The organism is Terrabacter sp. 05T424, assembly GCF_056396225.1.
The window spans coordinates 171,730-229,054 of the sequence record NZ_JBFTLB010000004.1; the positions used below are offsets into that span (position 1 = coordinate 171,730).

General features: G+C 72.0%; 47 protein-coding genes (2 of these 47 running past the window's edge). 16 read left to right on the plus strand and 31 right to left on the minus strand.

Annotated features, from left to right (window positions below; all coding sequences use genetic code 11):
• Positions 1–2,612, minus strand: partial view of an asparagine synthase-related protein gene (locus AC1DE0_RS11355; protein WP_478100448.1) — the 5' portion only. It extends 58 nt beyond the left edge of the window; 2,612 of the gene's 2,670 nt are visible here — the first part of the coding sequence; it begins with the start codon at positions 2,610–2,612; the stop codon falls past the left edge of the window.
• Between the two features lie 155 nt (positions 2,613–2,767).
• Here AC1DE0_RS11355 and AC1DE0_RS11360 point away from each other — a divergent pair, with 155 nt between their 5' ends.
• Positions 2,768–3,256 (plus strand): hypothetical protein, encoded by a 489-nt coding sequence (locus AC1DE0_RS11360; RefSeq protein WP_478100450.1) that lies wholly within the window; start codon positions 2,768–2,770, stop codon positions 3,254–3,256.
• Positions 3,257–3,335: 79 nt separating this feature from the next.
• On the opposite strand, the gene AC1DE0_RS11365 is transcribed toward AC1DE0_RS11360, so the two are convergent.
• From AC1DE0_RS11365 to AC1DE0_RS11395, 7 genes are all read right to left on the minus strand, one after another.
• On the minus strand, positions 3,336–3,851 hold the full coding sequence (locus AC1DE0_RS11365; RefSeq protein WP_478100452.1) for a hypothetical protein: 516 nt from the start codon (positions 3,849–3,851) through the stop codon (positions 3,336–3,338).
• A 215-nt stretch (positions 3,852–4,066) separates the two neighbouring features.
• Positions 4,067–6,739, minus strand: a complete 2,673-nt coding sequence (locus AC1DE0_RS11370; protein WP_478100454.1) for a PKD domain-containing protein — start codon at positions 6,737–6,739, stop codon at positions 4,067–4,069.
• Positions 6,740–6,794: 55 nt separating this feature from the next.
• Positions 6,795–7,781, minus strand: a complete 987-nt coding sequence (locus AC1DE0_RS11375) for an AfsR/SARP family transcriptional regulator (protein WP_478100456.1) — start codon at positions 7,779–7,781, stop codon at positions 6,795–6,797.
• An 800-nt stretch (positions 7,782–8,581) separates the two neighbouring features.
• On the minus strand, positions 8,582–10,171 hold the full coding sequence (gene guaA, locus AC1DE0_RS11380) for a glutamine-hydrolyzing GMP synthase (protein WP_478100458.1): 1,590 nt from the start codon (positions 10,169–10,171) through the stop codon (positions 8,582–8,584).
• A gap of 115 nt (positions 10,172–10,286) precedes the next feature.
• Positions 10,287–11,363, minus strand: coding sequence for a hypothetical protein (locus tag AC1DE0_RS11385; protein WP_478100460.1), 1,077 nt, complete (start codon positions 11,361–11,363; stop codon positions 10,287–10,289).
• A 346-nt stretch (positions 11,364–11,709) separates the two neighbouring features.
• Positions 11,710–12,084, minus strand: coding sequence for a DUF3817 domain-containing protein (locus tag AC1DE0_RS11390; protein ID WP_478100462.1), 375 nt, complete (start codon positions 12,082–12,084; stop codon positions 11,710–11,712).
• On the minus strand, positions 12,081–12,860 hold the full coding sequence (locus AC1DE0_RS11395; RefSeq protein WP_478100464.1) for an SURF1 family protein: 780 nt from the start codon (positions 12,858–12,860) through the stop codon (positions 12,081–12,083). Before AC1DE0_RS11395 ends, AC1DE0_RS11390 begins: the two co-directional genes overlap by 4 nt.
• A 71-nt stretch (positions 12,861–12,931) precedes the next feature.
• Here AC1DE0_RS11395 and AC1DE0_RS11400 point away from each other — a divergent pair, with 71 nt between their 5' ends.
• The 10 genes from AC1DE0_RS11400 (at position 12,932) to AC1DE0_RS11445 (ending at position 25,567) form a co-directional block, all read left to right on the plus strand.
• Positions 12,932–13,606 (plus strand): hypothetical protein, encoded by a 675-nt coding sequence (locus tag AC1DE0_RS11400; protein WP_478100466.1) that lies wholly within the window; start codon positions 12,932–12,934, stop codon positions 13,604–13,606.
• A 99-nt stretch (positions 13,607–13,705) separates the two neighbouring features.
• Positions 13,706–16,624 carry a Na+/H+ antiporter subunit A gene (locus AC1DE0_RS11405; RefSeq protein WP_478100468.1) on the plus strand — a complete coding sequence of 973 codons (2,919 nt, stop codon included), beginning with the start codon at positions 13,706–13,708 and terminating at the stop codon, positions 16,622–16,624.
• Positions 16,621–17,157 carry an NADH-quinone oxidoreductase subunit K gene (locus AC1DE0_RS11410; protein WP_478100469.1) on the plus strand — a complete coding sequence of 179 codons (537 nt, stop codon included), beginning with the start codon at positions 16,621–16,623 and terminating at the stop codon, positions 17,155–17,157. Before AC1DE0_RS11405 ends, AC1DE0_RS11410 begins: the two co-directional genes overlap by 4 nt.
• Positions 17,154–18,773, plus strand: coding sequence for a Na+/H+ antiporter subunit D (locus AC1DE0_RS11415; RefSeq protein WP_478100470.1), 1,620 nt, complete (start codon positions 17,154–17,156; stop codon positions 18,771–18,773). The genes AC1DE0_RS11410 and AC1DE0_RS11415 overlap by 4 nt, the downstream gene beginning before the upstream one ends.
• Positions 18,770–19,465: a Na+/H+ antiporter subunit E gene (locus AC1DE0_RS11420; RefSeq protein WP_478100472.1), complete on the plus strand. Its 696-nt coding sequence runs from the start codon at positions 18,770–18,772 to the stop codon at positions 19,463–19,465. The genes AC1DE0_RS11415 and AC1DE0_RS11420 overlap by 4 nt, the downstream gene beginning before the upstream one ends.
• Positions 19,462–19,806 carry an MrpF/PhaF family protein gene (locus AC1DE0_RS11425; protein ID WP_478100474.1) on the plus strand — a complete coding sequence of 115 codons (345 nt, stop codon included), beginning with the start codon at positions 19,462–19,464 and terminating at the stop codon, positions 19,804–19,806. Before AC1DE0_RS11420 ends, AC1DE0_RS11425 begins: the two co-directional genes overlap by 4 nt.
• Positions 19,803–20,171: a monovalent cation/H(+) antiporter subunit G gene (mnhG, locus tag AC1DE0_RS11430; RefSeq protein WP_478100476.1), complete on the plus strand. Its 369-nt coding sequence runs from the start codon at positions 19,803–19,805 to the stop codon at positions 20,169–20,171. The genes AC1DE0_RS11425 and mnhG overlap by 4 nt, the downstream gene beginning before the upstream one ends.
• Before the next feature lie 131 nt (positions 20,172–20,302).
• A complete protein-coding gene (locus AC1DE0_RS11435; protein ID WP_478100478.1) occupies positions 20,303–22,024 on the plus strand; it encodes an ABC transporter ATP-binding protein in 1,722 nt (573 codons plus the stop codon).
• Entirely contained in the window at positions 22,024–23,799 is a 1,776-nt protein-coding gene (locus tag AC1DE0_RS11440; protein ID WP_478100480.1) for an ABC transporter ATP-binding protein, read from the plus strand. Before AC1DE0_RS11435 ends, AC1DE0_RS11440 begins: the two co-directional genes overlap by 1 nt.
• A gap of 280 nt (positions 23,800–24,079) precedes the next feature.
• Complete coding sequence (locus tag AC1DE0_RS11445; protein WP_478100482.1) at positions 24,080–25,567, plus strand: glycoside hydrolase family 3 N-terminal domain-containing protein; 1,488 nt, start codon at positions 24,080–24,082, stop codon at positions 25,565–25,567.
• Between the two features lie 86 nt (positions 25,568–25,653).
• On the opposite strand, the gene AC1DE0_RS11450 is transcribed toward AC1DE0_RS11445, so the two are convergent.
• A complete protein-coding gene (locus AC1DE0_RS11450; RefSeq protein WP_478100484.1) occupies positions 25,654–27,411 on the minus strand; it encodes a GMC oxidoreductase in 1,758 nt (585 codons plus the stop codon).
• 106 nt (positions 27,412–27,517) lie between these two features.
• On the opposite strand from AC1DE0_RS11450, the gene AC1DE0_RS11455 reads away from it, so the two are divergent.
• Positions 27,518–29,638: a bifunctional lysylphosphatidylglycerol flippase/synthetase MprF gene (locus AC1DE0_RS11455; protein WP_478100486.1), complete on the plus strand. Its 2,121-nt coding sequence runs from the start codon at positions 27,518–27,520 to the stop codon at positions 29,636–29,638.
• A gap of 30 nt (positions 29,639–29,668) precedes the next feature.
• Here the strand turns inward: AC1DE0_RS11455 and AC1DE0_RS11460 are convergent, their stop codons facing one another.
• From AC1DE0_RS11460 to AC1DE0_RS11475, 4 genes are all read right to left on the minus strand, one after another.
• The gene (locus tag AC1DE0_RS11460; RefSeq protein ID WP_478100488.1) at positions 29,669–30,790 is read right to left on the minus strand and encodes a GuaB3 family IMP dehydrogenase-related protein; all 1,122 of its coding nucleotides are present in this window, start codon (positions 30,788–30,790) and stop codon (positions 29,669–29,671) included.
• 225 nt (positions 30,791–31,015) lie between these two features.
• A complete protein-coding gene (gene guaB, locus AC1DE0_RS11465; protein ID WP_478100490.1) occupies positions 31,016–32,530 on the minus strand; it encodes an IMP dehydrogenase in 1,515 nt (504 codons plus the stop codon).
• 183 nt (positions 32,531–32,713) lie between these two features.
• Complete coding sequence (locus AC1DE0_RS11470; RefSeq protein ID WP_478100492.1) at positions 32,714–33,760, minus strand: hypothetical protein; 1,047 nt, start codon at positions 33,758–33,760, stop codon at positions 32,714–32,716.
• Positions 33,757–34,323 carry a sigma-70 family RNA polymerase sigma factor gene (locus AC1DE0_RS11475; RefSeq protein ID WP_478100494.1) on the minus strand — a complete coding sequence of 189 codons (567 nt, stop codon included), beginning with the start codon at positions 34,321–34,323 and terminating at the stop codon, positions 33,757–33,759. The genes AC1DE0_RS11470 and AC1DE0_RS11475 overlap by 4 nt, the downstream gene beginning before the upstream one ends.
• Positions 34,324–34,694: 371 nt before the next feature.
• On the opposite strand from AC1DE0_RS11475, the gene AC1DE0_RS11480 reads away from it, so the two are divergent.
• The gene (locus AC1DE0_RS11480) at positions 34,695–34,982 is read left to right on the plus strand and encodes a WhiB family transcriptional regulator (RefSeq protein ID WP_478100496.1); all 288 of its coding nucleotides are present in this window, start codon (positions 34,695–34,697) and stop codon (positions 34,980–34,982) included.
• A 170-nt stretch (positions 34,983–35,152) separates the two neighbouring features.
• On the opposite strand, the gene groL is transcribed toward AC1DE0_RS11480, so the two are convergent.
• Both groL and groES read right to left on the minus strand, forming a co-directional pair.
• Positions 35,153–36,766 carry a chaperonin GroEL gene (groL, locus tag AC1DE0_RS11485; RefSeq protein WP_478100498.1) on the minus strand — a complete coding sequence of 538 codons (1,614 nt, stop codon included), beginning with the start codon at positions 36,764–36,766 and terminating at the stop codon, positions 35,153–35,155.
• A 147-nt stretch (positions 36,767–36,913) separates the two neighbouring features.
• The gene (groES, locus tag AC1DE0_RS11490; protein ID WP_442293058.1) at positions 36,914–37,210 is read right to left on the minus strand and encodes a co-chaperone GroES; all 297 of its coding nucleotides are present in this window, start codon (positions 37,208–37,210) and stop codon (positions 36,914–36,916) included.
• A 224-nt stretch (positions 37,211–37,434) separates the two neighbouring features.
• Between groES and AC1DE0_RS11495 the strand changes: the two genes are divergently transcribed.
• Entirely contained in the window at positions 37,435–38,676 is a 1,242-nt protein-coding gene (locus tag AC1DE0_RS11495; protein WP_478100501.1) for a class I SAM-dependent methyltransferase, read from the plus strand.
• 269 nt (positions 38,677–38,945) lie between these two features.
• On the opposite strand, the gene AC1DE0_RS11500 is transcribed toward AC1DE0_RS11495, so the two are convergent.
• Genes AC1DE0_RS11500 through AC1DE0_RS11515 form a run of 4 tightly spaced genes read right to left on the minus strand, consistent with a single transcriptional unit; the run spans position 38,946 to position 41,657 of the window.
• Positions 38,946–39,449 carry an SRPBCC family protein gene (locus AC1DE0_RS11500; RefSeq protein WP_478100503.1) on the minus strand — a complete coding sequence of 168 codons (504 nt, stop codon included), beginning with the start codon at positions 39,447–39,449 and terminating at the stop codon, positions 38,946–38,948.
• Positions 39,446–39,775, minus strand: a complete 330-nt coding sequence (locus AC1DE0_RS11505; RefSeq protein WP_478100505.1) for an ArsR/SmtB family transcription factor — start codon at positions 39,773–39,775, stop codon at positions 39,446–39,448. The genes AC1DE0_RS11500 and AC1DE0_RS11505 overlap by 4 nt, the downstream gene beginning before the upstream one ends.
• A 59-nt stretch (positions 39,776–39,834) precedes the next feature.
• A complete protein-coding gene (locus AC1DE0_RS11510; protein ID WP_478100507.1) occupies positions 39,835–40,659 on the minus strand; it encodes a ribokinase in 825 nt (274 codons plus the stop codon).
• The gene (locus tag AC1DE0_RS11515; protein WP_478100509.1) at positions 40,659–41,657 is read right to left on the minus strand and encodes a nucleoside hydrolase; all 999 of its coding nucleotides are present in this window, start codon (positions 41,655–41,657) and stop codon (positions 40,659–40,661) included. The genes AC1DE0_RS11510 and AC1DE0_RS11515 overlap by 1 nt, the downstream gene beginning before the upstream one ends.
• Positions 41,658–41,770: 113 nt before the next feature.
• On the opposite strand from AC1DE0_RS11515, the gene AC1DE0_RS11520 reads away from it, so the two are divergent.
• Positions 41,771–43,099, plus strand: a complete 1,329-nt coding sequence (locus AC1DE0_RS11520; protein ID WP_478100511.1) for a glycoside hydrolase family 3 N-terminal domain-containing protein — start codon at positions 41,771–41,773, stop codon at positions 43,097–43,099.
• Positions 43,100–43,327: 228 nt separating this feature from the next.
• Here AC1DE0_RS11520 and tsaD read toward each other — a convergent pair whose 3' ends face one another.
• The 9 genes from tsaD to glmS form a co-directional block, all read right to left on the minus strand.
• Entirely contained in the window at positions 43,328–44,374 is a 1,047-nt protein-coding gene (gene tsaD, locus AC1DE0_RS11525) for a tRNA (adenosine(37)-N6)-threonylcarbamoyltransferase complex transferase subunit TsaD (RefSeq protein ID WP_478100513.1), read from the minus strand.
• Positions 44,371–44,898: a ribosomal protein S18-alanine N-acetyltransferase gene (rimI, locus tag AC1DE0_RS11530; RefSeq protein WP_478100515.1), complete on the minus strand. Its 528-nt coding sequence runs from the start codon at positions 44,896–44,898 to the stop codon at positions 44,371–44,373. The genes tsaD and rimI overlap by 4 nt, the downstream gene beginning before the upstream one ends.
• The gene (gene tsaB / locus AC1DE0_RS11535) at positions 44,895–45,608 is read right to left on the minus strand and encodes a tRNA (adenosine(37)-N6)-threonylcarbamoyltransferase complex dimerization subunit type 1 TsaB (RefSeq protein WP_478100517.1); all 714 of its coding nucleotides are present in this window, start codon (positions 45,606–45,608) and stop codon (positions 44,895–44,897) included. Before tsaB ends, rimI begins: the two co-directional genes overlap by 4 nt.
• Before the next feature lie 57 nt (positions 45,609–45,665).
• Positions 45,666–46,148, minus strand: a complete 483-nt coding sequence (tsaE, locus tag AC1DE0_RS11540) for a tRNA (adenosine(37)-N6)-threonylcarbamoyltransferase complex ATPase subunit type 1 TsaE (RefSeq protein WP_478100785.1) — start codon at positions 46,146–46,148, stop codon at positions 45,666–45,668.
• 5 nt (positions 46,149–46,153) lie between these two features.
• The gene (locus AC1DE0_RS11545; protein ID WP_478100519.1) at positions 46,154–47,449 is read right to left on the minus strand and encodes an alpha/beta fold hydrolase; all 1,296 of its coding nucleotides are present in this window, start codon (positions 47,447–47,449) and stop codon (positions 46,154–46,156) included.
• On the minus strand, positions 47,446–48,759 hold the full coding sequence (alr, locus tag AC1DE0_RS11550) for an alanine racemase (protein WP_478100521.1): 1,314 nt from the start codon (positions 48,757–48,759) through the stop codon (positions 47,446–47,448). Before alr ends, AC1DE0_RS11545 begins: the two co-directional genes overlap by 4 nt.
• Positions 48,760–48,896: 137 nt before the next feature.
• Entirely contained in the window at positions 48,897–50,420 is a 1,524-nt protein-coding gene (locus AC1DE0_RS11555) for a bifunctional ADP-dependent NAD(P)H-hydrate dehydratase/NAD(P)H-hydrate epimerase (protein WP_478100523.1), read from the minus strand.
• A complete protein-coding gene (locus tag AC1DE0_RS11560) occupies positions 50,420–50,770 on the minus strand; it encodes a holo-ACP synthase (protein WP_478100525.1) in 351 nt (116 codons plus the stop codon). Before AC1DE0_RS11560 ends, AC1DE0_RS11555 begins: the two co-directional genes overlap by 1 nt.
• Before the next feature lies 1 nt (position 50,771).
• A complete protein-coding gene (gene glmS, locus AC1DE0_RS11565) occupies positions 50,772–52,631 on the minus strand; it encodes a glutamine--fructose-6-phosphate transaminase (isomerizing) (protein ID WP_478100527.1) in 1,860 nt (619 codons plus the stop codon).
• Positions 52,632–52,706: 75 nt separating this feature from the next.
• Between glmS and coaA the strand changes: the two genes are divergently transcribed.
• Positions 52,707–53,762: a type I pantothenate kinase gene (coaA, locus tag AC1DE0_RS11570; protein WP_478100530.1), complete on the plus strand. Its 1,056-nt coding sequence runs from the start codon at positions 52,707–52,709 to the stop codon at positions 53,760–53,762.
• Between the two features lie 96 nt (positions 53,763–53,858).
• On the opposite strand, the gene AC1DE0_RS11575 is transcribed toward coaA, so the two are convergent.
• The 3 genes from AC1DE0_RS11575 to AC1DE0_RS11585 all read right to left on the minus strand — a co-directional run.
• On the minus strand, positions 53,859–54,590 hold the full coding sequence (locus tag AC1DE0_RS11575; RefSeq protein WP_478100532.1) for an aggregation-promoting factor C-terminal-like domain-containing protein: 732 nt from the start codon (positions 54,588–54,590) through the stop codon (positions 53,859–53,861).
• A 474-nt stretch (positions 54,591–55,064) separates the two neighbouring features.
• Positions 55,065–56,480, minus strand: a complete 1,416-nt coding sequence (locus AC1DE0_RS11580; protein ID WP_478100534.1) for a PhoH family protein — start codon at positions 56,478–56,480, stop codon at positions 55,065–55,067.
• 502 nt (positions 56,481–56,982) lie between these two features.
• On the minus strand, positions 56,983–57,325 hold the 3' portion of the coding sequence (locus AC1DE0_RS11585; RefSeq protein ID WP_478100536.1) for a hypothetical protein. The gene runs 23 nt beyond the window's last position; only the last 343 of its 366 coding nucleotides appear in the window; its start codon lies off the right edge, out of view; it ends in the stop codon at positions 56,983–56,985.

Here is a 57,325-nt window from a genome sequence, read left to right on the forward strand (position 1 = left end):
TCCGACCCCTGGCCGAGAGGGTTGTCGGCGAACATCAGCTCGAAGTGCTCCTTCGAGCCCGGTGCGTCCTTGCCGAGCACGTTGCGCCCGATGTCGTTGGCGTCCATGACGACCGTGCCGCCGAAGCTGTCGCGGTAGGCAGCAGGCACCCGCTCGCGGATCGCCGCCGACAGGCGCGCGGCGACCTCGTCGGGGTCCTTTGGGCCAAGCTTGGCCGACACGTTGGCCGGGTAGACGGAGTACTCGGTGGGGCCGTCGATGGCGCGGATGTCGCCGCCGACGAGGTCGTAGAACAGGCCCCGCTTGCCGAGCACCTTGCCGATCGCCCCGCCGGCCGAGGCGAAGAGGACGCGCGGCAGCCCGGCCTCCTCGATCGCCAACTGCATCGTGAACGGCGACCCGAGCCCGATGCCGGCCGGGGTGCGCGTGACGTAGCGGCTCAGCACTCGGGCCGGACGGCCGACCTTGATGTCCCAGATGAAGAAGGAACGACCCTGGGTGATCGCGACGATCTTCTCGGAGATGAAGAAGTACCAGCGGCCCGTCGTCGCCGCGACGTGCTCGTCGCCGGCCTCGAGCAGGCCAGAGAAGAACCGGTCGATGTAGCCGAGAGTCTTGGCCTGGAGGTCGTCCTCTCGTGCGTACAGGTCGGTGCGCAGCGGGTAGCGACGCACCGACGTGCCGTCGGCGGTGACGAGGTCGAGCTGCTTGCGGGCGTTGGGCTCGTAGTCGGTCTTGACCGACGGGGCGACGTCGGCGGCCTCGGGCTCGCGCTCGTCGAAGAACTCCTGGAGCCACAGCTCGACGTTGAGGATGCGCCAGATGGTCATCGAGTCGACGGAGTTGGTGCCCTTGATCCACCCTTCGAAGGCGTGGAGCACGGCCGTCTGGTCGAAGTAGGGCCGGTTGGCGAACGACTCGGAGAGGAACTCGCCGTAGATGTGGTTCTTCAGGCGCATGAACCAGTCGGCTTGCGGTGTGGTGGCGCCCACCTTGTCGCGGCGGTCGACCACCGAGTCGGGCAGCAGCCCCCGCATGGCGTCGCGCAGCACCCGCTTGCCGAGGCCGTCCTTGATCAGGGCGTCGTCGCCGAGTCCGAAGACGAAGCGCGCGAGCTCGCGGTCGACGAACGGGAGCCGCACGGACACGCCGAAGCGTCGGGCGTTCCTGTCGGTGGCGCGCAGCCGCGCCGGCAGCGAGTCGACGAAGAGGTCGTCGACGAGGCGCTTGCGCAGGTCGGAGCGCTCGGTGTCGTGGGTCTCGCCGGAGTGGGCGCGCGCGAAGTCAGCGCCGAGGAGCGAGGTGACGGCGACAGCCTTGCGGCCGCGCAGCCGGTCGCCGACGCGCGGACGGCCACGGCGCACGAGCACGTCGAGCGAGCGGCCCAGCTCGGAGGCGGCGAGCGCGGCGCTGCGACCCCGCAGCCCGCGCAGGTGGATCAGGTGGTGTGCCGCGAACCCGCCGAGCAGCTCGTCACCACCGTGTCCGTCGAGCACGACGGTGTCGCGCTGCGCGGCCTCCTGCAGCACGCGGAACTGCGTGTAGGGACCGGTCGACCCGAGGGGCTCCTCCTGGGTGCGCACGAGGTCGCGCATGTCCTTCTTGAACTCGGAGGGGGTCGGTTCGAAGCGGTGCGCCTCGACGCGGGCGCCGAGACCGGCGGTGACCGCGTCGACCTGCGCCTGCTCGTCGATGCGTGAGCCGGGGTAGACCGCCGACCACGTGTCCTGCACGTCCCCTGGGGCGGAAGCGCCCGAAGAGCCCGAGGCACCCACCTCGTTCTCGACCGCGTCGACGAGCGCGGCGATGGCCGCCGAGTCGATGCCGCCCGACAGCGCGGTGCCGACGCGGCCCGTGGAAGCCGACCGGCGGCGTACGGAAGCGGTCAGCAGCGACCGGAACTCCGCCGCGGCCGCCGGGGTGTAGGGGCGCGCGGAGCGGGCGAGCTCGACGAGCTCCTCACGCAGCCGCGTGTAGGGGCGGCGCTCGAGACCCTGTGGCCCGAGCGTGACGACCTCGCCGGCGCCGACGCGCTCGATGCCCGCGAAGAAGGTGGCGGGTCCGTCGTCGTGCACCCGGAAGCGCAGGTAGCGGTAGATGGTGCGGTCGTCGGGGCGGCGCTCGTGGTGGCCGCTCTCGAGGATGCCGCGGATCTCGCTCGACACGAGCCAGCCCGACCCGGCAGCCGCGACGTAGAGGGGCCGCACCCCGAAGTGGTCGCGGGCCAGCGTCATGGTGCGGGTGTCGCGGTCCCACACGGCGAGCGCGAAGGCGCCCTCGAGGCGGTCGAGGCCGTCGGTGCCCCACTCGGTGAACGCGGTGAGGACCACCTCTGCGTCGCTGCCGACGCCGAAGTCGTGGCCGAGCGTCTCGAGGTCGCCGCGCAGCTCGGACCGGTTGTAGAGCTCGCCGTCGAGCGCGAGCGTGAAGCGGCCACCGCTGCTCGTGGCGAGCCGGGCGAGGCCGGTCTCGTCGTGCGAAGGACGAACAGCCAGCCCCGCGTCCTCGTCGTGCGCCGTCGACGCCGGGCCCGCCCCCGGATGCGTCGCGAGCAGTCGGTCGAGCAGGGCCTCGTCGGCGTGGACACCCAGGTGTCCGGCGATTCCGCACATGGGGTCAACCCTAGACGGGCCCCGACCCGCCTCGACCCACCCCGGTCGTGCCCCGCGCGCCGGTGCCGCACGAAACCTGCCCAAGGCGTGAACCGGACCACCTCCGGTGAGCGTCGTTCATTGGGGAGCATCCCTCAATGGAGAAGGAGCACGACATGAAGCGACCGACCCGCACCGCCGCCCTCGTCGCCGGCGCAGTCCTCGGCCTCACCACCCTCGTGGCACCCGCGGCCTCGGCGAGCGACGGCTCTTCCGGCCACCACCGCTCGGGTCACACGATCCTGCGGGCCGACCTCGAGGGCAGCATGCCCGACGGGCCGGTGCTCGCCATGAACGTCCACCCGGGTGGTGCCCCGTGGGTCATCGACGAGGGCATGGCCCGGGTTCGTCAGGACGGGCGCGTACGCGTGCGCGTCGAGGGCCTCGTTATCCCCGGCGTCGGCACTGCGACGGTCACCTCGATCAGCGCCTCGGTCGTCTGCAACGGCATGGTCGTCGGCACGACCATGACGGCGCCCCTCGACAAGGAGGGCGACGCCCGGCTCGACGGCATGGTGTGGCTGCCGAAGCACTGCCACATGCCCATGGTGCTGGTGAACCCGAACGGCCGCGTGGGCACCTACATCGCCGCCACCGGCCTCTGACCGAGGCCTGCCGAGAAGACTGCGTATGCCGCCTGGCCCCCCAGGCGGCATACGTTCGTCCTCGTCCAGTGGCCTTGCGTCAGTTCTCGGCCTGCCACGGCGTGGTCGGCACAGTGACGCTGCCGCCCGAGCTGCTGCGGACGGTCACGGTCACGGGATCCGTTGCCTGCCAAGCGAATACGGTGCCGCCGTAGCGTTGACCGCGACCGTTCTGGACCTCGCCGATGAGCTTCCCGTCCGCCCGGTAGGCGAGCAGGTGGGCCGCGGGGTCCGAGCTCCTGGCGCTGACCAGCAGCTGGCCGCCGGTGGTGGCCGTCGCGTTGGTCCAGCACTTGTCGACCGCGACGCTCTCGGCGCCCGCGGGCACCGGATCAGCTGTCGCAGCTGACGGCTGGTGCGCAGCCGGTGGTGCCGGGGCGGGTGAGCCCTGGGCGGGCGCGGGCACGGCGGGCGGTGTGGCGGGCGCGGCCGTCCGTGCGGCGGGCGCCGAGGTCGTGGCGACGACGTCGCCGCCGCAGCCCGAGAGGAGGCCACCCGCCAGGACGCCCACTGTCGAGGCGAACAGCGCGCGACGCGCCAGGCTCGGAACGGACATCGCGGCGCCTCCCTCACGGATCTGGACGGACCCCGACACTGCGGCAGGGCCGGCTCGGTCGGGTGGAGCTGGGTTGCCGTCGGGGCCCCGGGGGGGAGTGAGACCCCGACGACAACGTCCTGGTGGCCGACGGGCGCGGTGTGCTGCGTCCCGAGGGCGAGCGCTCCGGTGGCTGCCGGAGCCCGAGGGCCCCGGCAGCCACCTTGGTCAGGCGGCTACTGCCTGATCTTGTCGAGCCTCGACGGCGGGCTCGTCCCGATCACCGCTCCGGCCGCGTTGAGGGCCTTGACCGTGATCGGTGTCTGCGCGCACGGTGTCGCGTAGACGCCACCGAGGTTGCAGGCGGGTGCCGGGGCGCCGACCGCCGTGACGGTGAACGAGCCGGGTGCGGCGAGCGACACGGTGAGGTTGGCCGCCCCGAGCGTCGCCGGGTCGAACGTGGTGCCCGACTCCGTCAGGTACGGCAGCAGCCGCATCGAGCTGACGGTCGTGTCGGTCGACGTCGCGGTGATGACCAGCCGCTGCTTCGACGTGCGGTACTCGACCGGCGTCAGGGTGATGTTGGTCGGCACGGAAGCCGTGACGGTCACGGTGACCGTCGTGGCCGGCGACGACCCGTTGGCGTTCGTCGCGACGACGCTGAAGGTGTAGGTCCCCGCCACGGTGGGCGTGAACTTCAGCTGCGACGTGTTGGTGGCGGTGGTTGCCGAAGGCGTCTGCGAGAGAACAGGGCTCGCCGGGCCCGACGTCCTGGCCCAGACCCAGGTCGGCTGCGGCAGCGAGCTGCTCGTGGCCGTCAGGGTGACCAGGTTGCCGGCCGTCACCGTCTGGTTCTGGATCGGTGCGATGGTCGGCTTGGGCGATGCCGCGACGGTGATCGTCGTGGCGGCCGAAGCCACACCGCACGGGTTCGATGCCGTGAACGTCAGGTGGTAGGTGCCTGCGGCCAGACCCGTCGCGTTGAACGTCGGGGTGGTCGTGTTGGCGCCGGTGAGGGCTCCTGCCAGGTCGGTGCCGCCTGCGGTGGTCCCAGCGGTCCACTGGATCGTGACGGGGCTCGAGGACCCAGCGGGGATGCTGCCGGACAGCTGGATGCTGCCGCCGTTGGCCACTGAGTACGGAGCGCCGTTGATCGTCGGTGTGGCGCAGACGACGGCGGGCGGTGCCACGTCGCTCGGCCACGGGTTCAGCACGCCGGCCTGGGTGCCGGTGAGCGACTGGTAGCCGCCGTAAGCCAGGAACGGGATCGTGTTGAAGTTGTTCTCGGGCACGGGGGTTCCAGGCACGTTCTCCGGGAAGATGTACTCGCCGATCGGGGCGTGGTACTGGCCGTAGTAGATGCCGTTGGCCGCGGTCTGTGCACCCGGGGTGCCGGGGACCTGGCTGTTCGGGTTGTCCTTGATCGTGCCGGGCAGGAACTGCGAGTCGCCGTCGACGACCGCACGCACCTCACGGGTGGGCGGGATGAACTGACCGCCGGCAGGTGGCGTGCAGGCCTTCTGCGTCGCGACCGTCGCCGTGCACGGCGGCCGGAACCGCCAGCGTCCGCGCACCGCACCGCCGGGAGGACCGGGGTCGGGCATGATCGTGCCCCACTCGCGGTCGGTGGTGGTGCCAGTGACCGGGTTGATGTCGATGCCGTAGAGACGCACCAGGCGGGTCTCGTCGGTGCTCATGCCCTCGAACCGGGTGCGGACAGCTGCCTCACCCGCGCCGAAGACCGTGAGGCCGCCGGTGCCGATGAGCGACACGTCGACCGACACATAGGCGGGGTCGATGCCCGGCTGGGTGTAGATGCCGAGGCTCGCCACGATCGTGTGGGCCGAGATGTACTGACCACCGTTGGCGCCGCCGTCCTGGATGAGGTTGCCGGCGAAGGTGACGTAGTCACCGATCTCGAACGGCGCCTGCTTGCGCGGGTCGGCACAGGTGCCGCGGGCGCAGTTGTTGGCGTCGACGTCAGCCGGGGAGTCCATCCGGAACATCGTGTATGCCGCACCGAGCGCCGGGAGTGCCGGCTGCGGGGTGATGCCCGAGGTGTCCGAGCCTGTGTAGACGGGACGGTTGGTCTGCGGGCACAGCGCGTCGTCGTTCGTCGAGGTCGGCGCCGAGCGCGGGATGCACATCGGGAAGCCGGTCTCGGCGAGGATCGTCGGGTTGTCCTGGTCGACCTGGAAGCGGTCGTCCGGCGAGGCCGCACGTCCGTAGCGGCCGGTCGCCGGGGTCAGGCCGGGGGCGGCCGGGTCGTTGATCCGCACCCGGGTGCCGGTGCCTGCGACGCCGGACTTGCCGCCGACCTCCATCTCGCCAGTGGTGTAGTCGATGAAGTTGACGTAGCCGGCCCCGGTGTTGAGGTCCTGCTGGGAGATGTCGACCATGCCCGCGATGTAGCGGTCGTTGGCGCCCTGGATGACGCGGTTGCCGACCACGTGCACCTCGTACGTCGTCAGCGGCTTGGGCGTGTCGGCGAGCGCCATGCCGGTCGTCCCGGCCGCCTTGTACGGAGCGGGTGCGTGGCTGAACAGCTCCTGCCACGTGAGCGCGCTGGCCGGCAGGATGACGATGGTCTCACGGGGAATGACGATCGTGTGGCCGTTGACGGTGAGCACCCCGCCGGAGTGCGGGTCTGCAGGCGTGTCGACGGTGGCCGTCTGGATGAACCCGGTGATGTCGAACTGCGTGCTCGACGCGATCGTCGGGTTGATCGCCGGGGCGACGAGCGGAGCCACCGCACCGTTCGCGGCGTTGCTCGCCACCGGTGCCAGGCCTCCGGCGAGAGCGATGGCGGCTACGGCCGAAAGGAGTCGGCGTCGACTGGGCGAGCCACCCCCCTCACCGGGTCCGCCGGCGGTGCGCCTCCTGCGCGCACCTTCCAGTTGACTGAACATTGCCGTCCTCCTTGTGCTTTCTCTTCGTGGTGCTGCTGGTGGTGTGGTCGGCCGGTCAGGCCGACACGCGGATGCCGAGGTGCTGCCTCGTCACGTCGTCGAGCAGGTGCTTGAGTCGGGAGGAGTCGTCCTCGAACGCGCGGGTCAACGGCGCGGTGCCGTTGTGTTCCGGGCCGCGGGGTGAGCCGACACCCTCACGGGCCGGGTCCGCGGCGAGGGCCAGGTGGAGCCGGAAGACGGCGTCGACCAGCTCGTCGAGGTCGTCGTGGTGGCCCTCGGTCGCGCCGAGCAGGCGAGGAAACACCTCACGCACCCGCGCTCCGGGCGGGCAACCGAGCTCCGACGCGAAGAGCGACCGGCAGGACTCGTAGGCCCGCAGCCCGTCAGCGTGCTGGCCCCGCAGCTCGAACGACCTCAGGAGCACGAACCATGCCGACTCCGAGAACTGGTCCCGCTGGAGCGCCTGGGCGGCCCAACGCTCGGCCTGTCCGTGCGCGCCCGTCGCCAGGGCCAGCTCGGCCGCATCGACCGTGGTCCGCAGGACCTCGGAGTGGTGTGCCTGCCGTGCTTCGGTGGCCCACACCGTGTCCTCCTCGGGCAGGAGCGGAGCCTGCACGGCGGCCAGGGCGGAGGCGTAATGGCTGAGCGCTGCGGCGGCGTCGGCGCCGGGATCACGGGCGAGCGCCACCAGCTGCTCGAAGCGCCGGACGTCGAGGTCGACGCGGTCGACGTCGAGCAGGTAGCCACCGGGCATCGTCCGGACGGGGCTCGGGGTGTCGCCGAGCAGCAGCTCCAGGCGGCGGCGCAGGAGGCTCACGTACGACTCGAGCGTTGCCATTGCACCATGCGGAGCGGCGGTTCCCCAGAGCAGCTCGACGAGCCGCGTCTTGGAGACGCCGGCGCCGTGGTGCAGGCAGAGCGCGAGCAGGACCTGCCGTGCCTTCGCGCCGCCGAGCTGTCGCGGACCGAGCGTGGCCCCACCACAGCTCAGCGCCAGACCCCCACAGAGCCTGATTGTCAGACGTTCATCAGGTCGCCTCATCACGATCCCCCCTCAAGGACGTGTGTCCATGATGGGAGCCCGCGCCGAGGGCAGCACGCGCCAGCAACGGTGGCGCAGCGCGCCGAAAATTGGGTGCGTTTTTGGCCGCGAGCGCCTCACGCGACGTGCTACCCATTGACAAAAGGGGACGAAATCGAGGGGTGCTGGGGCCAGGCGGTCACTCCGTCAGCAGCCCCGCATGGCCCTCCTCGACCCCACCTCCCCGTCGAGTGCCCACTTCCCCACGGGGTCGTGCGGGTCAGAAAGTGTGCACTCGACGGGAGCTCTGAGTCGAGTGCTCAGTTCCCGACGGGGTCGGCGCGTCGGGAAGTGCGCACTCGACGGGAGGCCGGGCTCGAGGGCGCCGGAAAGTGCGCACTCGACGGGCGTTCCAGGTCGAGTGCTCAGTTCCCGACGGGGTCAGCGCGTCGGGAAGTGCGCACTCGACGGGAGGCCGGGCTCGAGGGCGCCGGAAAGTGCGCACTCGACGGGAGATCTGGGTCGAGTGCTCAGTTCCCGACGGGGTCAGCGCGTCGGGAAGTGTGCACTCGACGGGATGCCGGGCTCGAGGGCGCCGGGAAGTGCGCACTCGACCGGAGGCCGGCCTCGAGGGCGTCGGAAAGTGTGCACTCGACGGGAGATCTGAGTCGAGTGCTCAGTTCCCGACGGGGTCGGCGCGTCGGGAAGTGTGCACTCGACGGGAGGCCGGGCTCGAGGGCGTCGGGAAGTGTGCACTCGACGGGCGTTCCAGGTCGAGTGCTCAGTTCCCGATGGTCCGGGAGTGGTTCAGGGGGCGGGGGTCACTCCCACTCGATGGTGCCCGGGGGCTTGCTCGTGACGTCGAGCACGACCCGGTTGACCTCTTCGACCTCGTTGGTGATGCGCGTCGAGATGGTCGCGAGGACGTCGTAGGGCACCCGCGCCCAGTCGGCGGTCATGGCGTCCTCGGACGCGACGGGACGTAGCACGACGGGGTGGCCGTAGGTGCGGCCGTCGCCCTGGACGCCGACCGAGCGGACGTCAGCGAGCAGCACGACAGGGCACTGCCAGATGTCGCGGTCGAGGCCGGCCTTCGTCAGCTCCTCGCGGGCGATGGCGTCGGCGCGGCGCAGGATCGCGAGTCGCTCGGCGTCGACGGCGCCGATGATGCGGATGCCGAGGCCGGGGCCCGGGAACGGCTGGCGCCAGACGATGACCTCGGGGACCCCGAGCTCGAGGCCTACCTGGCGCACCTCGTCCTTGAACAGGGTGCGCAGCGGCTCGATGAGCGAGAACTGGAGGTCATCGGGCAGGCCGCCGACGTTGTGGTGGCTCTTGATGTTGGCGGCGCCCTCGCCGCCGCCGGACTCGACCACGTCGGGGTAGAGCGTGCCCTGGACGAGCCACTTGACGGGGTGCTCCTCGTCGCCGCGGTCGTGCACGATGTCGCGAGCGGCCTGCTCGAAGACTCGGATGAACTGCTCGCCGATGATCTTGCGCTTGGTCTCGGGGTCGGTGACGCCGGCGAGCGCCTCGACGAAGCGCTCCCGGGCGTCGATGACGACGAGGTCGACGCCGGTGGCCTCGACGAAGTCGGTCTCGACCTGCTCGGCCTCGCCCTCGCGGAGCAGTCCGTGGTCGACGAAGACGCACGTCAGCTGGTCACCGACCGCCTTCTGCACCAAGGCCGCCGCGACGGATGAGTCGACGCCGCCGGAGAGCGCGCAGAGCACGCGGTCCTCGCCGACCTGCTCGCGGATCGTCGTGACGAGGTCGTCGACGACGTGGCCGGGGGTCCAGTCGGGCGTGATGCGGGCGCCCTTCCAGAGGAAGTTCTCGAGCACGCGCTGACCCTGCTCGGAGTGCAGCACCTCGGGGTGCCACTGCACGCCGTAGAGGCGCCGCTCGTCGTCCTCGAACGCGGCCACCGGCGTACCTGCGGTGGTCGCTGTGACGGCGAAGCCGTCGGGCGCGGCGCTCACGGAGTCGCCGTGCGACATCCAGACGGTCTGGCTCGGCGGCTGTCCCGCGAAGAGGGTCGACTCGACGTCGCTGATGGCGGCGTCGGTCTTGCCGTACTCGCGCGCGCCGGTGCGCGCGACGGTGCCACCGAGGGCCTGGGCCATGGACTGGAAGCCGTAGCACATGCCGAAGACGGGCACGCCGGCCTCGAGCAGCGCCGGGTCGAGTCGGGGGGCGCCCTCCTCGTAGACCGAGCTCGGGCCGCCCGAGAGGATGACGGCCGCCGGCTGCTTGGCGAGCATGTCGGTGACGCTCATCGAGTGCGGGACGACCTCGCTGTAGACCTGTGCCTCGCGCACCCGTCGGGCGATCAGCTGGGCGTACTGCGCGCCGAAGTCGACGACGAGGACGGGGTGGCTCTGCAGGTCGGTCGGGTGCGCTTCGCTCACGGGCGCCAGCCTATCGGCCCGGCAGGTGCCCTCCGGACGCCCGTCCGGAGGGCACCTGGGGCGCCCCCGACCCAGCCGATCCGAGCGCCCGGGTCGGGCGCATCGGCCGCCCGACTCAGCCGCCCACGTGCGCGCGCCCCGTCGTCCGGTAGTCCTTGGAGACGACGTAGGCGTGCCGGTCGAGCTGCAACGCTGCAGCCCGCGCCGCCTGCAGGTCACCGGGCCCCAGCCGCCGGAGGGACCTCAGCACCATGACCTCGCGGGAGTCGCCGCCCTGGGCCGCGATGCGCACTCCCCCGACGTGCGGCGCGTAGTACTTGAGCTGGACGCCGTCGTCGGGTGCGTTGGGGGCCGACTCCCTGATCTCGACCCCGCCGGAGTAGCACCCCAGGGGGATGCAGACCCGCTTCCCCTCGGCCACGACCTGCCCGACGTCGTAGAAGCCGACCGCTGCGGCGCGACCCTGGACGAACGGGGCCGTGCCCACGGCGGGCGCACCCGGCACGAGGATGCCGGCCCGGGCACCACGCACCCCGGTGATCCACGTGCTGGGCGCTCCCGTGAACGTCCCCTCCTCGTACTCCTCCGGGTACTCCCCCCGGGTCCACACGTTGCCCGCGTCGTCCTGCGCGAAGAAGGCGAGCTCGGACTCGGTGAGGACGCCGTCGCTGTAGTCCCTGTCGAGGATGACCCGGGCGTCCAGGCCGTCGACCTCCTTCACGAGGTCGGTGACGACGAAGACCAGCTCGTGGCGGTGGACACCCTCGTCGTCCGCGACCGTGCCCTCGTAGGTGAAGCGCGTGCCCGGGACGAGCGGGAAGTACGTCGCGCTCCCGTCGAGCGGATGCGTGAAGGCCGGGGTGCCGGGCGTTGCCGTGGGTGCGACGAGCACGGCGCCGGGGGGAACCGTCGCGGCGGCGCGCAGCGCGGGGGCCGTGGCGACCGCGCCGAGGCCGGTCATGAATGATCGCTCGAGCTCGCGCCCGCCGAACGGCCCCTCCAGCAGCCGGCTCAGGAGACTCGACGGTGGCACCGGGGAGCCGATGCCCTCGGCCTGCACCGGCACCGTCGGCGCCACCGTGGACTCCGCGAGGCTCTCGATGCCTGCCGGGCCCCGCGCCGAGGCGCCGAGCAGAAGGAGGCAGGCACCGAGCGTGAGGGCCTGCCTGCTGTGATGCGGGGCCGCGCCCACCAGCGAGTTTCGGGCCGAGGTCCGGCCGGGCCGGTCGCGCCCTGAGGGCCGGTCGCGCCGCGCCCGCCGATGGGGCGGCGAGGTGCTTCGGGGCCTGCCACTCCGGGGTGCCTCCTGCGCGCCCCGAAGGTCAGCTGCTGCCGTGCCGCTGTAGGTCATTTCGCCCTCCTTCACGTGGAGGCCGTCGTTCTCTGTCCCTCAAATCTAGGCACCCGAGATCGGCTTCGCAGGCGAATCCCATTTGTCTGGAAGACACTGCACCGCAACGGGATTCGGCGTCGGACGATATCTCCGAAATGGGCTCGGAGACCCATTTGGGCGGTCCTCGAGACGCCCGCGCCGCAGCTCAGACGGGCTCGGATCCGCCCACCGCGTAGGCCCGTGAGAGCAGGGCCTCGGTGGCGACCGTGTTGCGGCGCTCGGCGATCCACGGCACGACCGGGACGAAGCCCGCGAGCAGGTTCTTGACGATGCGAACCATCCCCCACGCCGACTTGATGCCGAGGTTGGCGACCGACGCGGCATACGCCATGTAGATGACGCCGTGGATGGGGCTCCAGTACTGCGTCAGCACGTTGGTCTGCTTGAAGACGTACTTCATGACCATCTCGAGAAGCAGCACGAACAAGGCGATGCCGGCGACGGTCGCGAGGACGCGGTAGATCCTCAGGGCCGCGCGGATCTGCTGCGGCTTGGCCAGGGTCTGGGGGTACGTGCTCACGTGGTCGCGCCTTCTTTCGGTGCGTCTTTCGGTGCAGCCGCGGGGTCTTCCGCCTGCTGCTCTGCTCGGAACATCTTCCACCACATCCAGATCGCGAAGATCCCGAAGATCCACCACTGGACGGCGTACGCCGCGTTGCGCAGGTTGAGGGGGGCGTCGAGTGGTGGGGGTGGCACACGCGTCAGACCGGTCGACGAGACGTCGGTGCCGGCGGACGGGCCCGGCGTCTCGGCCGAGGCGAGGACGACGACGTTGTAGAGGTCGCCGGGCCACTCGTTGACGAGCGTGGCGAGGTCGATGGAGCGCACCTGTGGCGCCGGCAGCGGGTCGCCCGGCCGGGGCGACTCCCCGGGCCCCAGGGTGCCGCTCACGGTGACGACGCCCGCAGGTGGGCTGGGCGCTGAGGTGGGGGTGCCGTCGACGAAGCCCCGGAGCACCGGCACGGTGCCGCCGTCGGTCTCGAGGGGGGTGACCACCCACGAGCCGACCCGGCCCCCCAGGCGACGGTCGACGACGAGCAGGGTGCGCTCGGCGGCATACGTGCCGGTGACGGTGACGGGGCGGTTGGACAGCTCGGCACGGAAGTCGCTGTAGGCTGCCGTGACCTGCTGCAGGGGCGCCCGCTCCAGCGTCGCGGCGGCGGCAACCGAGTCCTGCCGGCCGGAGTCGCGGGCGACCCCGAGCTGCCACATGCCGAGCAAGATGCACGCGGCGACGACGACCACCAGGCCGGCGAGCATGCCGACCCAGCGAGGGGTGAACAGCTGCCGGAACACGCCCCAAGGGTAGGTCACCCCCTTGATGCCGATCTGCCCCGGCCCGCCCATCCGTGCCAGACTCCCGGGCCATGTCCACGATCCGCCGCCCGGGCCGTATGCCGTCACGCGCCGTCCTCGTCGCGTCCGCGGTCCTGCTCACGTCCGTCCCTCTCGTCGCGGCGTGCGGCACAGACGCCCCGTCGAGCCGGCCGACCGTGACGGTCTTCGTCGACCCGCCCGCGAAGACGACGGCCGCTCCGGCGCCGGCGACCACGTCCGTGCCCACGGTCGCAGCCCAGCCGACCACGGCCGCCGTCCCGACCGCGCTCGCCGTCGGGCGCCAGCGCAACGCCCCGCACTCCTACGCCGAGGCTCGTGCACGCATCGAGTCGGCCCCGGCCACGGCGTCCGTGACCGACCGCTTCCAGAGCCCGAGCGGCAACATCGTCTGCCACTTGGGCGGCGCACAGGGCCTTGCCGCGTGCGAGGTCGCTTCGGGGCGGGTCGGTCCGCCCCTGCCGACGATCTGCCCGCCGGGCGGCCCCACGGACATCGGCCGCATCGAGCTCCAGGCGTCCGGAGCTCGACCGGTCTGCAACTCCGACACGATCCGCGACGGTGGCGAGCCGAAGCTGCCCTACGGCTCGCGCACCGCCGCCCTCGACCCGATCGCCTGCCTCAGCGAGGAGGCGGGCGTCACCTGCGTCGACAGCGGGTCGCGGCACGGCTTCTTCCTCGCCCGCGGCACGTTCGTCACGTTCTGACGGGTCGGCCCGTGGTCGGCGTGACCGTTCGCAGCACATAGGATTGGGCCCACGACCTGACGTGGACCGATCCGCACACCCGACGACCGAGGGGCCGCCGTGGCGCAACTGCTGCTCTTGCACCTGCTTGCCGCCGTCGTCGCGTCGTGGCTCGCGAAAGTGCTCCGCACCAAGGCCTTCCCCGTTCTCGCCGTCGCTCCCGCCGTCTCCTTCGGGTGGCTCGTCTCCGTCTCGAGTGATGTTCGCGCGGGCAACCTTCCGACACAACGCATCTCGTGGGTTCCGGGCCTCGGCATCGACCTCGACTTCCGGCTCACGACGTTGTCATGGGTGCTCGCGCTGCTCGTCACCGGCGTCGGCGCGCTCGTGCTGCTCTACTGCACGTGGTACTTCTCCGACCGTGACCCAACCCTGTGGCGCTTCACGTCGGTGTTCACCGCCTTCGCCGGCGCCATGCTCGGGCTCGTCCTCACCGACAACCTGCTCGTGCTCTACGTCTTCTGGGAGCTGACGACCGTCTTCTCCTACCTGCTGATCGGCCACAACCCGGCGAGCTCGACGAACCGTCGCGCGGCGATGCAGGCGCTCATCGTCACGACGTTCGGCGGCCTGGCGATGCTCATCGGCATCATCGCCCTGGGCGTGCACCACACGTACTCCATCAGCGAGCTGGTCGCCGACCCGCCGGCGCTCGACGGCGTCACCGTGGCCGCGCTCGTGATGCTGCTCGTGGGGGCCCTGTCGAAGTCGGCGCTCGTGCCGTTCCACTTCTGGCTGCCGGGGGCCATGGCCGCACCCACCCCCGTGAGCGCCTACCTCCACGCCGCCGCGATGGTCAAGGCCGGCATCTACCTCGTGGCCCTGCTCGCGCCGGCCTTCGCCGGGGCGCCGGCCTGGCACGCGCTGACGGTCGGCCTCGGGCTCTTCACGATGCTCGTCGGCGGCTGGCGGGCCCTGCGCCAGCACGACATCAAGCTGCTCCTCGCCTACGGCACGGTGAGCCAGCTCGGCTTCATCGTCGCCATCGCCGGGCTCGGAACCAAGACCTCCGCCCTGTCGGCGCTCGCCCTCGTGATCGCGCACGGCCTCTTCAAGTCGACGCTCTTCCTCACCGTCGGCGTCGTCGACAAGTGCACGGGCACCCGCGACCTGCGCGAGCTGTCCGGCGTCGGCCGGCGCCTGCTGCCGGTGTCGGTGCCGGCGACCCTCGCGGCCCTGTCGATGGCGGGCATCATCCCGCTCGCGGGGTTCGTCTCGAAGGAGAGTGCGCTCGAGGCGCTGTGGCAGGACGTCCAGACGTCGACTCCCCTGCCGGCACCGTGGAGCTGGCTTGCGATCGCCGGGGTCGTCGCCGGCTCGGCGCTCACCGTCGCCTACACGGCGCGCTTCCTCTGGGGCGCCTTCGCGACGAAGCCCGGCATCGAGCCCACGCCGGTGAAGGCCGCCCACCCGGGCTTCGTGCTCTCTCCCCTCCTGCTGGGCGTCGGTTGCCTGCTGCTCGGGCTGCTCTCGCCGCTCGAGTCATCCTGGCTGATGCCGTATGCCGTCGCGTTCCCCATCGGGGAGGCCCCGGCGCCGCTGTCGCTCTGGCACGGCGTCACGGTGCCCCTCATGCTGTCGCTGATCTCGATCGGTGTCGGTCTCCTTCTGTTCAGCCGGCGCGACCTGGTCGGGCGGGCGCAGGCGAGGGTGCCCGCCCTCGTCGACGGCGAGCGCGGTTTCGCGCACACGCTGCGCTGGGTCGACCGGGGCGCCGTCGAGACCACAGCAGTGACCCAGCGCGGCTCGCTGCCCATCTACCTCGCGGCGATCCTCATCGTCTTCGTGTCCCTGCCCGGGGTCGCTGCAGCGACGCGCGGGTCGTTCCCGGCAGTTCGCTTGTGGGACAACCCCGGTCAGGCCGTCGTCGGGGTCTTCATGGTGGCCGCTGCCGTGCTCGTGCTCGTCACGCGACGCCGCCTCACCGCCGTCATGCTCGTCGGCGCCACAGCTTATGGCGTCTCGCTCCTGTTCATCCTCCACGGCGCCCCCGACCTCGCCATCACGCAGATGCTCGTCGAGACCGTGTCGCTCGTCGTCTTCGTGCTGGCCCTGCGCCGGCTCCCGACGAAGTTCACGAGACACCCGCACTCGCCCTCGCGCACCTGGCGCATCGCCCTGGGCGTCGCCGTCGGCGCCTCGGTCGGTCTCATCGCGCTGGTCGCGTCGGGCGGGCGCACGGCCGACCCGGTGTCGGTCGACTTCCCCACGGAGGCGTACGCGTTCGGCCACGGCAAGAACATCGTCAACGTGACGCTCGTCGACATCCGCGCCTGGGACACCCTCGGCGAGGTCTCGGTGCTCGTCGCGGCGGCGACCGGCATCGCGAGCCTCATCTTCGTGCGCACCCGCAACACCCGGCTCTCGCGGGCCACGGCCAAGGCACTGCCCTCGAGCGACCCGACGCGTGGCACGTGGCTGCACGGCGGGCGCACCATGCGCAAGGAGAAGCGCTCGGTCATCTTCGAGGTCGTCACCCGCCTCGTCTTCCACGTCATGCTGGCCGCGTCGCTCTTCCTGCTCTTCGCCGGCCACAACCAGCCGGGCGGCGGCTTCGCGGGCGGCCTCGTCGCCGGGCTCGCGCTCGTCGTGCGCTACCTCGCCGGTGGCCGTTACGAGCTCGACGAGGCGGCCCCGTTCGACGCCGGCCTCCTCGTCGGCCTCGGCCTGCTCGTCGCCGTCGGCTCGGCCCTGGCTCCCCTCGCGTTCGGCGGCACGATCCTCGAGACCACGGCCGTCGACTTCACGCTGCCCCCGTGGGGCGAGGTCCATCTCGTCACCTCGCTCTTCTTCGACGTCGGCGTCTACCTCATCGTCGTCGGGATGATGCTCGACATCGTGCGCAGCCTCGGCACGGGCATCGACCGGCAGATCGCCGAGGAGGAGTCCGACGGCGGGTCGGGCGACACGGCCGACGACTCCTCCGGCAGCTCGTCCGGCAACTCCTCCGAAGACGGCGCGGAGGTGGCCCGCCCATGACCGCGACCGCACCCACCCTCGCGCCGGCCCTGATCGAGTCCACCCTCCAGCCCAACCTGACGCTCGTGCTCGTCACCGTCTTCCTCGTGGCGACCGGAACGGCGCTGGCCCTCGACCGCAGCCTCGTGCGCGTCCTGCTCGGCATGGTGCTCATCGGCAACGGGGTGGCCGTGCTCTACCTCGTCATCAGCGGCCGCGCGGGCCGCGCCCCGTTCGTCGACGAGGACCCGTCCACGATCAGCGACCCGCTTCCGCAAGCCATGGTGCTCACCGCGATCGTCATCTCGCTGGCCACCATCGGCTTCCTCCTCGCCCTCTCCTACCGGCTCTGGCAGATCTCGGGCACCGACGACGTGCCCGACGACGCCGAGGACGCCCGCATCCAGCGGCTGGCCCTCGAGGACCAGACGTCGTCGACCTACGACCCGTCAGAGACCTCGACGACGACGTCCGACGAGCTGGCCGGCGAGCTGGCCGGCGAGCTGGCCGGCGAGCCCACCGGCGAACCCGTCGGAGGGAGCGCGCCGACATGACCGACTTCCCCGTGCCCAACCTGGTGCCCCTTCCGGTGCTGCTGCCCCTCCTCGGTGCGGCCCTGACGCTCGCCTTCCGACGCTCCCCGCGCCTCCAGCGCAGTGTGAGCATCGCCGTGCTCGCAGCGGTCGTCGCGGTCGCCGGCGTGCTCGTGTGGCAGACCGACGTGCGTGGCCCGCAGGTGCTGTGGCTCGGTGCGTGGCAGGAACCGCTGGGCATCTCCCTCGTCGCCGACCGGCTCAGCGCCCTCATGCTGCTCGTGTCGGGCATCGTCACGCTGCTCGTGCTCGTCTTCGCCATCGGCCAGGGGCAGGCAGACACCGACGAGGAGAACGAGAGCGAGACCCCGCTCACGATCTTCCACCCGACCTACCTCGTGCTGTCCGCGGGCGTCTCCAACGCCTTCCTCGCCGGCGACCTGTTCAACCTCTTCGTCGGCTTCGAGATCCTCCTCTTCAGCTCGTACGTCCTCATCACCGTGGGCGGCACCGCGTCGCGCATCCACGCCGGCACGACCTACGTCGTCGTCAGCCTGCTCAGCTCGGCGCTCTTCCTCGTCGGTATCGCCGCCGTGTATGCCGCCACCGGCACCGTCAACCTGGCCCAGCTCTCGATCCGCATCGGCGACCTCGCCCCGGGCGTGGCGCTCGTGCTGCAGCTCTGCCTGCTCACGGCGTTCGCGATCAAGGCGGCAATCTTCCCGATGTCGGCGTGGCTGCCCGACAGCTATCCCACCGCGCCGGCACCGGTCACGGCGGTGTTCGCCGGACTGCTGACCAAGGTCGGCGTCTACGCGATCATCCGCGTCCAGACACTGCTCTTCCCCGACTCCCCGCTGCAGGGCCTGCTCATGTGGGCGGCGCTGCTGACCATGGTGATCGGCATCCTCGGCGCGGTGTCGCAGTCGGGACTGAAGAGGATCCTGTCGTTCACGCTCGTCAGCCACATCGGCTACATGATCTTCGGCATCGCCCTCGCCACCCCCGAGGGCACCGCCGGGGCCATCTTCTACGTCGCGCACCACATCACCATCCAGACGGCGCTGTTCCTCATCACCGGGCTCGTCGAGCGGCTCGGGGGCACGACGTCGCTCGACCGCCTGGGCGGGCTTGCCGTGGCCTCCCCGGTCCTCGCCATCCTCTTCTTCGTCTCGGCGATGAACCTCTCGGGCATCCCGCCGATGTCGGGCTTCCTCGCCAAGATCGGACTGCTCCACGCAGGCATCGCCCTCGGCACGCCGCTCGCCTGGCTGCTCGTCGTCGGCGGCATCGTCACCAGCCTGCTCACCCTCTATGCCCTCGCGAAGGTGTGGAGCCAGGCGTTCTGGCGCACGCTCGCCGACGCCCCGCACGCGACCGAGACCGCAGCCGCCCTGCAGGTCGGGACTCTCGACGTCGAGCCGGCCACCGACCCCGCAACCGCCGTCGTCGTCGACACCGCGCCGCGCACCCTGCCCCGCACGATGCTGGGTGCGACCGCCGCCATGACCGCCGTCGGGCTGTCCATCACCGTCGTGGCCGGGCCGCTCTACGCCTACACGCAGCGGGCGGCGAGCGACCTCGCCCGCCGCGACCCCTACGTCACCAGCGTGCTGCCCCAGGACGTACGCCGATGACCGAGACCCGACTGGCCACGATGCCCCGGGAGCCGGAGGCACCCCGCCGCAGACGACGCGTGCTGCAGCCGAGGGCGATCGCCGCCATCGCCCTCTCCTGGGTGCTGCTGTGGGACCGCGTCACGTGGGGCAACATCGTCAACGGTGTGCTCGTGGGCCTCGTCGTGACGTATGCCTTCCCGCTCCCCTCGATCGAGTTCGAGGGACGCCTGCGCCCGCACCGGCTGGCCTGGCTCATCGTGCGGTTCGTCGCCGACCTCTTCGTCGCGTCGTGGCAGGTCATGCTCCTCGCCTTCGGCACGAAGCAGCCGCGCAACGCGGTCATCGAGGTGCAGCTGAGGTCGCGCTCCGACTTCTACCTGACCATCACCGCCGAGCTGGTGGCGCTCGTGCCCGGCTCCGTCGTCGTCGACGCACGTCGTTCGACCTCGGTGCTCTACCTGCACCTGCTCGACGTCCACGACCCGGCCGCCATCGAGGCACAGCGCGTCCACGTGCTCGCCATCGAGCGGCGTGTCGTGCGCACGTTCGGGTCGCGAGCCGAGATCGAGTCGCTCGAGACCGGATCACCGTGGCCGACCCCACCTGCCACCGACCGCCCTGCGCCACAGGGCAGCTCGTCGCCTGACGAGACTCCCGACGACAACCCCGCCAAGGACCACGCCCACGACAGGCCGGAGGAGCAGCAGTGACCATCGTCCTCACGCTCGCCCTGGCCATGCTCGGCGCGGCGGCCGCGCTGGTGCTCGTCCGACTCTTCCGCGGCCCGAGCAACCTCGACCGCACCATCGCCGCCGAGATCCTGCTCGTGATCGTCATCGCGGGGGTCGCGCTCGAGTCGGCGCGCCAGGGCACCTCGACATACCTGCCGCTCCTCATGGTGCTCGGGCTGGTCGGCTTCGTCGGCGGGGTCGCCGTCACCCGCTTCATGTCCCGTGACACCGACGAGACCGACGAGAATGACGAGAGCGACCAGCCCGACCAGCAAGGTCGGCCCGACGAGGTCCAGCGCGAGAGCCGGGAGCAGCCATGACGACCCTGACCGCCGTGCTCGACGCCGCCGGCGCCGTGTGCCTGCTCCTCGGCTCGTTCCTCTGCCTCGCCGGCGCCATCGGCCTGCTGCGCTTCCCCGACACCCTCTCCCGGCTGCACGCTGCCACGAAGCCGCAGACGCTGGGCCTCATCCTGATCCTCGCCGGTCTCGCCCTGACCCTGCGCACCTGGGCGGCCCTCACCACGTTGGTGCTGCTCGCGGCGACCCAGTTCTTCACCTCCCCGGTCTCGGCCCACCTCGTCGGGCGGGCGGCCTACCGCAACCGTCGCGTCGACTCCGGCACCCTCGAGGTCGACGAGCTCTCCGATGCACTCGAGCGTTCTGAATGGGACCCGACGCACTGAGTCGCGCGCGTCGGCTGCTGGGCCGGGCGGCATACCCCCTCCGGGTTTGACCTCAAGTCCACTGGAGCTCTTACGGTCGGGCCGTGACCCCGACGGAAAATGGCGTGAAGCACCCTCTCGCCGAACGTAAAATGAACCAAGTGATCTCGCTGCCCCACGCCGACCCCGGCACTCCCGACCTGACCAGCCCGACGGCATACCTGCGCTGGGTCGGCAAGGGCCAGTGGCGCACCCTCGTCGTGGCGATCTGCTTCGGCGTCGTGTGGCTCGTCAGCCAGGCGCTCTTCCCCGCCGCCATGGGCAAGGCCATCGACGAGGGCATCATCGGCGGCGACGGCGGCTCGCTCGTGCGGTGGTGCGCCATCCTCATCGGACTCGTCACCATCAGCGCGCTCTCCGGTGCCGTGCGTCACCGCTACGCCGTCATGAACTGGATGCAGGGCGCCTTCCGCTCCGCCCAGCTCATCGGCCACAAGGCCGCCGACACCGGCGAGGCGCTGACCCGCGCCGTCCCGACCGGCGATGTCGTCGCCACGGTCAGCTCCGACGCCATGCGCATCGGCGGGCTCTACGACGTGCTCGCCCGCTTCGCCGGCGCCGTCGTCTCCTACGTCGTCGTCGCCCTCATCCTGCTCAGCGCCTCGACGCCCCTCGGGCTCGTCGTGCTCATCGGCGTGCCGGTGCTCGTCGCCTGCCTGACCTTCATCGTGCGACCGCTCCAGACCCGTCAGCTCGCCCAGCGCGAGGAGTCCGGCAAGCTCATCGGTCTCGGCGCCGACACCGTCGCCGGCCTGCGCGTGCTGCGCGGCATCGGCGGCGAGCACACGTTCCTCCGCAGGTATGCCGTCCAGTCGCAGTCCGTGCGCGAGGTGGGCAACCGCGTCGCCGGCTACCAGGCGGCGCTCGACGCCGCCCAGGTGCTGCTGCCCGGGCTCTTCGTGCTCGTCGTCGTGTGGCTCGGCGCGCGGTTCGCCATCGAGGGCGAGATCACGGCCGGTCAGCTCGTCGCCTTCTACGGCTACACCGCCTTCCTCGTCATCCCGCTGCGCACCGCGACCGAGATGGTCGACCGGGCCACCCGGGCCCACATCGGTGCCCGCAAGCTGACGACGGTGCTGGCGGTGCAGCCCGACCAGGTCGAGGCCGCGCAGACGCAGCCGCTCCCGACCGGGCCGGCGCGGCTGCACGACCCGGTGAGCCAGGTGACGGTCGAGCCCGGCCGGTTCACCGTCGTCGTGTCGGCACGCCCCGAGGACTCGGCCGCCCTCGCCGACCGGCTCGGGCGTTTCGGCGCCACCACGACCGACGTGCGCCTCGACGGCACCCGCCTGGCCGACGCTCCGCTGGCCGACGTGCGCCGACGTGTCGTCGTGTCCGAGACCGACCCGCGCCTGTTCACCGGCACGCTGCGTGACGAGCTCGACCCGTGGGGTGAGCACGACGACGCGACGATCCTCGACGCCCTGTCGGTGGCGAGCGGCGACGACGTGCTCGAGGCGCTGCCCGGCGGTCTCGACAACGAGGTGGAGGAGCGCGGACGCGCCTTCTCCGGCGGCCAGCGCCAGCGTCTCGCCCTGACCCGCGCGCTGCTCACCGGGGCCGACACCCTCGTGCTCGTCGAACCCACGAGCGCCGTTGACGCCCACACCGAGGCTCGCATCGCCGAGCGTCTCATCGCCGCCCGACGGGGCCACACCACCGTCGTGATGTCGGCCAGCCCGCTCATCCTCGACAAGGCCGACCACGTCGTGTTCGTGCGCGACGGCAAGGTCGCGGCGACCGGACCGCACGACCGGCTCATGGCCGAGAACCCCGACTACCGACGCACCGTCGTCCGAGGAGAGGAGGACTGATGTCGCTGACACCAGCGCCGTCCACGCGCACGCTTCCCGTGGCCGACACCGCGTCGGTCCGGGCCCACACCCGCGGACTGCTCCGCCGCCACCGCGGCAGCCTGGCCACGGTCGTCGGCCTGCACGCCGTCGCGGCCGTCGCCGGTCTCGTCGCGCCACGCGTCATCGGCCTGCTCGTCGACGAGATCAGCCACGGCCGGTCACTCGACGTCGTCAACTCGCTCGCGCTCTGGATCGCCGGGGCGGTCGTCGTCCAGACGATCGTCACGTGGTTCGCGCGGCGGGCCTCGTTCATCATGGGCGAGACGGTGTTCGCCGAGCTGCGCGAGCAGTTCATGGGCCGGGTCGTCGAGCTGCCGCTGTCGACCGTCGAGCGGGCCGGCACGGGCGACCTCGTGTCGCGCACGACGAACGACGTCGAGGCACTCTCGCACGTGATCCGTTTCGGCGTGCCCGCCATGTTCGTCGGCGCCGTCACCACCGCCATCACCCTCCTCGCGGCGTTCCTCACCGGCTGGCAGGTGGCGCTGGGCGTGCTCGTCGGTGTGCCGATCCTCGTGCTGTCGACGCGCCGCTACCTGCGCCTGGCGCCCGACGGCTACCTGCGCGAGCGGGCCACGTATGCCGTGCTCAACGGTGTCGTCACCGAGTCGGCCGACGGGGCCCGCACCGTCGACGCCCTCGGCCTGCGCGGACGGCGGCGGCGTCGCATGGACGACGCGCTGCGCGAGTGCTACGACGCCGAGGTCTACACGCTGGGCCTGCGCATGCGCTGGTTCCCGTCCGTCGAGTTCGCGTTCTTCGCGCCGGTCGCCGTCACCCTGTTGTGGGGCGGCTGGCTCATCTCGCAGGACGTCGCGACGGCCGGCACCGTCACCGCGGTGGCGCTCTACGTCCAGCAGATGGCCGGCCCCCTCGACGAGCTCATCTCGTGGCTCGACGAGATCCAGGTCGGGGCAACGTCGCTCGCCCGGGTCATCGGCATCGCCGACGTGCCTCCCGACCGCGCCGCGACCGGCGAGGAGCCGACCGACGACCGCCTCGAGGTGGACGACGTCGTCTACTCCTACCGCGCGGGCCGCGACGTGCTGCGCGGTGTCTCCCTCGACCTGCAGCCCGGCGAGCGGCTCGCCATCGTCGGGCCCTCCGGTGCCGGCAAGTCGACGCTCGGCCGGCTCATGGCCGGCATCGACGGTCCCCGTGAGGGCCGCGTCGACGTGGGCGGCGTACGCCTCGTCGACCTCGAGCTCGCGCAGCTGCGCGGGCAGGTCGCCCTCGTGACGCAGGAGCACCACGTCTTCGTCGGGTCGCTCGAGGACAACCTGCGTCTGGCCCGCCCGGAGGCGTCGCGCGAGCAGCTGCTCGAGGCCCTCGAGGCCGTCGACGCGAAGGGCTGGGCCGTCGGGCTGCCGGAAGGCCTGGACACCGCCGTCGGCTCGGGTGGCCACCGGCTGTCCGAGCCCCAGGCCCAGCAGCTCGCGCTGGCCCGGCTCGTCCTCGCCGACCCGCACACCCTGGTGCTCGACGAGGCGACGTCGCTGCTCGACCCGCGGGCGGCACGCCACCTCGAGCGATCGCTCGCTGCCGTCGTCCAGGGGCGCACCGTCGTCGCGATCGCGCACCGGCTCATGACCGCGCACGACGCCGACCGGGTCTGTGTGGTCGAGGACGGCCGCATCAGCGAGATCGGCTCTCACGAGCAGCTGCTCGCAGCCGACGGAGCGTATGCCGCCCTGTGGCGTTCGTGGCGCGACGAGCCGCAGCCCGCCGTCTGACCCGTGGCCCCGCGACCGGTCGGGAACTTCTTTCGCAAATAAACGACAAGGCCCGTAACCCCGCCGGATGCCTGTCGTTGTCAGCGCGGTGCCGGGCCGATTCTCGACCGGTTGAAGGCCTGTGCACCGCGGGGTGGGGCCGTCTCTGAGGGGTGACGGCCTCACCCCTTCACCGTGCTCCGGAGGATCGGCGCCGTTCGGCGCTGTCCGGCCCGGCCCGACCTAGAATCGGAGATGGGGGCGAGCGGTTCGCTCGACAGGGCTTGAGCAGGAGGCTGTGATGGGCTCTCGACGCCTTGCCATGATGTGTGTCGCCGCGTGCTCGGGCGCGGCCGTGCTGGCCGGCCCGGCAGCCGCTACGGCGGTCAGTGCCGCCGCACCCACCGCGCCGACCGCGCCCGCGGTCGGGTCCGTCACGACCAGGTCCGCGGTGGCCCTGGCACCCGCGGCCGCTTCACCCGCAACCACCGCCCAGGCAGTCCTCAACCGTCTGACCACGGCCCAGCGCGTCGGCCAGCTCTTCATGGTCGGTGGCTCGGTGAAGGGCCTGTCGACGGCGACCCGCACCGCGATCAGCCGCTACCACGTCGGCAACCTCATCCTCACGGGTCGCACCACAACGGGCGCGGCGCCCGTGCGTGCCCTGACCAGTGGCGCCGACTCGATGACGACCAACGCCGCCACGTCGGCCGTGCCTCTGCTCATCGCCTCCGACCAGGAGGGCGGCTTCGTCCAGGTGTTGCAGGGCCCGTGGTTCTCGAGGATGCCGACGGCTCTCACGCAGGGCACCTTCAGTGACGCGGGCCTGACGCGGAGCGCCACCCTTTGGGGCAGCCAGGTGCGGCGCGCGGGCGTGAACGTCAACCTCGCCCCCGTCATGGACACCGTGTCGGCGTCGTTCGCCCCGCAGAACGCCCCGATCGGTGCCTTCCAGCGCGAGTACGGCCACACGCCGGCTGTCGTCGCCGAGAAGGGGTCCGCGTTCCTGCGCGGCATGCGGGTGCCCGGGCTGGCCATGACCGCCAAGCACTTCCCCGGCCTCGGCCGCGTGACCGGCAACACCGACACGACCGCAGGAGTGACTGACCGGGTGACGACCCGCACCTCACCCGACATCGGGCCGTTCCGGTCCGCCGTCGGTGCCGGGGCACAGCTGCTCATGGTCTCCTCGGCCATCTACAGCCGCATCGACGCCGCCCGTCCGGCGGTCTTCTCCCCCACCGTCATCACGGGGATGATCCGCGGCGACCTCCACTTCACCGGCATCGTCATCAGCGACGACATCGGGGCGGCCCGTGCGGTGCAGGCCTGGTCGCCGGGCACCCGCGCCCTCAACTTCCTCAACGCCGGCGGCGACATCGTGCTCACGGTCGACCCGACGGTCATCCCGGCCATGGTCAACACGGTCACCGCAAGGGTCGCCACCGACGCCACGCTGCGGGCCCGTGTCAACGCCGCAGCCCTGCGGGTGCTCACCGTCAAGGCCGCCAACGGGATGCTTGGCACGAGGATCGCGATGACCGGGTCGCTCAACGCCTCGACCGTGTCGTCGCTGCAGCGCTGGCTCGGCGTGACCCGCACCGGGTCGCTGAGCAGCGCCACGGTCCGGGCGCTCCAGGTGCGGGTGAACGTGCCCGCCACCGGAGTGTGGGGCGGCCGGTCGATGGCGGCCCTGCAGTCCTACCTCGGGCTGTCCCACGACGGCGCGACCACCTGGAACTCGCGGACCATCCACCAGCTGCAGGCCTACCTCAACACCCAGCTCTGAACCTCAAGAAGGCAATCCGCCCGCATCCCGTTCATCGAGAAAGCAATCCGCCCGCATCCCGTTCATCGAGAAAGCAATCCGCCCGCTTACGTTCGTCTGCGATGACCGCACGGATCGCTTTCTCGATGGGAAGTGGGGAGGCTCGACTGCGACCCAGGGCGCCGAGTCACGTGGGTTGGAAGACGGGGGTCGAGGCGGACGTATGCCTCCCCCTGCGCCGGCCGCGGGTCGGCCTCGCCGGCGACCGGCCAGAGCGAGAAGGCGCGCTCGGCCTGGGCCGTGATCGTGAGGCTCGGGTTCACGCCGAGGTTGGCCGAGACCGCGGACCCGTCGACGACGTGGATGCCCGGATAGCCCCAGAGCCGGTGGTACGGGTCGATGACACCGGTGTCGGGAGAGTCGGAGATGACCGCACCGCCGAGGAAGTGCGCCGTCATCGGGATGTCGAACACCTCGCCGATCGACGACCCGGGCCAGGCACGCTCGCCCGTCGAACGCTCGAGGCGCTGCGCCATCGCCCGCACCGCACGGTTGCCCTCGGGGATGTACGTGGGGTTGGGCTCCCCGTGGCCCTGGGTCGAGGTCAGGCGCCAGCCGAAGAGTCCGCGCCGGCGGCTGACCGTGATCGAGTTGTCGCTCGTCTGCATGACGAGCGCGATGACGGTGCGCTCGCTCCACCGCCGTGACGACAGCGACCGGAGGAAGACGTACGGGTGCCGGGCCGCCCCGCCGGCGAAGCGCAGCCAGCGCGGCACCCGGCCGCCGCCGTCGACCTGCATGACCGCGAGTGCGCCCATGAGGTTGGAGCCCTTGCCGTAGCGGACGTTCTCGACGTGCGTCGTGTCGGACACGTGGAAGCTCGAGGTGATCGCGACGCCGCGAGTCAGGTCGACGCCCTCGGGCACCCGCGAGGTCATCGCCCCGCCGAGCGCCTCGGAGTTGGTGCGCGTCAGCTCGCCGAGGTGGTCGGAGACCTTCGGCAACCCGTCGGCGTCGCCCTTCATCGCCTGGAGCAGCTGCGCCGTTCCCCAGGCACCGGCCGCCACGACGACGTGGCCGGCGGTGACGGTGCGCTCGCCCGCCCGACGCCGACCCCACGCTCCGGTGCGTTCGGTCGTGACGGCATACCCGTGCTCGGCGGACGCGGGGTCGAGCGGGCGCACGCGCGTGACCGTGCGCAGCGCCTCGATGGTGACACCCCGCCGCTCGGCGAGCGCCAGATAGTTCTTGACCAGGGTGTTCTTGGCGCCGACGCGGCAGCCGACCATGCAGTTGCCGCACTCGGTGCACCCGGTGCGGTCAGGACCCCCACCGCCGAAGTACGGGTCGGGTACCCGCTTGCCGGGCTCGCCGAAGAACACGCCGACCGGCGTCTTGCTGAAGGTGTCGCCGACGCCGAGGTCGGACGCGGCGTCGCGCATCAGCTGCTCGACGGGGCCCTCGCAGGGGTTGACCGTGACGCCGAGCATCCGCTGGGCCGTCGCGTAGTGCGGGGCGAGCTCGGTCTGCCAGTCGGTGATGTGGCCCCACTGCCGGTCGCGGAAGAACGGGGCAGGCGGCACGTAGAGCGTGTTGGCGTAGTTCAGCGAGCCGCCGCCGACCCCGGCGCCGGCGAGCACCAGGCAGTCGGGCAGCCGATGAATGCGCTGCACGCCGAGCAGGCCCAGTCGCGGCGCCCAGAGGTAGCGGCGCACGTCCCAGCTCGAGCGGGCGAAGTCGGCGTCCTCGAAGCGGCGGCCCGCCTCGTAGACGTGGACGCGGTAGCCCTTCTCGGCAAGTCGCAGCGCTGCCACGGACCCGCCGAATCCGGACCCGATGACGACGACGTCGTGGTCGAGCTCCATGTCCTCAACCCTAGAGCGCCCCAGCAGCCCAAGGCTACCGAGAGTAATGACGGTCACCTGTGCCGGACTCCTGACGCGGCGGCCGGTCGAGGAGGAGCATGGGGCCATGATCCGTCCCGGGACGGTGATGCGACGCCTGCCACTCACGAGCGCCCTCTTCGCCGCCATCCTCGCCCTGTCGGTCGCCACTCGAACCCTCTGGGACCCACTGCTCGACCGTCCGCTCCGCACGAGCGTCACCTACGGCCTGCCCGCCTTCGAGTCCGGCGACTGGTGGACCGTGCTGACCGGGGCCTTCTTCGCGCCGAGGCCCTTCCAGTACGTGCCGATCCTCGTGGGCCTCGCGGTCTTCGGCGGGTTCGCCGAGTGGCGTCTCGGCCCGATGAGGTATGCCGTCGCGCTGGCCACGTGCCACCTCGTCGGTGTGCTGGGGGCCGCGGGTCTGCTGGGGCTGACCCGCGACCACGGCTACCTCTGGAGCACCACGCTCGCCCACGTGCGTGACGCAGGCCCGTCCGCGGCCTTCCTCGGGGCGGCGGCCGCGGCGTCGGTGACGGTCGCGCCGCCCTGGCGCGGTCGCCTGCGCACGCTGCTCACGGCATACGTGGTGCTCTTCGTGATCCACCTCGGAGGGCTCGCCGACCTCGAGCACGTGCTCGCGGTGGGCTGGGGCCTGTTGCTCGGCCCCCTGCTCGTCGGTCGGGCTCCGGCGCTGCACTCGAGGCAGCTGACCCGCCGTGACTTCCGGCTGCTCGCCTCCGGCTTCTTCGTCGTGGCCGGCGTCGAGGGCCTCATCCAGCCATTCACGACGGCTGACGGGCCGCTCGTCGCGACCCTGTCCGCGGCCGCCCGCGCCGAGGCCCTCGCGGAGCGCAGCCTCATCGTCGGCGGCATCCAGGCCGTCCTGTGGCTGGCCCTCGCCCGGTCGCTCTACAAGGGGAGGCGGCGCGCCTGGCGCTGGGCCGTCGGCCTGCTCGTGTTCGTCATCGGCATCCAGCTGGCCAACCTCGGCTACGTCCTCGCCACGGGTGAGCAGGGCCTGCTCGTCGCCTTCTGGGACCTCGCCGGCAACGCCCTCGGTCTCGGCGTGCTCCTCGTCGGACGGCACGCGTTCCGCAACCCCTCGCGGCGGCGGGCGCGGCGCACGACCGGGAGCCTCGTGGCGCCCGCCGACGACGGGCAGCGCGAGCAGGCGGTGGCCGCGCTGCGCGAGCAGGGCACCGGCAACCGGCTCGCCTGGATGACGACGTGGCCCGAGAACCGCTGGTTCACGGACGGCAGCGGGTCGGGCTACATCGCCTACCGCGTGCACGCCGGGGTCGTCATCGGCCTCTGCGACCCGGTCGGCGCGTCGAAGCGCGACCGGGCCGCGCTGCTCGGCGCGTTCTCCGACACCGTGCACGCGCAGGGCCTCGTCCCGTGCCTGTTCACCGTCACCTCCGAGGTCTCCGAGCACGCGCGCGACCGCGGCTGGCACTGCGTGCAGGTGGCAGAGGAGGCCTGGATCGAGCTGTCCGACCTCGACTTCGTCGGCAAGTCCTGGCAGGACGTGCGGACCGCGCTCAACCAGGCGGCCAAGCTCGGCGTCGGGTTCCGGCTCGGGCCGCTCGTGCAGATGCCGCGCGGGGTTCAGATGCAGGTCAAGGCCATCTCGTCGGAGTGGGTCGAGGACAAGGGCCTGCCCGAGATGGGCTTCACCCTCGGCGGCGTCGACGAGGCGCTCGACCCCGAGGTGCGGGTCGGGCTCGCGGTCGACGACGACGGCACGGTGCACGGCGTGACGTCGTGGATGCCCGTGCACGAGCAGGGCGGCGGCGACCCCACCGGCTGGACCCTCGACGTCATGCGCCGGCTGCCCGGCGGGTTCCGCTACTCGATGGAGTTCCTCATCGCCTCGGCGTGCCTGGCGTTCAAGGAGGAGGGGTGCGCCGTCGTGTCACTCTCGGGCGCGCCGCTCGCCCGCACCGTGGCGCAGGCCGGCGACGAGGGACTCGACCGCGGCACCATCGACACCTTCCTCGACCGGCTCGGCGCGACGCTCGAGCCCTACTACGGGTTCCGGTCGCTGCACGCGTTCAAGGCGAAGTTCAAGCCGCGTCACGAGGCGCTGCACCTCGTCTTCCCCGACGAGGCCGCGCTGCCGCGGATCGGGCTCGCCCTCACCCGCGCCTACCTGCCCGAGGCGGGTGTGCGCGACCTCGTGGCTCTGGCCCGCACGGGCCACTGAGACCCGCGCGGGTGCCCCGAAGGGCAGGAGTCAGTTGCCGAGGTACGGCGAGACGACGACCTCGACGCGCTGGAACTCCTTGACGTCGGAGTAACCAGTGGTGGCCATCGCGCGCTTGAGGGCGCCGATGACGTTGGTCGTGCCGTCGGCGTGACGGCCCGGGCCGAAGAGGATCTCCTCGATCGAGGCCTGGCTGCCCAGGGCGATGCGCTCGCCGCGCGGCAGCTGCGCGTGGTGCGCCTCGGGGCCCCAGTGGTAGCCGCCGCCGGGTGCGTCGGTGCCGCGCGCGAGCGCCGCGCCGAGCATGACGGCGTCGGCGCCGCATGCGATGGCCTTGACGATGTCGCCCGACGTGCCGACACCACCGTCGGCGATGACGTGGACGTAGCGGCCACCCGACTCGTCGAGGTAGTCACGGCGCGCGGCAGCGACGTCGGCGACCGCTGAGGCCATCGGCGCGTGGATGCCGAGGGCCGTACGCGTCGTGTGGGCCGCGCCGCCGCCGAAGCCGACGAGCACGCCGGCCGCGCCGGTGCGCATCAGGTGCAGGGCGGCCGTGTAGGAGGCGGCCCCACCGACGATGACCGGCACGTCGAGCTCGTAGATGAAGCGCTTGAGGTTGAGGGGCTCGGCTCGGCCGCTCACGTGCTCAGCCGAGACGGTGGTGCCGCGGATGACGAAGAGGTCGACGCCGGCGTCGACGACGGTCTTCCAGTGCTGCTGGGTGCGCTGCGGCGACAGGGCGCCCGCGACCGTGACGCCGGCGTCACGCAGCTGGCGCAGCCGCTCGGCGATGAGCTCGGGCTTGATCGGCTCGGCGTACATCTGCTGCATGCGGGCCGTGGCCGCGCCGGGCTCGATCTCGGCGATCTCGCGCAGCATCGGCGTCGGGTCGTCGTAGCGGGTCCACAGCCCCTCGAGGTCGAGCACCGGCAGCGCGCCGAGCTTGCCCAGCGCGATGGCGCTCTCGGGCGAGACGACGGAGTCCATGGGCGCCGCCATGACCGGGATGTCGAAGTGGTAGGCGTCGATCTGCCACGAGACCGAGACCTCCTCCGGGTCGCGCGTGCGCCGTGAGGGCACGACGGCGATGTCGTCGAAGGAGTAGGCGCGCCGTCCGCGCTTGCCTCGGCCAATCTCGATCTCGGTCACCGGCCGATCCTACCGACCGGGCTTCCCGAGGACGTATGCCGTCCCGCGGGCCCAGGCGGACGGCATACGTCCTCGGGTGGGCTGGCGCCACCACCTCGTCGAGTGCCCACTTTCCGACGTCGACCCGCGTCGGCAACTGAGCACTCGACCCGACCTTCCGGTCGAGTGCCCACTTTCCGACGCCGAGCCGCGTCGGGAACTGAGCACTCGAGGTGACGGGTGGGCTCAGCCGGCGTAGTTGGGGGCCTCGACCATGCCCTGGATGTCGTGCGGGTGGCTCTCCTTGAGCGAGGCCGACGTGATGCGCACGAACTGGCCCTTCTCCTGCAGCTCGGGCACGGTGCGGGCGCCGACGTAGAACATCGACTGGCGCAGGCCGCCGAGCATCTGGTGGGCGACGGCCGAGAGCGGACCGCGGTAGGCGACGCGGCCCTCGATGCCCTCGGGCACGATCTTGTCGTCGGACTCGACCTCGGCCTGGAAGTAGCGGTCCTTGGAGTAGGACTTCTTGCCGCGGCTGCTCATCGCGCCGAGCGACCCCATGCCGCGGTAGCTCTTGAACTGCTTGCCGTTGACGAAGATCAGCTCACCCGGGCTCTCCTCGCAGCCGGCGAGCAGCGAGCCGACCATGACCGAGTCGGCCCCGGCGACGATGGCCTTGGCGATGTCGCCGGAGTACTGGAGGCCACCGTCGGCGATGACCGGCACACCAGCCGGCTTGCAGGCCTGGGCCGCAGCGTGGACGGCCGTGATCTGCGGCGCACCAACGCCGGTGACGATGCGCGTCGTGCAGATCGAGCCCGGGCCGACGCCGACCTTGACGGCGTCGGCGCCCGCGTCGACGAACGCCTGGGCGCCGGCGGTCGTCGCGACGTTGCCGCCGATGACCTGGACGTGGCGGGTGGCGGGGTCCTTCTTGAGCCGCTCGACCATCTCGATGAGCAGACGCACGTGACCGTGGGCGGTGTCGGCGACGAGCACGTCGACGCCGGCCTCGATGAGGGTCGTCGCCCGCTCCCACGAGTCACCGAAGTAGCCGATGGCCGCGCCGACCATGAGTCGGCCGTCGGCGTCGTTGCTGGCGTTGGGGAACTGCTCGCTCTTGACGAAGTCCTTGACCGTGATCAGGCCGGTCAGGTGGCCCTCGCCGTCGACGAGCGGCAGCCGCTCGCGCTTGTGCTGGCGCAGCAGCGCCGTCGCCTCGTCGCGGCTGATGCCGACGTGGCCGGTGATGAGCGGCATCGGCGTCATGACGTCGCGCACGAGAGTCGTGGCCCACTCGGCGACCGGCGTGAAGCGCAGGTCGCGGTTGGTGACCATGCCGATGAGCCGCTTGTCGTCGCCGATCACCGGCAGACCCGAGACCCGGTACTCGCCGCAGATCGTGTCGAGCTCTTCGAGGGTGCGGTCGGGGCCGATGGTGATCGGGTTGGAGATCATGCCCGTCTGGGTGCGCTTGACGAGGTCGACCTGGTAGGCCTGGTCCTGGATCGACAGGTTGCGGTGCAGCACACCGAGACCACCCTGGCGGGCCATGGCGATCGCCATGCGGGCCTCGGTGACGGTGTCCATCGCCGCCGAGATGAGCGGCGACTTGATCGACAGCTCGCGGGTGAGGCGTGTCGAGGTGTCGATGTCGTTCGGGGCGAGGTCGCTGTAGCCCGGCAGCAGCAGGACGTCGTCGTAGGTCAGTCCCATCGTGGCGAAAGCAGCGGGCACGTCAGACGATCCGAGACTCATTCGCCGATTCTACGGGCTCGCGGAGCCCCGTCCGAACGCGCGTCAGGGGGTGGGCGCGACGGGCTGGACAGGCGCGCCGGACGTGGGTGCGGACGCCGTTGCGGCGGATGCTGCCGAGGCGGCCGTGGCGTTCACGGAGGCACCGGCCGCCTGTGCTGCGGCAGCGGCTGCTGCAGCAGCCGCCTAGGCCGCGGCGACGGCGGACTTCGCCGCCCCGGGAGGGTTGGTCGCCTGTGGAGCCGAGGGCCGCTGCGAGTGCGCGGCCCCGGGCGACACGGACGGTCCGACACCGGGCACGACGGCATGGCGGTTGGTCTTCTGCGGGCTGGTCCCTGGCCCCACCAGCGAGTGCTGGGCCGACGGGTCGGCCACCCGCGCGCTGCTCGTGGGTGGCGCCGCGACGACGGTGCCCGAGGGGCCAGCGGTGGACAGGTCGGTGGCCGGCTCGATGACCCAGATCTGGTCACTGCCCGTCTGGCCCGTCGCGCCGGCCCAGCCCTGGCCGTCGGCCCCCTGCCCGTTGCCGTTCTGGCCGTTGCCCGCGGCGGGCCCAGTGGCGGGACGAGCCTTGCCCGGCTTCGCCGGTTTCGCCGGCTCGGTCTTGGACGGCTTGGCCTTGCCCGGCGCGGGGTCGGCGACCGTGGCGTCTCCGCCCGGAACGGCGCCCGGGTCGGCGCCAGGATCGGCGGCCGCGCCGGTCCCCGGGGCAGCGCCCGGACCGGCTCCGGAGTCGGCGCCCGTGCCGCGACCGGCGGCGAAGGCCTTGGCCTGCGCTGCGGCTGCTGCTGCGGGGAGCAGCACGAACGTGCCGTTCGCGCCGCGTGCCAGCACGAGGCCACGGGCGGCCGTCGTGCCGTCGGTGGCCGGGAGCCCGAGGCGCGAGAGGAGCACGCTCGGGGCGCCGCTGCGGGCGCTCTGCTCCATGCGCTGCTCGATGCGGGCACGGTTGGCCTGCGCCGAGCCCTCGTCGGGGAGGGTGACCGCTGCAGCGACGCCGGCGCCGCTGGCCGCCACGGCCAGCGCGGCGAAGGCCCCCAGGTAGCGGTGTTTGTTGGCGATGCGACGGCGGCCGGTGCGGGCGGGCAGCGGGTTGTCAGCGTGCGCCGCCAGCGCGACGAGCAGGCCGGCCACGGGGTCGCCGCCGGCCTCACGACGACCGCCGATGCGGTCGAGGAGCAGGTCGTCGGCGAGGAGGTCGCTCGGACCGCCGGGGAGCGAGAAGTCGTTCACGCGACGACACCCGCCTCGGCGTCGGCGATCATTCCGCGCAGCTTGCCGAGGGCACGGTGCTGGGCGACGCGGACCGCGCCGGGCGACATGCCGAGCGCCGCGGCCGTCTCTTCGGTGGACATGCCGACGGCGACGCGCAGGGTCAGGATCTCGCGCTGCTGGGGAGGAAGCTGGCGCATGAGGGTCATCGCGGTGGCGGCGTCGTCGCGCATGATCGCGACCGACTCTGGCGAAGGACCGTCGGCCGGGCCGTCGGGGATGTCGGCGACAGGCGCCGGACCCCGCATCGCCGCGCGCTGGGCGTCGGCGAGCTTGCGCGAGGTGATCGTGTAGACGAACGCCTCGAAGGGCAGGCCGCGCTCCTCGTAGGTCGGCAGAGCCGTCACCACGGCCATGCACACCTCCTGCGCGACGTCCTGGGCAATGTCCTCCGCGCCGAAGCGCCCGAGGCGGACGCGGGCATACCGCAGGGCCATGTCCCTGACGCGGGCGAGCAGCAGGTCGCGCGCGTGGGGGTCGCGCGCGGAGTCAGCCGCCAGCTCACGAAGCGATGGAGCGTCCATCCGCTCCATCGCAGAAACGCCGCCCGTCGTTACGGGGGCGCGCGTCGACCATCGGTGACCCATGTGAGTCGTCGTCCCCCCGAACTTCGTCTTGTAGTCCCAGCGCCACGTCGCGCTGCTCGTCGGCGTCGGCCCGGAGCGGCCCAATGCTAGCCGGACGGGACGCCGCCGGACGAGACGGGGATGGTCCCCAGCACGCCTTCGACGAGCATGCCATCCGAATGGGAATTCTTGAACAAGTCCTTAAGATTCCAACCTTTATCCCTGATCACGTGCCCGGTTAGCGTCGATTTCGCGGTCCGCGCCCCCCACATGCCTCGAGCGGACCGGTTCGACCGGCGGACACCCCGCCCGACCTGAGAGACGAGTTCATGGCCGAGATCACCCGCCTGCCCGGACCAGTTGCCGACCTCTGGGACTGGCAGCTGGACGGCGCCTGCCGCGGCGCCAGCCCCGAGGTCTTCTTCCACCCCGAAGGAGAGCGCGGCCCGCGTCGCCGCAACCGCGACGCCCAGGCCAAGGCCGTCTGCGCAGCCTGCCCCGTGGTGGCCGCCTGCCGCTCGCACGCCCTCGAGGTCCGCGAGCCCTATGGCGTGTGGGGTGGGCTCACCGAGTCCGAGCGCGAGGTCCTCTACGACGGCATCCAGGAAGCCTCCTGAGCGCGGCCTGACCGGCCCCGGGCCCCGACGGGCCCAGTGACGACACGAGGGCCGCTCCCGGTGGGGAGCGGCCCTCGTCGCGCGTCAGACGTCTGCGTCAGAGGCGTGCGCCAGACGCAGCCGGCCTGCGGCGGGCCTGACGACGTATGCCGTCGGGCCCGGTCCGCTGGTCAGTGACCGTGGCCGTGCCCGTGGCCGCCGGCCTCGGGCTCGTTCTCCGGCTTGTCGACGATGAGCGTGTCGGTCGTGAGGATCATCGACGCGATGGACTCGGCGTTGCGCAGCGCGGAGCGCGTGACCTTGACCGGGTCGATGACGCCGGCCGCGATGAGGTCGCCGTACTCGCCGGTGGCCGCGTTGAGGCCCTGGCCGAGGGGCAGCTCCGCCACCTTGGAGGTGACGACGTAGCCCTGCAGGCCGGCGTTCTCCGCGATCCAGCGCAGCGGCTCGGCGACGGCCTTGCGCACGATAGACGCGCCCGTGGCCTCGTCACCGGTCAGCTCGAGGGCGTCGATGGCGGAGGCGGCGTGGATGAGGGCGGTGCCGCCACCGGCGACGATGCCCTCCTCGATCGCAGCACGCGTCGCGGAGATCGCGTCCTCGATGCGGTGCTTCTTCTCCTTGAGCTCGACCTCGGTGTGCGCGCCGACCTTGATGACGCAGACGCCACCGGCGAGCTTGGCGAGACGCTCCTGGAGCTTCTCCTTGTCCCAGTCGGAGTCGGTGCGCTCGATCTCGGCCTTGAGCTGGTGCACGCGACCGGCGACCTCGGACTCGTCGCCGTTGCCGTCGATGATCGTCGTGTTGTCCTTGGTGAGGACGACGCGGCGGGCCTGGCCGAGGACCGTGAGGTCGGCCTGGTCGAGCTTGAGGCCGACCTCCTCGGCGATGACCTGGCCACCGGTGAGGATCGCGATGTCCTGCAGCATCGCCTTGCGGCGGTCGCCGAAGCCGGGAGCCTTGACGGCGGCGACGTTGAAGGTGCCGCGGATCTTGTTGACGACGAGCGTCGAGAGGGCCTCGCCGTCGACGTCCTCAGCGATGATGAGCAGCGGCTTGCCGGACTGCACGACCTTCTCGAGGACGGGGAGAACCTCGGCGACCGAGGAGATCTTGCCCTGGTTGATGAGCACGTAGGCGTCCTCGAGGACGGTCTCCATGCGCTCGGTGTCGGTGACGAAGTAGGCCGAGAGGTAGCCCTTGTCGAACTGCATGCCCTCGGTGAACTCGAGCTCGGTCGCCGTCGTCGAGGACTCCTCGACGGTGATGACGCCGTCCTTGCCGACCTTGTCGAACGCCTCGCCGATGAGGCCACCGAGGGTGGCGTCCTGGGCGGACAGCGTGGCGACGGAGGCGATCTCGTCCTTGCCCTCGACCTCGCGGGCGTTCTCGAGGAGGCGGTCGTTGACCGCGGTGACGGCCTTGTCCATGCCGCGCTTGAGCGCGGCCGGGGCGGCACCGGCGGCGACGTTGCGCAGGCCCTCCTTGACCATGGCCTGGGCGAGCACGGTCGCGGTCGTCGTGCCGTCACCGGCGACGTCGTTCGTCTTGGTCGCGACCTCCTTGGCGAGCTGGGCGCCGAGGTTCTCGTAGGCGTCCTCGAGCTCGATCTCGCGGGCGATGGTCACACCGTCGTTCGTGATCGTGGGGGCGCCCCACTTCTTGTCGATGACGACGTTGCGGCCCTTCGGGCCGAGCGTCACCTTGACGGCGTTGGCGAGCGCGTTGACGCCGCGCTCGAGCGACTTGCGGGCGGAGTCGTCGAACTCCAGCTGCTTGGCCATGATCTTCCTTTGGCTCGGGTTGCATTGCGGTTCTTGGGGATTCGGGGCTGCTGCCAGCACGCCCGGTCAAACGAGGGGCCGAAAGAGACGCACCCCGGGGAGACCCCGACGGGGCTCACCGGGGTGCGTTCACGGCATACGGCTGGGTCAGCCGACGATCGCGAGGACGTCGCGCGCGGAGAGGATGAGGTACTCCTCGCCGCCGTACTTGACCTCGGTGCCGCCGTACTTGCTGTAGATGACCTTGTCGCCGACCTTGACGTCGAGCGGGACGCGCTCGGTGCCGTTGTCGTTGAAGCGGCCGGGGCCGACAGCGAGGACCTCGCCCTCCTGCGGCTTCTCCTTGGCAGTGTCCGGGATGACGAGGCCGGACGCGGTGGTCTGCTCGGCCTCGAGGGACTTGACGACGATGCGGTCTTCGAGCGGCGTGATGGAAACCGACACGGTGGTGACCTTCCCTTCGGGACAGTCGAAAACTGGATTGCGGACTGTGGGCTCTCGAGGACGGACGCCGTCGCGGGGGTCGACCTCCCTCGAGGAGGACGCTGGCACTTCCGGGTGGAGAGTGCCAACAGGAAGAAATCTAGGTTTCGGTTAGCACTCGGTCAAGTCGAGTGCCAGAATCCGTCGCGATTCGTGCTGGTCGCCCGCGCTGGCAGGATGTGCCCATGGACGCCGCCATGGTCGACCGCCTCGCTGCGGGTGAGGGCTGGGCGCTGCTCCAGTCGCTGCCGCCGTACGACGAGACGGCCTCGCTGCACCTTCAGGACCGCCTCCGCGAGGCCGGTTTCGCGGCCGACCTCGTGGCCGCGGCCATGACCCAGTCGCGGCTGCGGTCGCGCGGCACCGAGAAGTTCGGCGACTTCGCCGCCGGCATGCTCTTCACCGCCGACGGGCTCGAGCAGGCGACCCGCCTCGCCATCGCGGCGCGGCACGCCCACCGGTATGCCGTCGCCGGGGTGCGCGAGGTGCACGACCTCGGGTGCGGGCTGGGTGCCGACGCGATGGCCTTCGCCGGCCTCGACCTCGCGGTGCACGCCGTCGACGCCGACGACACCACCGCACGCGTCGCCGCGGTCAACCTGCGGCACTGGCCGTCCGCCCGGGTGACCCACGGGCTCGCCGAGGACGTACGCCTGCCGCCGGCTGACGACCGCGTTGACGTCGGCCTGTGGCTCGACCCGGCCCGCCGCGTGCGCGGGGTTGCCGACGTCAGCGGCCGCACCAAGCGCGTCTTCTCCCTCGACGCCATCTCGCCGTCGTGGTCGCAGGTGCTCGCCTTCGCCGAGCAGGTCCCGGCGACCGGGGCGAAGCTCTCGCCCGCCTTCCCGCACGGGTCGGTGCCCCGAGGGGCCGAGGCGCAGTGGACTTCCTGGCAGGGCGAGGTGCTCGAGTGCGCGGTGTGGTGGGGCCCCCTCGTCGCATCGACCGGACGCACCGCCGCCGTCTGCACCGCGTCGTCGACCGCTGTCGTGACCGAGCGCGACGCCGCCGAAGGGGTCGATCACCCGGTCCTGCGGTCGGTCACCGAGATGGGCGACTGGCTCTATGAGCCCGACCGTGCCGTGATCCGTGCCGGCCTGACCGGCGCCCTGGTGTCTGCCGTCGACGGCGTCGAGCTGGCGTCCGGTGTCGGCTACGTGACGAGCGGGGTGTCGCGCGACCTGCCGTGGGCCCGCCGGTTCCGAGTCGTCGAGGCGATGCCGCTGTCTACGAAACGGCTCGCGCGCTGGCTGCGCGACGCCGGACACGACCGCGTCACCATCAAGAAGCGAGGCGTCACCCTCGACGCCGACGTGCTGCGCCGGCAGCTGAAGATGACGGGCCGGGGCAAGGGCGGGTCCGAGGCGACCCTGGTGCTGACTCGCGTCGGCGGCAGCCAGGTCGCCGTCGTCGTCACCCCCGCCTGACCCGCACTCCCCCATCGAGTGCCCACTTCCCGACGAGCCCACCATCGAGTGCCCACTTCCCGACACCCCGCCCACCATCGAGTGCCCACTTCCCGACGAGCCCACCATCGAGTGCCCACTTCCCGACACCCCGCCCACCATCGAGTGCCCACTTCCCGACGCGTCGGACGTCGGGAATTGAGCACTCGACTGGGGGGGTCGGGAACTGAGCACTCGACTGGGGCGTCGGAAAATGAGCACTCGACCATGAGGGCGCGCTGAGCGCGACGTCAGTCGGTGCCGGAGCCCGACCCGGCGGCATACAGCTCGTGCAGCGCCGACCACGTGGCGCCCCAGTCGGGGGCATCGATGCCGTCGAGGTGCGCCGCCAGCGAGCGGACGTAGGTGTCCCAGCCCGCGGCATACCCGGGAGCCTGGGCCTGCGCCAGCCGCTCGTGGCGGAGCGTGAGCCGCGCCCCGACGCCGTCGGCCGAGATGCCGACCGTCACCAGGCTCGGGACGTCCTTGACCGGCCACTCCCAGACGAGGCGCTGCGGTGCGCTGCACTCGACGACCCGGCAGGCAGGGGTGTCGGCGTCGTCGAAGTGGATCGTGAACTCGCCGCCCTCGCGGAGGTCGCCGGTCACCGGGGCGAACCACCTGGCGAGCCGGTCCGGGTCGGTGCAGGCATCCCACACGTCGGCTGCCGTCGTCGCGTAGTGGCGGTCGAAGACCACGGCCACCGCCTCGCCCTCGCGCTCGATGCGGCCCAGCACCTGGGTCAGCTCGCTCATACGTGTTCCTCTCGTCGCGCCCGCGTGCCGCGGGCGATCTCGGTGTCGAGGGCATCGAGACGCTGCCCCCAGAACGAGCGGATCTCGCGGCACCACTGCTCGACCTCGTCGAGCGCCTCCGGCACCAGCCGATAGACACGCCGCTGGGCGACGGCCTCCGCCTCGACCACGCCCGCGTCGCGGAGCACTCGGAGGTGCCGCGAGATGCCGGGCCGGGCAACGTCGAAGAGCGCCGCGACCTCGCCGGCCGTCAGCTCCTCGCGCGCGAGGTGCTCGACGATCGTGCGCCGCGTCGGGTCGCTCAGCGCCTCCCAGGTCCTGCTCACCCCGTTAGCGTAACTGTTGAGTTACGTAACTGACAAGGTACGGTTTGGGCCGGGTCGGTTCACAGCGCGGCGTCGGGTTGGGCCCCGGCCCAGCGGACCGCGTCGGCTCCGGCACGGTTGGCTGCCTCCAGCGCCGTCGTGTTGTCCGCCCCGGCGGCAAGGGCCGCGGCCAAGGCACCGCAGAACGCGTCGCCGGCACCGACCGTGTCGGCGACGTCGCCCGACGCCACCGGTATGCCGTCGACCTGGTCGGTGCCCCAGCGGGCTCCCGCAGCGCCGAAGGTGACGAGCAGCGAGCCGGGCACCAGGTCCGAGTCGGCCAGCTGGCGCATCTCGGACTCGTTGACGACCACCGGGTCGCAGATCGCCACCGCGTCGGCGAGCACCGGGGCGTACGGCGCCATGTTGAGCACCACCCGGGCACCCACCCGATGGGCCTTGAGCGCCGTCCGCGCGACGTCGACGAGTGGCACCTCGAGAGAGCAGAGCAACACGTCACCCGGGCCGAGCCCGACAGACTTCATCGACTCCTCCCGCACCAACCCGTTGGCACCGGGAACGACGATGATCGTGTTCTCCCCCGCGTCGTCGACCGCGATGTACGCGGTGCCGGTGGGCGCCTCAGGGTCCCGCGTCACGGCCGTCTCGACGCCGGCAGCGTGCAGCCGGGCCAGGTAGGCGTCGCCGGCCTCGTCGGCACCGACCGCGCCGACCATGACCACGTCCGCACCAGCGCGGCGGGCCGCCATGGCCTGGTTGCCGCCCTTGCCGCCGGCGAAGCGGCCGCCCGCCTCACCCAGGAGGGTCTCGCCGGGTAGCGGGTGCCGCTCGACCCGGGTCACGATGTCGACGTTGAGCGAGCCCAGGACCACCACGCGGCCCATCAGCGCTCCCCCGCCCTGTCACCCACGCGGCCGAGGAGGGTGTCCCTCCACAAGCGCGCATAGCGTGGACCGTCAACGCCGAGCGCCACGTCGACCCGCACCGGTGCCTCGCCGTGCGGGTCGTGGGTGATCGCGCCGCTCCAGTCGCGGCGGTCGACGATGGTGCGGCCACGCGACCAGGTGCCGGCGAGCTCGACCCGGATGGGCAGCACCTGCGTGCGCAACGCGTCCCGGTCAATGAGGGCGCAGACGGCCCCGGCGTCGCCGATGGTCGCGCTGCCGTCGATCCGCTCGCGCTGGAAGTCCATGAGGCGCCCGCCCAGCTCGGCCGGGCCGCGGCCCCCGACGGCGACGAGCTCGGCCGCCATCTCGCGCGAGACGACCGGCTCGTAGAACACGTCGAGGCCGTACATGGTGACGTCGATGCCGAGGTCGGCCGCGGCATCCAGCGTGACGGCCGCGGCCTCGGGGTCGTGGAAGACGTTGAACTCCGCTGAGGCCGTGGCGTTTCCGACGTTGGCGGCGCCACCCATGAAGACGATCTCGGAGATGCCGGCGGCAACCTCCGGGTAGGTGCGCAGCAGCAGTGCGATGTTGGTCAGGGGCGCCAGGGGCACGAGGGTGACCGGGCGGCCATCGGTGGCGGCCTGACGGCATACGTCCCTGAGCAGCTCGACCGCGTGGCGGCCGTCGGCCTCGAGTGACGACGCCGGCCACCCGAGGTCACCCATCCCGTCCTGCCCGTGCACGTGGTGCGCGTGCAGGGCCGGCTCGAGCAGCGGCCGCTCGGCCCCGCGGGCGACCGGGACGTCAGAGCGGCCCGCGACCTCGAGCACCTTGAGCGTGTTGCGCACGACGTCGTCGACGGGGGCGTTGCCACCGACGCACGAGACGGCCCGGAGGTCGAGGGCAGGGTGGAGCGCCGCCAGCAGTAGGGCGCACGCGTCGTCGACGCCGGTGTCGACGTCGAGCACGACGGGAGTGGGTTGGGTGGTCACAGCGGCAACGTATCGGGTGCCACGCTCGGCCGTCTCCGTGCCGCCACGAGACGTCTGCCCTCGCCGGGGCACGGGTCGACGGAGCGCAAGGGCCAGCGGGATAGGCTCGGACGATGCGCCCGAGCCACAGCCGACGCCACCTGCCGACGACCCTCAGGAGGCTCGCCGTGGTCGCCGCCGCCGTGTCGTTGGGCGCGGCCTGCTCGTCCGCCCCGAACCCGGGCAGCACGGCTGGTGGGAGCACCTCCGCCGCCCCCAGCAGCCCCACGAATGCGACGCCGTCGACGACCCCGAGCAGCGCCACCACGTCCACCACGGCGCAGACACCCACCCAGACACCGACCCAGACCCCCACCCAGACCCCCACCCAGACCGAGGGTGGCTCCACCTCCTGCGCGCCGCGCATCGTCGCCGGCATGGACGCCGGGGAGCGCGCCGGACAGCTGCTCATGGTCGGCCTCGACAACGGGGCACGTCGGACCAGCCTCGACACGCTCGTCACCAAGCGCCACCTCGGCGGGGTCATCCTGCTCGGCGGCTGGTACGGCGGCGCAGACCGGGCGCGCGCGACGACCCGCCACCTCGCCGGTCTCGCCTCCGAGAAGGCCACGGCCGGTCTCGGGCTGCTCCTCGCCGCCGACCAGGAGGGCGGTCAGGTCCAGCAGCTGCGCGGCGACGGCTTCACGCGTATGCCGTCGGCCCGCGTGCAGAACCAGGGCTCACCCGCCGGGCTCACCGCCGAAGCGACCCGCTGGGCGAACCAGCTGCGCAGCGCAGGCATCAACGTCAACCTCGCGCCGGTCGCCGACACCGTGCCGACGTCGGTCGGCCGGGCCAACGGACCCATCGGGCAGCACGACCGGCAGTTCTCGAGTGACCCCGACCGGGTGGCGCGCATGGTCGGAGCCTTCATCGCTGGCATGCGCGCCGGTGGCGTCGCCTCGACGGTCAAGCACTTCCCCGGCATCGGCCGCATCACGGGCAACACCGACTTCACCGCGAACGGGATCACCGACCGCACGACGACGGTGGACGACCCGTTCCTCGAGCCGTTCCGCACCGGCATCCAGGACGGTGTCGAGCTCGTCATGGTCGGCTCTGCCATCTACAGCCGCATCGACCCCGGCACGAACGCCACCTTCTCCAAGCCCATCGTCACCGACCTGCTGCGCGGGCGGCTCTCCTACGACGGGGTCGTCATCACCGACGACGTCGGCGCGGCCAAGGCGCTCGCCTCGGTGCCGGTCGCCCAGAGAGCCATCCGCTTCATCCAGGCCGGTGGCGACATCACACTGACCGCCCGTCCCTCGACCGTCCCGGCGATGTACGACGCGATCACGCGCAAGATGGCCGCCGACCCGGCCTTCGCGAAGCTCGTCGAGGCCGCCACCGTGAGGGTCGTCGACCTCAAGCTGCGCCGCGGCCTGGCCAACTGCGCCTGACGGGCGACCCACCGACCGCCACTGCCCCAGGCCTCCCGCGCGAGACGCCGCCGTATGCCGTCTTGTGGCGGTCCGTCGGCAGCTGAGGAGGGCGCGCGGGGGCCCGAGCGGCATCGGCAGCCGGCTCACGGCATACGCAAGGAAGCAGGTGCTGGGAGGACCGGCTGACGCTCCACGCCGAGGGCGTCCGCGCGCCCGACGAAGCCAGCCACGCGGGCCTGAAGAGACCTACGCCTGGACGAGCGTGACCGGCATCGACGAGTCGGTGGGCAGCCCGAGGTCGCTCGGCTCGCGCCCCTTCGCCACCATCTGCGCCCCGAGCGCGGCGACCATCGCGCCGTTGTCGGTGCACAGCCCTGGGCGCGGCACGCGCAAGGTCACACCGGCCTTGGTGCAGCGCTCCTCGGCGAGGGCGCGCAGCCGGGAGTTCGCGGCGACGCCGCCACCGATGAGCAGGTGGTCGACGTCGTTCTCCTTGCACGCCAACAGGGCCTTGCGGGTGAGCACGTCGACCACGGCCTCCTGGAAGCTCGCGGCGACGTCGGCGACCGGCACGGTCTCGCCCGCCCGTTGGCGCGTCTCGACCCAGCGAGCGACCGCGGTCTTGAGCCCCGAGAAGGAGAAGTCGAACCGGTGCCGTTCCATGTCACGCCCGGTGGTGAGGCCTCGCGGGAAGTCGATGGCGATCCGGTTGCCCTCTCGGGCGGCCCGGTCGACGTGCGGCCCGCCGGGGAAGGGCAGCCCGAGCACGCGCGCGACCTTGTCGAAGGCCTCACCGGCGGCGTCGTCCATCGTCGAGCCGAGCGAGCGGACGTCGTTGGTCACGTCGGGCACGAGCAGCAGCGACGAGTGGCCACCGGAGACGAGCATCGCCATCGTCGGCTCGGGCAGCGGGCCGTGCTCGACGATGTCGACGGCGACGTGCGAGGCGAGGTGGTTGACGCCGTAGATGGGCTTGCCGAGGGCGAGCGCGAGCGCCTTGGCGGACGCGACCCCGACGAGCAGCGCACCGGCGAGCCCCGGGCCCGACGTCACGGAGATCGCGTCGAGGTCGCGCAGCTGCACGCCTGCCTCGCGGCAGGCGCGCTCGATGGTCGGGATCATCGCCTCGAGGTGCGCGCGACTCGCGACCTCCGGCACGACGCCGCCGAAGCGGGCGTGCTCGTCGACGCTGCTGGCCACCGTGTCGACGAGCAGCGTCTGGCCGCGCACGATGCCGACACCCGTCTCGTCGCAGGACGTCTCGATGCCGAGGACGAGGGGCTCGTCGCTCATGCGTCTCCCTTCGTGACGAGGAGGCGCATGACGAGCGCGTCCACGTTGCCTGGTTGGTAGTAGCGGCGGCGCACCGAGATGACCTCGAAGCCGGCCCGGTCGTAGAGCCGGCGCGCTGCGTCGTTGTCGGCCCGCACCTCGAGCAGCACCGCCTCGACGCCGCGGGCGACCGCCCGGCGGACGAGCTCGTCGAGCAGCAGGCGCCCGGTGCCGCGGCCCTGCCCACCCGGCGCGGTGGCAACCGTCATGACGTCGGCCACGTCGCCCGAGACGTCCAGGCCGGCATACCCGGTGATGCTCCCGTCGGGGGCGACCGCAACGACGTAGTCGCGTCGTGGGCGACCCGCGAGCTCGTTCCACCACGTCGCCTCGGACCACGCGTCGTCGGCGAACAGCTCCTGCTCGAGCTCCGCCAGGCGGGCCAGGTCGGTCCACTCGAGGTCGCGCAGGCTCACGTACGGCGGGGAGGCGGCGACCGGGTCCGCGCCGCTCGGGGTCGCTGGGTCTGTCGTCCCCACGGTCATCCGAGCGTCGACTTCTTCGACGGCGGCGCGGGCGCGGCGTCGGGGCGGCGCAGGTAGAGCGGCTCGAGGCCGTCGAAGCCGTGGCCGGGGTCGACCCACTGGAGCACGTCCTCGGGGCCGGCGACGGCCGACCCGAGCCGTCGAACGGCGAGCTCGGCCAGGGCTCCCCCGCTGACGTCTAGCGGCCCGAAAGCATGCGGCAGGGCGCCGGCGTAGAGGGAGGGACCACGGCCGGCGCACGGCAGGGCACGAAGCTCGAGCGGCAGGTCCGTCGCCCGCGCCACCACGGGGTCGGCGGTGCGGACCGCGCCGTCGTCACCGAGGGCGTACGCGGCGGCATACACCTCCTTGCGGCGGGCGTCGGTGGCCACGAGCAGGTCGCCGCGCCGGCCGTCGACCCAGGCCTGGTGGGCGAGGGCGTCGAGGCTCGTCAGCCCACGCACGGGAAGCCCGAGCGCGAAGGCGAAGGTGCGGCCGGTGACGATGCCGACGCGCAGGCCCGTGAACGGGCCGGGCCCGATGCCGACGACGACGTCGGTCACGTCCTCGGGCGTTGCACCGGCCGAGGCGAGAGCGGCACGGATGCCGGGCGCGAGGTGCTCGGCGTGCGCTCGCGCATCGAGGGTCGTCTCCTCCGCGACCACCGACGAGCCGTCGTGCAGCCCGACCGTGATGGCCGTCGTGGACGTGTCGATCGCGAGCAGGAGCACGTCGGTCAGGCTATCCGAGCCGCCGCGGCGCGCTCGACGCCGGCGCGGTCGGACGCGTCAGGTCTCGGGGGCGAGCTCGTCGAGGACGGCGTCCCAGCGGGGGCCGACGCCGGTGAGCTCGACCGTGCGCTCGTCGGCACCCGTGATCGTCAGCTCGAGCCGCGTGTCGCTGAGCTGCTCGGCGAGGCCGGCACCCCACTCGACGACGGTGACGCTGGCGTCGAGGTCGGCGTCGAGGTCGAGGTCGTCGAGCTCGAGCGCGCTGCCGAGGCGGTACGCGTCGACGTGCACGAGCTCGGGTCCGCCGACGAGTGACGGGTGCACCCTGGCGATGACGAACGTCGGCGACGTGATGGGCCCGCGCACGCCGAGCCCCTCGGCGATCGCCTGGGTCAGGGTGGTCTTGCCCGCGCCGAGGTCACCCGTGAGCACGAGCACGTCGCCGCCCTTCAGCAGGGCTCCGAGCCGCCGGCCGAAGTCGTGGGTCTTCTCGACCGAGGCCCAGCGGATCTCCCGCCGCGTGCTCGCAGAACCGCCCACGGGGTTCACGCCCCCTTGCTGCGGGCCCGCTTGGCGCGCGGCGTCTTGGCGCGCGGCGTCTTGGCGCGGGGAGTCTTGGCGCGGCCGCTGCGCAGGAGGTCGGCCGCCTCCTTCTCGAGGCGCTCTTGGCGACGGTTCTTCGCCACGTCGGTGACGATGCGGCGCACGCGCGGCTGCTGCGAGACCTCGATCTGCTCGGCTCGGGCGCGGGTGGCCTGGTCGACGAGCTGGATGAGGTGGGCGTTCAGCAGGTCGGGGTGCTCGAGCATGATGACGTGCCCGGCGTCGTTGACGACAATGTGCTCGGCGCCCGGGATGCCCTCGACGATGAGCTCGCTGTGCGACGGCGGCGTGAGGATGTCCTCGCGACCGTTGAAGACGAGCACGACCGCGTTGCGGAACTCGCCGAGGGCGGGTCGCTTGTCGAAGCCGTCGAACGTCTGGAGGTAGTCGTTGACGACGTCGAGCGGCGTGCCGAGCAGGATGTCGGCCGTGTAGCGCACGACCGAGCGCGGCACCGGCGACGCGAACGAGTTCTGCTCGACCATGAAGTGCTCGATGTCGCGCCCGACACGCCGGATCCGTGTGAACAGGTCAGGCCGGTGGCTCAGCGGCCCGAGCACCCCGGGTCCGAGGCGCTCGAGCATGAGGCGCCCGAGCGTGGCCACACGACCACCGTTGGCGAGCATGATGCCGCCGGGGCTCGTGGCGACGAAGGCCGCCCCGGTGACCCGTTCGAGCACGAGCTTGGGGTCCTGCTCGCCGAGGGCCAGCATGGTCATGCCACCCATCGAGTGCCCGACGAGCACGAGGTCTCCCTCAGGCGCCAGCTCGGCGATGACGGCCCGGAGGTCCTGGCCCACCCGGTCGATGGTGTAGCTGTCTTGCTCGCCGCGGGCGGACCGTCCGTGACCGCGCTGGTCCCACGAGACGACGCGGTAGCCCGCCTCCTTGAGCGCCCGACGCTGGTAGACCCAGCATCGCAGGCTCAGGCAGTAGCCGTGGGTCAGCACGACCGTGGGCAGCTCGTCGGTGGTGCCGTCGCGGGTCGGACCGTCGGCGGCCCGCGCTGCTGCCTCGGGCGTCGGCAGGTCGATCTCGACGTGCAGGGCCACGCCGTCGTCGGTGAGGACGACGTGCTCCTCGTCGGGCCGGATGTCGAGCAGCTCGGGGGTCTCGAGGGCCGCCATTGCGGCCCTGTGCTTGCCTGCCCGGTCGGCGGCGATGCCGGCAGCCACACCCGCGGCGACACCCAGGGTCGCCGCGGCGATGCCGATCACCGGGTTGCGGCGCGGGCTCATGCGCGGCTCGCGTCGGCGGCCGCGCCGTCCGAGCTGTTCGAGCTGGCCGAGCTGTCCAAGCTGGGCGAGCTGCCCGCGCTGTCGGTGCCGGGCGCGTCGCCGACGAGGAGCCGCGGCACGCGCGCCCCGAGCCGGGTCACGATCTCGTAGCTGATGGTGTCGGTGGCGTCGGCCCAGTCCTGCGCCGTCGGCTCGCCCGGCGCCCCGCCGAAGAGGGTGACGACGTCGCCGGCCTGCGCCGACGAGCCGGGGCCGAGGTCGACGACGAGCTGGTCCATGCAGACCCGCCCGGCGACGGTCGTGCGGCGCCCGTCGACGAGCAGCGGCCCGACATTGGTCGCGTTGCGCGGGATGCCGTCGGCGTAGCCCGCCGGCACGAGCCCGAGCACGGTGTCGACCTCGGGGACGTACGCGTGGCCGTAGCTGACGCCCTGCCCCGCGGGCAGCGCCTTGACGAGGGCGAGCCGGGCGCGCAGCGTCATGACCGGGCGCAGCCCGAAGTCGTCGTCGACCTGCGGCACCGGGGTGAGGCCGTACATGGCGATGCCGGGCCGCACGAGGTCGCTGTGGGCCGAGGGGTGCACGAGGGTCGCGGCGGAGTTGGCGAGGTGGCGCACCTCGGGCCGTAGGCCGGCCTGCTCGGCCTCCGCGACCGCCTCGTAGAACCGCTCCTGCTGGGCGAGCACGGTCGGGTGCTCGGGCGAGTCCGCGTGGGCGAAGTGGGTCCAGATGCCGACGACGCTGACACTGCCCTCGGCCTCGAGGCGCCGAGCGTGGGCCACGAGGGTGCCCCAGTCGGCGCCGTAGGCGCCACCGCGCCCCAGACCGGTGTCGACCTTGAGGTGCACGCGCGCGGTGCGCCCGAGCGCGGCGGCCGCGGCGGCGATCTCGTCGAGCACCCACGGAGCCGATGCCGACAGGTCGATGTCGCGACCGACCGCGCCGGCGAAGTCAGACCCCGGGACGCTGAGCCAGGTCAGCAGCCGGGCGGTAAGCCCGGCGTCGCGCAGCGCGAACGCCTCGGCGAACTGGGCTGCGCCGAGCCACGTCGCGCCGCCTCGCAGCGCCGCTCGGGCCACCGGCAGGAGCCCGTGGCCGTACGCGTCGGCCTTGACGACCGCCATGAACTCAGACCCGGGCGCGAGCGCGCGGAGGGTGCGCACGTTGGCCTCGAGGGCCGTGAGGTCGATCTCGGCCCACACAGTGAGCCCGCGGGTGTCCGGCACGCGTGAGGCGGCGTCGACCGTCCCCTCGGTGGGCACGGCGGCACGCTCCGCGTCGACGGCGTCGACGGCGTCGATCTGGCTCATGGGTGAAGTCTCGCAGTTCGTGGTGTGGGTCGATGGACGGGGCTGGACGGGGCTGGACGGCATGCGACGACGTGTTCTTTCGATGGGGTCGTTCAATCGAGAGAACGCTCCGTCGCCGGGGTTCGATCCCGAACGGCTCACCCCGGCGCGGACCGTCCTCGCGCGAGCAGGTCCCGCACCGCCGGGCGTATGCCGTGGGCGACCGCGAGCGCCCGCAGCGGGCCACCGCCGGAGGCGCGGTCCGCGGCGACGCCGTGCACGAGCGCTCCGAGGGAGGCCGCGTCGTGCGGCGGGAGACCCGCGGCGAGCAGGGTGCCCACGACGCCGGACAGGACGTCACCGGCACCGGCCGTGGCCAGCCACGTCGGGGCGTCGGCCTGGGCGCGTACGGCCTCGCCGTCGGTCACGACGAGCGTCGTGGACCCCTTGAGCAGGACGGTGGCACCGGTCACGTCGGCCAGCCGGCGGGCGTGCGCGAGCGGGTCGGCCTTGACGTCCTCGGTCGTCACTGCGGCGCTCGAGGACTCCAGGCGCGTCAGGAGGCGGGCCAGCTCGCCGGCGTGCGGGGTGAGGACGGTGGGTGCCTCGCGACGGCCGCCCGAGAGCTCGACGAGGTCGAGGCCGCCGGCATCGACGACGACCGGCAGGTCGGAGGCGAGCGCGGCGCGGGCGGCGTCGAGCTGCGTGCGCGCGTGGTCGTCGTCGGCTCCGGCGTCGAGACCGGGTCCGACGGCCCAGGCCTGGACGCGCCCGTCGCCCACGACCGCCTCGGGCACGGCGTGGTGCACGAGGCCGACGGGAGTGGGTGTGCCGACGTAGCGGATCATCCCGACTCCAGCCTCGGCCGCGGCCGTCGTGCACAGCACCGCTGCCCCGGGGTAGGCCTCGCTGCCGGCGACGACGCCCAGCACGCCTCGGGAGTACTTGTCGTCGGAGGCCTGCGGCACGGGCCAGAGGGTCGCGACGTCGTCCCAGGTCAGGCGCTCGACGGCAGCCGGGACGTCGTCGAACGGGACGCCGATGTCGACCACGGTGAGCACGCCGGTCGCGCCCTCCCCCGCGGGGAGCAGGTGGGCCGGCTTCGGGGTGCCGAACGTGACGGTCTCGTCGGCCCAGACGGCGTCGTCCTCGCCGGCGCCCCCGGCCGGGTCGAGCCCGCTGGCGACATCGACGGCGATGACCCACGCGTCGTCGTCGATGGCGTCGACGAGCCGGGCAGCGTCGGGGCGCAGGCCAGGGCGTCCGCCGATGCCGGCGATGCCGTCGAGCACCAGGTCGGCCCCGGCGACGACGTCGGCCGCGTGGTCGAGCGCGTCCATGTCGCGTGAGTCCCCGGGCACCACGTGGACCACGACGCCGGCCGCCTCGGCGGCCGAGAGCCCGGCCGCGTGGACCCCGTCGCGACCTGACGACGCGAGCAGCACCACCGCGGCGGCGTAGCCGGCCTCGGCGAGGTGTGCGACGGCATACAGGGTGTCGCCGCCGTTGTCGCCGCCGCCGACGAGGCCGACGACCGTCGTGCCCTCGGTGTCGGACAGGCGCGCCGCGGCGACCTCGGCCAGCCCGAGGGCGGCGCGCGCCATGAGCGTGCCCTCGGGGACGGCGGCCATGGCGGCTGCCTCGGCAGCGCGCACGGCCTCGATGGAATGGGCGCGGATCATCAACCCTCCGCGATGACGACGGCCGACGCGATGCCCGCGTCGTGCGACATGGACAGGTGGAAGGAGTCGACCCCGAGAGTGGTGGCGCGGGCGCGCACGGTGCCCCCGATCTCGAGCGACGGCTGTCCGTCGGCGTTGGTGACGATCCGCGCATCGGTCCACTCCATGCCGCCCGGGGCCCCGAGCGACTTGGCAAGGGCCTCCTTGGCGGCGAACCGCGCCGCGAGCGAGGCGATGCCGAGCCCGCGCTCCTCGACGGTGAAGAGCCGCTCACGCAGCGCCGGCGCGCGCCTGAGGGTCTCCTCGAAGCGCGCGATGTCGACGACGTCGATGCCGACCCCGACGATCACGTCACTCGACCGTGACCGACTTGGCGAGGTTGCGCGGCTGGTCGACGTCGAGGCCCTTGGCGGTCGAGAGCCACAGCGCGAAGACCTGGAGCGGCACGACCGTGAGCAGCGGCGCGAGCAGCGGCGAGGTGGCAGGCACCCGGATGACCTCGTCGGCGAACGGCTCGACGGACTCGTCGCCCTCCTCCGCGATGACGAGGGTGCGGGCACCGCGGGCACGGATCTCCTGGATGTTGGAGACGACCTTGCCGTGCAGGCCGTGCTCGCTCGTCGGCGACGGCACGACGACGAAGACCGGCTGGCCCGGCTCGATGAGCGCGATCGGACCGTGCTTGAGCTCGCCCGCGGCAAAGCCCTCGGCGTGGATGTACGCGAGCTCCTTGAGCTTGAGGGCGCCCTCCATGGCGATGGGATAGCCGACGTGGCGGCCGAGGAAGAGGACCGAGCGCGTGTCGGCCATGAACTTCGCGATCTCCTTGACGCGGCCCATCTGGCCGAGCAGCGTCTCGATCTTGGCCGGGACCTGCCCGAGCTCCTTCATGACCGCGGCCGCGTCGTCGGCGAACGAGCCGCCGCGCAGCTGGGCCAGGTAGAGGCCGAGCACGTAGCACGCGGTGATCTGGGCGAGGAACGCCTTCGTCGAGGCGACCGCGATCTCGGGGCCGGCGTGCGTGTAGAGCACGGCGTCGGACTCGCGAGGGATGGTCGAGCCGTGCGTGTTGCACACCGAGACGGTCAGGGCACCGAGCTCGCGCGCGTGCTTGACGGCCATCAGGGTGTCCATCGTCTCGCCCGACTGGCTGATCGACACGACGAGCGTGCGCTCGTTGACGATCGGGTCGCAGTAGCGGAACTCGTGCGCGAGAGCGACCTCGACGGGGATGCGCGTCCAGTGCTCGATGGCGTACTTGGCGGTCATGCCGGCATACGCGGCGGTGCCGCAGGCGACGATGGTGATGCGGTCGACGGCCTTGAGCTGCTCCTCGGAGATGTTCATCTCGTCGAGCACGAGCCGGCCGTCGATGTCGGTGCGACCGAGGAGGGTGTCGGCGACCGCGTGCGGCTGGTCGTTGATCTCCTTCTCCATGAACGTCGCGTAGCCGCCCTTCTCGGCGGCCGCAGCGTCCCAGGTGACCTCGTACGCCTTGCCCTCGGCGGGCGTGCCGTCGAAGTTCACGACCGTGGCGCCGTCGGGCGTGATCGTGACGATCTGGTCCTGGGCGAGCTCGAGGGCGTGCCGGGTGTGGCCGATGAACGCCGCGACGTCGGAGCCGAGGTAGTTGGCGTCGTCGCCGAGGCCGACGACGAGCGGGCTGTTGCGGCGGGCGCCCACGACGACGTCGGGCTGGTCGGCGTGGATCGCGAGGAGTGTGAAGGCCCCCTCGAGGTCGGCGACGACGGTGCGCATGGCGGCCGTCAGGTCGTGCTCACGCTCGTAAGCCGCGGCGAGCAGGTGCGCCACGACCTCGGTGTCGGTCTCGCTCGTGAAGTCGACGCCGTCGGCCAGCAGCCCCTTCTTGAGGCTGTGGAAGTTCTCGATGATGCCGTTGTGGATGAGGGCGAGCTTGCCGTCCTTGCCACCGCGGTGGGGGTGGGCGTTCTCGTCGGTGGGGCCGCCGTGCGTGGCCCAGCGGGTGTGCCCGATGCCCGTGGTCGAGGCGGGCAGCGGGTCGGCCTCGAGCTCGGCGGTGAGGTTGGCGAGCTTGCCGGACTTCTTGCGGGTCTCGACGTGGTCGCCGTCGAGCAGGGCCACACCGGCGGAGTCGTAGCCGCGGTACTCGAGACGGGCCAGGCCTTCCATGACGACGTCGAGCGCCGTGCCGTCGTTCGACCGGCCGACGTATCCCACGATTCCACACATGAGGTCCAGCCTAGGGGAACCCCGAGGGTGCCGCGTTCGGGGCCGAGGCCGCCGGGAGTGCCATCGTCCGACACAATGGCGGACGTGGCGGAACGCGTGTCGGAGGCGAAGAGCAGCGGTGGCGCGACCCCCGGCGCGGCCGGCGGGACCGGCGGCAACGGCGGCAACGGCGGCAACGGGTCGGGCGGCAACGGGTCGATCCCGTCGCCGTACGTCGAGTTCGACCGGGCGGCCTGGTCACGACTGCGCGAGAACCAGCCGCTCAACCTCGACGACGCCGACCTCGCCCGGCTGCGCGGTCTCGGCGACCGGGTCGACCTCAACGAGGTCGAGGAGGTCTACCTCCCGCTGTCGCGCCTGCTCAACTTCTACGTCGGCGCCACCCGGCAGCTGCACCAGGTGACGAGCGACTTTCTCGGAGAGCGGCCGGCCAAGACCCCGTTCGTCATCGGCGTCGCCGGATCGGTGGCTGTCGGCAAGTCGACGACCGCCCGCATCCTGCGCGAGATGCTCGCCCGTTGGCCCGACACCCCGCGGGTCGCCCTCGTCACCACCGACGGCTTCCTCTTCCCCAACGCCGAGCTCGAGCGGCGCGGGCTGCTCCAGCGCAAGGGCTTCCCCGAGTCCTACGACCGGCGGGCGCTGCTGCGCTTCGTCGCCGAGATCAAGTCGGGCCGGGCCGAGGTCACCGCACCGGTCTACTCGCACCTGACCTACGACATCGTGCCCGGCGAGCGCATCGTCGTGCGCCAGCCCGACGTGCTCATCGTCGAGGGCCTCAACGTGCTCCAGGCCCCCGAGGTGCACCCCGTGCGTGGCACCGGCCTCGCGGTCAGCGACTTCTTCGACTTCTCCGTCTACGTCGACGCGTGGGTCGACGACGTGCGCAAGTGGTACGTCGACCGCTTCCTGCGCCTGCGCGAGACGGCGTTCTCCGACCCCGACTCGTACTTCCACCGGTATGCCGTGCTGTCCGACGAGGAGGCCGTGGCCACGGCCAACCGCATCTGGCGCGAGATCAACGGCCCCAACCTCGTCGAGAACATCCTGCCCACCCGGTCACGGGCAAGCCTGGTGCTCTCGAAGGGCGACAACCACGAGGTGCGCCGGGTGCGGCTCCGCAAGATCTGAGTCTCGCCCGCCTCGCATCCGGGCGCAGACGCAGGTATGCCGTGTGGCCGGCCCCCGCTGGGAGCCGGCCACACGGCATACGTCATCTGTTGTCGCTCAGTACCAGTGCGGCGACCGCGCCTGCCAGGTGGACCACGCGTTGCAGGGGTTGCCGTAGGACATCTTGATGTACCACATGCCCCACTTCATCTGCGTGATCGGGTTGGTGCGCCAGTCGGAGCCCACGGTCGCCATCTTGCGGCCGGGCAGCGCCTGCACGATGCCGTAGGCGCCCGAGCTCGGGTTCTCGGCGTTCCAGCGCCAGTCGCTCTCACCCGTCCAGAGGTTGACGAGGCAGTTGTACTGCGAGTCGCTCGTCCAACCCTGGTCGGCCATGAGGACTCGCGCGGCGGCCTTGGGGTCGCTCTTCGCGTTGGCGATGGCGCTCTGTCGCTCGCGCTCGCGCTCCGCCTTCGCGGCGGCCTCGCGGGCCTGCTCGGCCGCCTTGGCGGCCTCCTTCTTCTGCTTGGCCTCGAGCTCCTTGGCGGTGCGCAGGCCGGTCGCGGCGATCGCCGTGCGGCGCTCGTTGCGCGAGACGGACGCGGCGGCGCGGTAGGTCGTGTCGACGGTCGCGGCGCGGGCCAGCTCGTCGGTCTGGGCTGCGACGCCCGAGCCGACGACGAACGCCGCCGCATCGGTGCCGATGAGGTTCGTGGCCTTGGCGTATGCGAAACCTGAAGCGCCGAGGCCGAGGGCGAGGGCCCCGGCCAGGATCGGGCGGCCGCGGTGGCGCTTGCGCTGCGGGATCGCCTCGTGGCGGCTCCGGCGCGAGGCGACCGTCTGGGTCACCGGGCCCTGCTTCAGCGCCTGGGTCGCCACGGCCTGCGGCGCCCGCGGGACAACGGAGCCGGAGGGGGTGGGACTGCCGGGCCGGCTCGCACGCGCCGAAGGGGTGGCGCGCTGCGTGCTGGGAGCGGTTGAGGGAGCCGGTGCGTTGCGGTGCCGGCCTTCATACCGTGCCATGAACGTGTGTCACGCCTTCCTGGGTTCTCGGGGTCAGTGCTCGACGCAAGGCGCGGGACGGCCGCTGGCCGTCCCGGGACTGGTCGTGTGGGAGGGGATCACCGGTCCGCCAGCGCTCACCCCCCGCAGCGAGCGTTACCGATCCGAGATCTTTCGAAGTGCAACGGTGCCAGCGGTGGGCACCGAGATCAAGTTCGGCCCTAACCGTAATGGGTGGTTGGTGCCTTTTGTGGCCATGTCCCGAAACACGGCGCCCCCCGAAACCGTGCTCGGAGGGCGCCGTGCGTGACGTGACTCAGGTCACACCTCGAGACCCTCCAACATGTCCGTGACGAGGGCCGCGATCGGGCTGCGCTCGCTTCGCGTCAGCGTGACGTGGGCGAACAGCGGGTGGCCCTTGAGCTTCTCGATGACGGCCGCGACGCCGTCGTGCCGCCCGACCCGCAGGTTGTCGCGCTGGGCGACGTCGTGGGTGAGCACGACCTTGGAGTTCTGCCCGATGCGGGAGAGCACGGTGAGGAGCACGTTGCGCTCGAGCGACTGCGCCTCGTCGACGATGACGAACGCGTCGTGCAGCGACCGGCCGCGGATGTGGGTCAGGGGCAGCACCTCGAGCAGCCCGCGGTCCATCACCTCCTCGACGACCTCGGTGGAGACGAGCGCACTCAGGGTGTCGAAGACCGCCTGGCCCCACGGGTTCATCTTCTCGGCCTCGGTGCCGGGCAGGTAGCCGAGCTCCTGGCCACCGACCGCGAAGAGCGGGCGGAAGACGAGGACCTTGCGCTGGATGCGCCGCTCCATGACCGACTCGAGGCCCGCGCACAGCGCGAGGGCGGACTTGCCGGTGCCGGCCCGGCCGCCGAGGCTGACGATGCCGACGTCGGGGTCGAGCAGCAGGTCGAGGGCGATGCGCTGCTCAGCGCTGCGGCCGTGCAGGCCGAAGGCGTCGCGGTCGCCGCGGACCAGCCGGATCTGCTTGTCGGCGCCGACCCGCCCCAGACCGCTTCCCCGCGGCGAGAGCAGGACGAGACCGGTGTGGCACGGCAGCTCGGCGGCGCCGGCGTGCTCGACGCGGCCCCGGTCGTAGAGCTGGTCGAGCTCCTCGGTCGTGACCTCGAGCTCCTGCAGACCGGTCCAGCCGGAGTCGACTCCCTGCTCGTGGCGGTACTCCTCGGCCTCGAGACCGCAGGCCGACGCCTTGACGCGCATCGGGAGGTCCTTGGACACGACGGTGACGTCGCAGCCCTCGTTGGCCAGGTTGCGGGCCACGGCGAGGATGCGGGTGTCGTTGTCGCCGAGCCGGAAGCCGGCAGGCAGCGCGGACGGGTCGGTGTGGTTCAGCTCGACGCGCAGCGTGCCGCCGTCGTCACCGACGCCGACGGGCTTGTCGAGCCGGCCCTCGCTGACGCGCAGGTCGTCGAGCAGACGCAGGGCCTGGCGGGCGAAGTAGCCGAGCTCGGGGTGGTGCCGCTTGCCCTCGAGCTCGGTGACGACGACCACCGGCAGCACGACCTCGTGCTCGGCGAAACGGAGCATCGCCCGCGGGTCGGACAGCAGCACCGACGTGTCGAGCACGTACGTCTTGTGCTCGGGCACGCGTTCGTCTGCCGTGGTTGTCGTGGACGTTCGTGTGGTGGCGCGAGTGGAGGCCGCGGCCGGCTTGGTGGTCGTGCTGCTGGCGAGGTCCGACGTGACCTGACGGGTCGTACGTGCCATGTGCCACTCCCTACGCGGCGCGCTCAGCGCGCCTGATCGCTCCCGAGATGCCGGGCGGCCACCAGAGGGTGGCGTCGTGCCCGGCCCTCCGTCCTGAGCGATCGCTCCATGGGTGGGCCTCCTGGCAACGTCCGGCGGGTGCCGGCCGTTGGGACGACGGTACGACCCGGATCGGACAGTGACGCGCATTCAACGTCGTTGCGCCGTCGTGTCGCCGGGAAGTTCACATCCCGGCAACGCGAGCGTCGACGAGAGGTCCGCCGAGAGGCCTTGACCCCGTCGAGCGCGAAGTCCCCGACGCGGTTCCGGACGTCCGAAGTGGGCACTCGTCAAGGACGGACGGACCCCACACGATCGAGTGCCCAGTTCCCGACGTGGTTCCGCGCGTCAGAAAGTGGGCACTCGTCAAGGACAGACGGACCCCACACGATCGAGTGCCCAGTTCCCGACGCAGTTCAGGGCGTGGAGAACTGGGCACTCGACAGGGGACGGGAGCGGCGGGTCAGGCCCAGGGCGAGCGCCCCATGACGCGGACGTGCTCGCGCTTCCACCGCCAGCGGACGGCCGCGATGGCCATGCCGATGACACCGAGCACGCCGAAGATCCCGAGGATGAGGTAGGCGACGCCCATCGCGCCCTCGGCCCCCTGGTCGGCGCCCTTCTTGACCTGGAGGAAGAAGATCACCCCGAGCACGGTGAGCGCGAGGAAGAAGACGAACATCAGTGCGGGCTCGCGGATCTTCAGGGTGAGCAGGCCGCGCTCCTGGCTCACGTACGCGAACGGCTCCTTGGGGGGCGTCGGCTCACCCGCGCGTGGGGCTGCGGACGCCTGCGGCGAGCTGTCG

Excerpts from the sequence above, each read along its gene's own strand:
- AC1DE0_RS11360 (WP_478100450.1), top strand. The coding sequence starts at position 2,768 with ATGAAGCGACCGACCCGCACCGCCGCCCTCGTCGCCGGCGCAGTCCTC.
- AC1DE0_RS11365 (WP_478100452.1), bottom strand. The coding sequence starts at position 3,851 with ATGTCCGTTCCGAGCCTGGCGCGTCGCGCGCTGTTCGCCTCGACAGTG.
- AC1DE0_RS11370 (WP_478100454.1), bottom strand. The coding sequence starts at position 6,739 with ATGTTCAGTCAACTGGAAGGTGCGCGCAGGAGGCGCACCGCCGGCGGA.
- AC1DE0_RS11375 (WP_478100456.1), bottom strand. The coding sequence starts at position 7,781 with ATGAGGCGACCTGATGAACGTCTGACAATCAGGCTCTGTGGGGGTCTG.
- AC1DE0_RS11400 (WP_478100466.1), top strand. The coding sequence starts at position 12,932 with ATGTCCACGATCCGCCGCCCGGGCCGTATGCCGTCACGCGCCGTCCTC.
- AC1DE0_RS11410 (WP_478100469.1), top strand. The coding sequence starts at position 16,621 with ATGACCGCGACCGCACCCACCCTCGCGCCGGCCCTGATCGAGTCCACC.
- AC1DE0_RS11415 (WP_478100470.1), top strand. The coding sequence starts at position 17,154 with ATGACCGACTTCCCCGTGCCCAACCTGGTGCCCCTTCCGGTGCTGCTG.
- AC1DE0_RS11420 (WP_478100472.1), top strand. The coding sequence starts at position 18,770 with ATGACCGAGACCCGACTGGCCACGATGCCCCGGGAGCCGGAGGCACCC.
- mnhG (WP_478100476.1), top strand. The coding sequence starts at position 19,803 with ATGACGACCCTGACCGCCGTGCTCGACGCCGCCGGCGCCGTGTGCCTG.
- AC1DE0_RS11435 (WP_478100478.1), top strand. The coding sequence starts at position 20,303 with ATGAACCAAGTGATCTCGCTGCCCCACGCCGACCCCGGCACTCCCGAC.
- AC1DE0_RS11440 (WP_478100480.1), top strand. The coding sequence starts at position 22,024 with ATGTCGCTGACACCAGCGCCGTCCACGCGCACGCTTCCCGTGGCCGAC.
- AC1DE0_RS11445 (WP_478100482.1), top strand. The coding sequence starts at position 24,080 with ATGGGCTCTCGACGCCTTGCCATGATGTGTGTCGCCGCGTGCTCGGGC.
- AC1DE0_RS11450 (WP_478100484.1), bottom strand. The coding sequence starts at position 27,411 with ATGGAGCTCGACCACGACGTCGTCGTCATCGGGTCCGGATTCGGCGGG.
- AC1DE0_RS11455 (WP_478100486.1), top strand. The coding sequence starts at position 27,518 with ATGATCCGTCCCGGGACGGTGATGCGACGCCTGCCACTCACGAGCGCC.
- guaB (WP_478100490.1), bottom strand. The coding sequence starts at position 32,530 with ATGAGTCTCGGATCGTCTGACGTGCCCGCTGCTTTCGCCACGATGGGA.
- AC1DE0_RS11475 (WP_478100494.1), bottom strand. The coding sequence starts at position 34,323 with ATGGACGCTCCATCGCTTCGTGAGCTGGCGGCTGACTCCGCGCGCGAC.
- AC1DE0_RS11480 (WP_478100496.1), top strand. The coding sequence starts at position 34,695 with ATGGCCGAGATCACCCGCCTGCCCGGACCAGTTGCCGACCTCTGGGAC.
- groL (WP_478100498.1), bottom strand. The coding sequence starts at position 36,766 with ATGGCCAAGCAGCTGGAGTTCGACGACTCCGCCCGCAAGTCGCTCGAG.
- AC1DE0_RS11495 (WP_478100501.1), top strand. The coding sequence starts at position 37,435 with ATGGACGCCGCCATGGTCGACCGCCTCGCTGCGGGTGAGGGCTGGGCG.
- AC1DE0_RS11500 (WP_478100503.1), bottom strand. The coding sequence starts at position 39,449 with ATGAGCGAGCTGACCCAGGTGCTGGGCCGCATCGAGCGCGAGGGCGAG.
- AC1DE0_RS11510 (WP_478100507.1), bottom strand. The coding sequence starts at position 40,659 with ATGGGCCGCGTGGTGGTCCTGGGCTCGCTCAACGTCGACATCGTGACC.
- AC1DE0_RS11520 (WP_478100511.1), top strand. The coding sequence starts at position 41,771 with ATGCGCCCGAGCCACAGCCGACGCCACCTGCCGACGACCCTCAGGAGG.
- tsaD (WP_478100513.1), bottom strand. The coding sequence starts at position 44,374 with ATGAGCGACGAGCCCCTCGTCCTCGGCATCGAGACGTCCTGCGACGAG.
- rimI (WP_478100515.1), bottom strand. The coding sequence starts at position 44,898 with ATGACCGTGGGGACGACAGACCCAGCGACCCCGAGCGGCGCGGACCCG.
- AC1DE0_RS11545 (WP_478100519.1), bottom strand. The coding sequence starts at position 47,449 with ATGAGCCCGCGCCGCAACCCGGTGATCGGCATCGCCGCGGCGACCCTG.
- alr (WP_478100521.1), bottom strand. The coding sequence starts at position 48,759 with ATGAGCCAGATCGACGCCGTCGACGCCGTCGACGCGGAGCGTGCCGCC.
- AC1DE0_RS11555 (WP_478100523.1), bottom strand. The coding sequence starts at position 50,420 with ATGATCCGCGCCCATTCCATCGAGGCCGTGCGCGCTGCCGAGGCAGCC.
- glmS (WP_478100527.1), bottom strand. The coding sequence starts at position 52,631 with ATGTGTGGAATCGTGGGATACGTCGGCCGGTCGAACGACGGCACGGCG.
- coaA (WP_478100530.1), top strand. The coding sequence starts at position 52,707 with ATGGCGGACGTGGCGGAACGCGTGTCGGAGGCGAAGAGCAGCGGTGGC.
- AC1DE0_RS11580 (WP_478100534.1), bottom strand. The coding sequence starts at position 56,480 with ATGGCACGTACGACCCGTCAGGTCACGTCGGACCTCGCCAGCAGCACG.